At 68.9% G+C, this 55,720-nt stretch carries 54 protein-coding genes and 1 pseudogene (1 of these 55 cut by a window edge); 26 read left to right on the plus strand and 29 right to left on the minus strand.

Annotated features, from left to right (window positions below):
* Positions 1-103 precede the first annotated feature (103 nt).
* From AVMA1855_RS21020 to kefC, 8 genes are all read right to left on the minus strand, one after another.
* On the minus strand, positions 104-631 hold the full coding sequence (locus tag AVMA1855_RS21020) for a helix-turn-helix transcriptional regulator (protein WP_284427202.1): 528 nt from the start codon (positions 629-631) through the stop codon (positions 104-106).
* A gap of 285 nt (positions 632-916) precedes the next feature.
* Positions 917-3,100, minus strand: a complete 2,184-nt coding sequence (locus AVMA1855_RS21025) for a TonB-dependent siderophore receptor (protein ID WP_502870358.1) — start codon at positions 3,098-3,100, stop codon at positions 917-919.
* A gap of 254 nt (positions 3,101-3,354) precedes the next feature.
* A complete protein-coding gene (locus AVMA1855_RS21030; RefSeq protein ID WP_284427203.1) occupies positions 3,355-5,502 on the minus strand; it encodes a YehQ family protein in 2,148 nt (715 codons plus the stop codon).
* A complete protein-coding gene (locus AVMA1855_RS21035) occupies positions 5,499-6,626 on the minus strand; it encodes a vWA domain-containing protein (RefSeq protein WP_284427204.1) in 1,128 nt (375 codons plus the stop codon). Before AVMA1855_RS21035 ends, AVMA1855_RS21030 begins: the two co-directional genes overlap by 4 nt.
* Complete coding sequence (locus AVMA1855_RS21040) at positions 6,623-9,103, minus strand: DUF5682 family protein (RefSeq protein WP_284427205.1); 2,481 nt, start codon at positions 9,101-9,103, stop codon at positions 6,623-6,625. Before AVMA1855_RS21040 ends, AVMA1855_RS21035 begins: the two co-directional genes overlap by 4 nt.
* Entirely contained in the window at positions 9,100-10,245 is a 1,146-nt protein-coding gene (locus AVMA1855_RS21045) for an ATP-binding protein (RefSeq protein ID WP_284393350.1), read from the minus strand. Before AVMA1855_RS21045 ends, AVMA1855_RS21040 begins: the two co-directional genes overlap by 4 nt.
* A gap of 54 nt (positions 10,246-10,299) precedes the next feature.
* Positions 10,300-14,484, minus strand: coding sequence for a WGR and DUF4132 domain-containing protein (locus tag AVMA1855_RS21050; protein WP_284427206.1), 4,185 nt, complete (start codon positions 14,482-14,484; stop codon positions 10,300-10,302).
* 80 nt (positions 14,485-14,564) lie between these two features.
* Positions 14,565-16,460 (minus strand): glutathione-regulated potassium-efflux system protein KefC, encoded by a 1,896-nt coding sequence (gene kefC, locus AVMA1855_RS21055; protein ID WP_284427207.1) that lies wholly within the window; start codon positions 16,458-16,460, stop codon positions 14,565-14,567.
* 131 nt (positions 16,461-16,591) lie between these two features.
* On the opposite strand from kefC, the gene AVMA1855_RS21060 reads away from it, so the two are divergent.
* From AVMA1855_RS21060 to AVMA1855_RS21070, 3 genes are all read left to right on the plus strand, one after another.
* Positions 16,592-17,230, plus strand: a complete 639-nt coding sequence (locus AVMA1855_RS21060; protein WP_284393355.1) for a LysE family transporter — start codon at positions 16,592-16,594, stop codon at positions 17,228-17,230.
* Between the two features lie 142 nt (positions 17,231-17,372).
* Complete coding sequence (locus tag AVMA1855_RS21065; protein ID WP_284427208.1) at positions 17,373-17,990, plus strand: nucleotide-binding protein; 618 nt, start codon at positions 17,373-17,375, stop codon at positions 17,988-17,990.
* Between the two features lie 65 nt (positions 17,991-18,055).
* Complete coding sequence (locus tag AVMA1855_RS21070) at positions 18,056-18,520, plus strand: MaoC family dehydratase (RefSeq protein WP_284393360.1); 465 nt, start codon at positions 18,056-18,058, stop codon at positions 18,518-18,520.
* Between the two features lie 99 nt (positions 18,521-18,619).
* On the opposite strand, the gene AVMA1855_RS21075 is transcribed toward AVMA1855_RS21070, so the two are convergent.
* Complete coding sequence (locus AVMA1855_RS21075; RefSeq protein ID WP_284405399.1) at positions 18,620-18,934, minus strand: DUF4148 domain-containing protein; 315 nt, start codon at positions 18,932-18,934, stop codon at positions 18,620-18,622.
* 209 nt (positions 18,935-19,143) lie between these two features.
* Between AVMA1855_RS21075 and AVMA1855_RS21080 the strand changes: the two are divergent.
* Positions 19,144-20,109 (plus strand): annotated as a pseudogene (locus AVMA1855_RS21080) (LysR family transcriptional regulator).
* 24 nt (positions 20,110-20,133) lie between these two features.
* On the opposite strand, the gene trmL reads toward AVMA1855_RS21080, so the two are convergent.
* A complete protein-coding gene (gene trmL / locus AVMA1855_RS21085) occupies positions 20,134-20,595 on the minus strand; it encodes a tRNA (uridine(34)/cytosine(34)/5-carboxymethylaminomethyluridine(34)-2'-O)-methyltransferase TrmL (RefSeq protein WP_272565035.1) in 462 nt (153 codons plus the stop codon).
* An 81-nt stretch (positions 20,596-20,676) separates the two neighbouring features.
* Positions 20,677-21,399 carry a ComF family protein gene (locus AVMA1855_RS21090; RefSeq protein ID WP_284427209.1) on the minus strand — a complete coding sequence of 241 codons (723 nt, stop codon included), beginning with the start codon at positions 21,397-21,399 and terminating at the stop codon, positions 20,677-20,679.
* A 37-nt stretch (positions 21,400-21,436) separates the two neighbouring features.
* Between AVMA1855_RS21090 and AVMA1855_RS21095 the strand changes: the two genes are divergently transcribed.
* The 7 genes from AVMA1855_RS21095 (at position 21,437) to AVMA1855_RS21125 (ending at position 27,592) form a co-directional block, all read left to right on the plus strand.
* Complete coding sequence (locus AVMA1855_RS21095) at positions 21,437-22,342, plus strand: methyltransferase domain-containing protein (RefSeq protein ID WP_284427210.1); 906 nt, start codon at positions 21,437-21,439, stop codon at positions 22,340-22,342.
* 489 nt (positions 22,343-22,831) lie between these two features.
* Positions 22,832-24,001, plus strand: coding sequence for a cytochrome c oxidase subunit II (coxB, locus tag AVMA1855_RS21100; protein ID WP_284427211.1), 1,170 nt, complete (start codon positions 22,832-22,834; stop codon positions 23,999-24,001).
* A 33-nt stretch (positions 24,002-24,034) separates the two neighbouring features.
* Entirely contained in the window at positions 24,035-25,675 is a 1,641-nt protein-coding gene (gene ctaD / locus AVMA1855_RS21105; RefSeq protein WP_272549039.1) for a cytochrome c oxidase subunit I, read from the plus strand.
* Positions 25,676-25,688: 13 nt separating this feature from the next.
* Positions 25,689-25,799, plus strand: a complete 111-nt coding sequence (locus AVMA1855_RS21110) for a cytochrome oxidase small assembly protein (protein ID WP_272549038.1) — start codon at positions 25,689-25,691, stop codon at positions 25,797-25,799.
* Positions 25,800-25,820: 21 nt separating this feature from the next.
* Entirely contained in the window at positions 25,821-26,444 is a 624-nt protein-coding gene (locus AVMA1855_RS21115; protein ID WP_502870359.1) for a cytochrome c oxidase assembly protein, read from the plus strand.
* A complete protein-coding gene (locus tag AVMA1855_RS21120) occupies positions 26,441-26,659 on the plus strand; it encodes a DUF2970 domain-containing protein (RefSeq protein ID WP_284427213.1) in 219 nt (72 codons plus the stop codon). Before AVMA1855_RS21115 ends, AVMA1855_RS21120 begins: the two co-directional genes overlap by 4 nt.
* 51 nt (positions 26,660-26,710) lie before the next feature.
* Entirely contained in the window at positions 26,711-27,592 is an 882-nt protein-coding gene (locus AVMA1855_RS21125; RefSeq protein ID WP_272565029.1) for a cytochrome c oxidase subunit 3, read from the plus strand.
* A gap of 112 nt (positions 27,593-27,704) precedes the next feature.
* Here AVMA1855_RS21125 and AVMA1855_RS21130 read toward each other — a convergent pair whose 3' ends face one another.
* The gene (locus AVMA1855_RS21130) at positions 27,705-27,935 is read right to left on the minus strand and encodes a twin transmembrane helix small protein (protein ID WP_272549034.1); all 231 of its coding nucleotides are present in this window, start codon (positions 27,933-27,935) and stop codon (positions 27,705-27,707) included.
* 6 nt (positions 27,936-27,941) lie between these two features.
* Here AVMA1855_RS21130 and AVMA1855_RS21135 point away from each other — a divergent pair, with 6 nt between their 5' ends.
* Genes AVMA1855_RS21135 through AVMA1855_RS21155 form a run of 5 tightly spaced genes read left to right on the plus strand, consistent with a single transcriptional unit; the run spans position 27,942 to position 32,130 of the window.
* Positions 27,942-28,712 (plus strand): SURF1 family protein, encoded by a 771-nt coding sequence (locus AVMA1855_RS21135; protein ID WP_284427214.1) that lies wholly within the window; start codon positions 27,942-27,944, stop codon positions 28,710-28,712.
* Positions 28,654-29,403: an SCO family protein gene (locus AVMA1855_RS21140; RefSeq protein ID WP_284408101.1), complete on the plus strand. Its 750-nt coding sequence runs from the start codon at positions 28,654-28,656 to the stop codon at positions 29,401-29,403. The genes AVMA1855_RS21135 and AVMA1855_RS21140 overlap by 59 nt, the downstream gene beginning before the upstream one ends.
* Positions 29,403-30,608, plus strand: a complete 1,206-nt coding sequence (locus AVMA1855_RS21145) for a COX15/CtaA family protein (RefSeq protein WP_284427242.1) — start codon at positions 29,403-29,405, stop codon at positions 30,606-30,608. The genes AVMA1855_RS21140 and AVMA1855_RS21145 overlap by 1 nt, the downstream gene beginning before the upstream one ends.
* Positions 30,605-31,516, plus strand: a complete 912-nt coding sequence (gene cyoE / locus AVMA1855_RS21150; protein WP_272565025.1) for a heme o synthase — start codon at positions 30,605-30,607, stop codon at positions 31,514-31,516. Before AVMA1855_RS21145 ends, cyoE begins: the two co-directional genes overlap by 4 nt.
* Positions 31,517-31,521: 5 nt before the next feature.
* On the plus strand, positions 31,522-32,130 hold the full coding sequence (locus AVMA1855_RS21155) for an SCO family protein (protein ID WP_284405408.1): 609 nt from the start codon (positions 31,522-31,524) through the stop codon (positions 32,128-32,130).
* Here the strand turns inward: AVMA1855_RS21155 and AVMA1855_RS21160 are convergent.
* The 5 genes from AVMA1855_RS21160 to ftsY form a co-directional block, all read right to left on the minus strand.
* A complete protein-coding gene (locus AVMA1855_RS21160) occupies positions 32,070-32,945 on the minus strand; it encodes a Crp/Fnr family transcriptional regulator (protein ID WP_284427215.1) in 876 nt (291 codons plus the stop codon). The two genes, AVMA1855_RS21155 and AVMA1855_RS21160, sit on opposite strands and share 61 nt — an antisense overlap.
* 94 nt (positions 32,946-33,039) lie before the next feature.
* Entirely contained in the window at positions 33,040-33,420 is a 381-nt protein-coding gene (locus tag AVMA1855_RS21165; protein WP_284427216.1) for an oxidoreductase, read from the minus strand.
* 109 nt (positions 33,421-33,529) lie between these two features.
* Positions 33,530-34,546 (minus strand): Bug family tripartite tricarboxylate transporter substrate binding protein, encoded by a 1,017-nt coding sequence (locus tag AVMA1855_RS21170; RefSeq protein WP_284427217.1) that lies wholly within the window; start codon positions 34,544-34,546, stop codon positions 33,530-33,532.
* Positions 34,547-34,676: 130 nt separating this feature from the next.
* Entirely contained in the window at positions 34,677-35,618 is a 942-nt protein-coding gene (gene rpoH / locus AVMA1855_RS21175; RefSeq protein ID WP_284427218.1) for an RNA polymerase sigma factor RpoH, read from the minus strand.
* Between the two features lie 282 nt (positions 35,619-35,900).
* Entirely contained in the window at positions 35,901-37,142 is a 1,242-nt protein-coding gene (ftsY, locus tag AVMA1855_RS21180) for a signal recognition particle-docking protein FtsY (RefSeq protein ID WP_502870360.1), read from the minus strand.
* A 239-nt stretch (positions 37,143-37,381) separates the two neighbouring features.
* On the opposite strand from ftsY, the gene AVMA1855_RS21185 reads away from it, so the two are divergent.
* From AVMA1855_RS21185 to coaD, 4 genes are all read left to right on the plus strand, one after another.
* Entirely contained in the window at positions 37,382-38,836 is a 1,455-nt protein-coding gene (locus tag AVMA1855_RS21185) for a M16 family metallopeptidase (RefSeq protein ID WP_284427220.1), read from the plus strand.
* Between the two features lie 23 nt (positions 38,837-38,859).
* Positions 38,860-40,212 (plus strand): M16 family metallopeptidase, encoded by a 1,353-nt coding sequence (locus AVMA1855_RS21190; RefSeq protein WP_372588227.1) that lies wholly within the window; start codon positions 38,860-38,862, stop codon positions 40,210-40,212.
* Positions 40,209-40,853 carry a 16S rRNA (guanine(966)-N(2))-methyltransferase RsmD gene (gene rsmD / locus AVMA1855_RS21195; protein WP_284427221.1) on the plus strand — a complete coding sequence of 215 codons (645 nt, stop codon included), beginning with the start codon at positions 40,209-40,211 and terminating at the stop codon, positions 40,851-40,853. Before AVMA1855_RS21190 ends, rsmD begins: the two co-directional genes overlap by 4 nt.
* Positions 40,854-41,033: 180 nt before the next feature.
* Complete coding sequence (gene coaD / locus AVMA1855_RS21200) at positions 41,034-41,531, plus strand: pantetheine-phosphate adenylyltransferase (protein ID WP_272565014.1); 498 nt, start codon at positions 41,034-41,036, stop codon at positions 41,529-41,531.
* Between the two features lie 22 nt (positions 41,532-41,553).
* On the opposite strand, the gene AVMA1855_RS21205 is transcribed toward coaD, so the two are convergent.
* The 6 genes from AVMA1855_RS21205 to AVMA1855_RS21230 form a co-directional block, all read right to left on the minus strand.
* On the minus strand, positions 41,554-42,678 hold the full coding sequence (locus tag AVMA1855_RS21205) for a zinc-binding metallopeptidase family protein (protein WP_284427222.1): 1,125 nt from the start codon (positions 42,676-42,678) through the stop codon (positions 41,554-41,556).
* A 142-nt stretch (positions 42,679-42,820) separates the two neighbouring features.
* Positions 42,821-43,135 (minus strand): BON domain-containing protein, encoded by a 315-nt coding sequence (locus tag AVMA1855_RS21210; protein WP_092741513.1) that lies wholly within the window; start codon positions 43,133-43,135, stop codon positions 42,821-42,823.
* Positions 43,136-43,247: 112 nt separating this feature from the next.
* A complete protein-coding gene (locus AVMA1855_RS21215; RefSeq protein ID WP_284393399.1) occupies positions 43,248-43,820 on the minus strand; it encodes a ferritin-like domain-containing protein in 573 nt (190 codons plus the stop codon).
* Positions 43,821-43,871: 51 nt separating this feature from the next.
* The gene (locus AVMA1855_RS21220) at positions 43,872-44,270 is read right to left on the minus strand and encodes a hypothetical protein (protein ID WP_272565011.1); all 399 of its coding nucleotides are present in this window, start codon (positions 44,268-44,270) and stop codon (positions 43,872-43,874) included.
* A 61-nt stretch (positions 44,271-44,331) separates the two neighbouring features.
* Entirely contained in the window at positions 44,332-44,496 is a 165-nt protein-coding gene (locus AVMA1855_RS21225; protein WP_011796896.1) for a DUF1328 domain-containing protein, read from the minus strand.
* A 230-nt stretch (positions 44,497-44,726) separates the two neighbouring features.
* Positions 44,727-46,070 (minus strand): sensor histidine kinase, encoded by a 1,344-nt coding sequence (locus tag AVMA1855_RS21230; RefSeq protein ID WP_284408110.1) that lies wholly within the window; start codon positions 46,068-46,070, stop codon positions 44,727-44,729.
* A 140-nt stretch (positions 46,071-46,210) separates the two neighbouring features.
* Between AVMA1855_RS21230 and AVMA1855_RS21235 the strand changes: the two genes are divergently transcribed.
* Positions 46,211-46,843 (plus strand): response regulator, encoded by a 633-nt coding sequence (locus AVMA1855_RS21235; RefSeq protein WP_092741509.1) that lies wholly within the window; start codon positions 46,211-46,213, stop codon positions 46,841-46,843.
* 103 nt (positions 46,844-46,946) lie between these two features.
* On the opposite strand, the gene AVMA1855_RS21240 is transcribed toward AVMA1855_RS21235, so the two are convergent.
* The 4 genes from AVMA1855_RS21240 to gpmA all read right to left on the minus strand — a co-directional run bounded on the left by AVMA1855_RS21240 (position 46,947) and on the right by gpmA (position 50,597).
* A complete protein-coding gene (locus AVMA1855_RS21240; RefSeq protein ID WP_272565009.1) occupies positions 46,947-47,351 on the minus strand; it encodes a response regulator in 405 nt (134 codons plus the stop codon).
* 116 nt (positions 47,352-47,467) lie between these two features.
* Positions 47,468-48,223, minus strand: a complete 756-nt coding sequence (locus AVMA1855_RS21245; protein WP_284427223.1) for a HesA/MoeB/ThiF family protein — start codon at positions 48,221-48,223, stop codon at positions 47,468-47,470.
* 87 nt (positions 48,224-48,310) lie between these two features.
* On the minus strand, positions 48,311-49,747 hold the full coding sequence (locus tag AVMA1855_RS21250; RefSeq protein ID WP_284427224.1) for a S41 family peptidase: 1,437 nt from the start codon (positions 49,745-49,747) through the stop codon (positions 48,311-48,313).
* A gap of 106 nt (positions 49,748-49,853) precedes the next feature.
* Complete coding sequence (gpmA, locus tag AVMA1855_RS21255; RefSeq protein WP_272565006.1) at positions 49,854-50,597, minus strand: 2,3-diphosphoglycerate-dependent phosphoglycerate mutase; 744 nt, start codon at positions 50,595-50,597, stop codon at positions 49,854-49,856.
* Positions 50,598-50,668: 71 nt separating this feature from the next.
* Between gpmA and AVMA1855_RS21260 the strand changes: the two genes are divergently transcribed.
* From AVMA1855_RS21260 to AVMA1855_RS21275, 4 genes are all read left to right on the plus strand, one after another.
* Positions 50,669-51,076 (plus strand): rhodanese-like domain-containing protein, encoded by a 408-nt coding sequence (locus AVMA1855_RS21260; RefSeq protein ID WP_284427225.1) that lies wholly within the window; start codon positions 50,669-50,671, stop codon positions 51,074-51,076.
* A gap of 52 nt (positions 51,077-51,128) precedes the next feature.
* On the plus strand, positions 51,129-51,401 hold the full coding sequence (gene grxC, locus AVMA1855_RS21265) for a glutaredoxin 3 (RefSeq protein ID WP_272565005.1): 273 nt from the start codon (positions 51,129-51,131) through the stop codon (positions 51,399-51,401).
* 120 nt (positions 51,402-51,521) lie between these two features.
* Entirely contained in the window at positions 51,522-51,983 is a 462-nt protein-coding gene (gene secB / locus AVMA1855_RS21270; RefSeq protein WP_092741496.1) for a protein-export chaperone SecB, read from the plus strand.
* Between the two features lie 60 nt (positions 51,984-52,043).
* Positions 52,044-53,060, plus strand: coding sequence for an NAD(P)H-dependent glycerol-3-phosphate dehydrogenase (locus AVMA1855_RS21275; RefSeq protein WP_284427226.1), 1,017 nt, complete (start codon positions 52,044-52,046; stop codon positions 53,058-53,060).
* Between the two features lie 299 nt (positions 53,061-53,359).
* On the opposite strand, the gene panC is transcribed toward AVMA1855_RS21275, so the two are convergent.
* Both panC and panB read right to left on the minus strand, forming a co-directional pair.
* The gene (panC, locus tag AVMA1855_RS21280) at positions 53,360-54,208 is read right to left on the minus strand and encodes a pantoate--beta-alanine ligase (RefSeq protein WP_284427227.1); all 849 of its coding nucleotides are present in this window, start codon (positions 54,206-54,208) and stop codon (positions 53,360-53,362) included.
* Positions 54,209-54,290: 82 nt separating this feature from the next.
* Positions 54,291-55,184, minus strand: coding sequence for a 3-methyl-2-oxobutanoate hydroxymethyltransferase (gene panB, locus AVMA1855_RS21285; RefSeq protein WP_284427228.1), 894 nt, complete (start codon positions 55,182-55,184; stop codon positions 54,291-54,293).
* A gap of 64 nt (positions 55,185-55,248) precedes the next feature.
* Here panB and nadC point away from each other — a divergent pair, with 64 nt between their 5' ends.
* Positions 55,249-55,720, plus strand: the 5' portion of a protein-coding gene (gene nadC, locus AVMA1855_RS21290; RefSeq protein ID WP_284427229.1) for a carboxylating nicotinate-nucleotide diphosphorylase. The gene runs 395 nt beyond the window's last position; 472 of the gene's 867 nt are visible here — the first part of the coding sequence; the start codon lies at positions 55,249-55,251; its stop codon lies off the right edge, out of view.

Below are 55,720 nucleotides of genomic sequence, written 5' to 3' on the forward strand. Positions count from 1 at the left end.
CGAGCAGCGGCCCCACCTGTCCCTAGAATACAAAACGCCCGATGCGGTGCACCGGGCGTCTCTTGCAAGCCAATTACGGCTAGGGTTCAGTCCCGCATAGGTGTCAACCTATTCCAGGACGGGTCACCACTTTCCTGTCCGGCACAGGAACGCCGCGCAAGGCTTCTCTGGACGATGCGGATGGCCGGTTCGCCACCCGGGGGGGCGAATGGGGAGCCCCGCTGTCGGGCGCAGCGCCTGCCTTCAAGGTGGAGGGGGGGCGCTTTGCACGGCCTTGGGCCGCCGCTTTCCTGCCCCTGTCTTCTTGCTTGGCCGGAGACCGGGGTTTGGGGCGTGCTCTTGCCACTTCGCGCTCCAGCGAGGCGAGATCGTTCTGCGGGGCAATCAGGTCGGCCAGCCCCTGCGCCTGGTTGATGAGCCACAGGCACATGACATAAGACGCCATCGCCACGGAGGGATCGCCCCGCTCGATGCGGGCCATGGTCGGCTGCGACACACCCAGCCGCTGGGCCCACTGCGCCTGCGTTTCCCTGCGGCGCTTGCGGGCGATGACGATGTTCTGCGCCAATTGCTCGATCTGCTGCAGTACGGCCCGGGGATAGTCTGCAGGAGGGGTGTTCTGTCTCGGCATTCATAGATGTTAGTGAAAATGCATAAAAATAGAAACCTATGAATCAATGGCTTGGCCGGGAATCAAGGAAAGATAGTCAAAAAAATGCATAGATAGCCGATTAATGCAAAAAAATAAATATCTATGAATAAATGGAGACAAGCAACGATTGGCCCATAGCGATGCCGGCCCACGAATGGAGCGCGAGCCGGCGGTTCGAGGGGCAGGGGCTGGGCACGGCGCGGGCGGCGGCCAGTTCCCATGAGGGCGGCGGGCAACAACGCCCTTCCGCCGGTCTCCAGGTCTTCAAAAGAAGTACGTCAGGCCCACGCTGAAGCTGCGCGGCAGGGCGGGCGACACCACGTTGGCGTTGATCGCGCCGTCGTAGTAGGCCTTGTCGAACACGTTCTTCACGCCTGCGGTGATGCGGTAGTTGGAGCCGGCATAGCCGATCGACAGGTCCGCCACGGTGTAGGCGGGCAGGGTGAAGGGGTACGAGCCGACCTGCTCGCTCACGTAACGGGCGCCGGCGCCCAGGGTGATCTGCTGCATCTGCGGCAGCTTGTAGGTGGCCCACAGGGCCAGCGTGTGGCGCGGCGTGAGGTTCAGCGGCAGGCCCACGATGGCGGCGTTGTTGTCGCGCGTGACCTTCGTGTCGGTATAGGTGTAGGCGCCCGTCAGCTTCAGGCTGCGCAGCAGTTCGGCGCCCACTTCCAGCTCCAGCCCGCGCGCGCGCTGCTCGCCGGTCTGCACGCTGAAGCCGGTGTTGGCCGGGTCGGCCGTGGTGACGTTGCGGCGCTTGAGGTCGAAGAGCGCCAGCGCCCCGGTGAGCCCGCCGCCGGGTGCCTCGTACTTCAGGCCCGCTTCCCATTGCTTGCCGGTCTCCGGCGCGAAGGGCGAGCCGCCGAAGCTGGTTCCCGACACGGGCAGGAACGATTCGCCATAGCTGGTGTAGGCGGCCCATCCGGGCGTGAACTCGTACACCAGCCCGGCCGACAGGGTGGTGGCGGAATCCTTCTGGCGCGTCTGCCGGTTGGCCAGGCGGTCGTCGATCTGGTTGTCCGACCAGTCGCGGCGCAGCCCGACCAGGGCCGTCCATTGCGGGTTGAACTTGATCTGGTCCTGCGCGTACAGGCCCATCACGCTGAGCTTTTCAGGCGCGTTGCTGGTGTAGGCGGCCGGGCAGGTGGTGGCCGCGCCGTACACCGGATTGAACAGGTCGAGCGCGCCGATGGTGCAGCGCCGCTGGCCTTGCCAGCTGTGGCTGGTGCGTGCGTCCAGCCCGGTCACCAGGCGGTGCTGCACGCCCAGGGCGGCAAACTGCGACAGCAGCGAGGTGTCGGTGGCCAGCATGTCGTCGTCCAGGTACTGGCGCGTGGCCTGGCGGTTCTGCAGGCGCTGGTTGGACTGCAGCGCCAGGTTGGAGACGAAGTTGCCGTTGCCCTTCTCCGATTCGTAGCGCACGTTCTGGCGCAGCGTCATCTGCGGCGAGAAGCGGTGCTCCAGCGCGTAGCCGACCGAGGTGCTTTCGATGTCGTAGCCGCCGAAGCTCGGATCGCCCGTGTACAGCGTGGTCCGCACGGGGCCGTTGCGGTTGGGCAGCACCGTGCCGTAGGGCGTGATGCCCTGCTGGCGCATCCAGTTGCTCTGGCTGTAGGTGGCGAACAGCACCAGATCGGTCTGCGCGCCCAGGTCCAGCGACAGCGAAGGCGCGATCCAGCGGTCGCGCCGGTAGATGAAGTCGGTCGGATCGTCGCTGTTCGAGACCTGGGCGTTGATGCGGAACGCCGCCTTGCCCGACTCGTTCAGCGGGCGGTTGATGTCGGCCTGCAAGGTGCGCTGGCCGAAGCTGCCCACCTCCACGCCCACTTCGCTCAAAGCATCGCGCTTGGGCCGCTTGCTGATGGCGTTGACGATGCCGCCGGGCTGCACCTGCCCGTACAGCACGGAGGCCGCGCCCTTGAGCACCTCGAAGCGCTCGTAGCCGTAGGGCGTGAGGCGCGTCCACATGCCGGGGCTTTGCACCAGGCCGTCAATGAGGATGGATTCGGTGGAGCGAAAGCCCCGGATGTTGATGTCGTCGAAGCCGCGCCGCCCGAAGTTGACCGGGCTCACGCCGGCAACGGTCTGCAGCGCCTGCTGCAGGTTGGCGATCTGGCGCGACTCCATCTGCTCGCGCGTGACCACGCTCACCGACTGCGGAGTTTCCAGCCGGCGCATGGGTGCCTTGCCGGCCGTCTGGGCTTCCACCGGGGCGAAACCCACGTCCTTTTCCGTGCTGGCGTTGATGCGCACTTCCTGCAGTTGCGGCGTCGCGTCCGCGCTGGCCTGGGCCATGGCGGCCTGCGACAGACACAGCGCCAGCGGCGTGAGTGCGCAGCGGCACAGGGTGCGTGCGGGGGAGCGGGCCAGCGAAGGGCTCAGGAAAGGGCGCAGGAAAGCGGTGGCGTGGGCAGGCGAGTGCGCCGCGTCGGAACGGGTGTGGACCATGGAAATGCGGGAGAGGAGGGGCGAGAAAGAGGCCGCCGGCCAGCCGGAAGGCCGCCGGACCAGGCGATGGAAAAGAAACGGATCCATTTGATTGGGAATAATTATCATTCAAATTGATGTGAAAACGGGCGAGTCGGGCAGAGGCGCCGGCTATCGGCGGGCTATCGGCAGGTTTTCAGCCGGCATGCGGCGTGCGTGCGCCTGACGCGCCTGCACCTGCTGACAGGGCCTGCCCGCGCGGTCTTGCGGCCGCCTCAGCCGCCTTGTGCCTGCAACAGCAGTGCCAGCGTGGAGAGCGCTGCCAGCAGCGGTCCGCGGTCGGCCGACCGCAGGTGCCCGCCCAGGCTTTCGAGCAGCGCGGCACCGCGGTCCAGGCCGCCTTGCCGCAGCTGCCGGGCCTGAGACTGCGCGCGCGCGTCCAGCCCGCCTGGCTGGTGGCGCAGGCCCTGGCGCAGCCACTGGGCCAGCGATTGCAGGGTTTCGTCGAGCAGGGCCTGCACGGGTGTGGGCGCATCGGCGCAGGTGCGCAGTGCCAGCGGCTGGGCGGCTGGCGGCTCGATCTGCGGCACCACGGCGCGCTGGTGGGTGAGAAGGGCCAGCGGCTGCATGACCGCCTCGCCGCCGCGCAGCGCCACCGGCCCGGCCACCGCGCGCAGCGGCCCCCATTCGCCCGCCAGCGCGCGGGCCAGCGCGTCCACGGCGCCCGGCGCTGCCGCACGGTGCGGCAGCGCAAGGTGCAGTGCAGGCCCGGCGTCCTCGTGCTGCGCGTCCACGATGCGCGCATGCAGCACCTGCTCGGCGGCATCCCACTCGCAGTCCTGCACCTGCATGCCGCCTTCGAGCGCCACCACATGCAGCGCGCCCGATGCCCCGCTGGCCGCGCCTGTGGCGGCCTGGCGCGGCTGCACGAAATCGGGAAGCGCGGCGCGCAGGCGCTCGCGCAGCGCTTGCACGCTGGCTTGGCGCAAGGGCGGGGCCAACTCGTCCCAGGCCGCAGGCGAGAGCGGCATCACGCCGGTCTGGCGTGCCCCGGCGGTGATGTCGATGAGGCCGTTGGCGCGGCGCGTGGCGGTCTTGGTGATGACCTGTCCCGTCGCGATCTGCCGCAGTGGAAACCCCGCCACGCGCCGTCCGGCGAGGGCCTGCGCGGGTCCACTGGCGCCTTCGCCGCGCGGCCATTGGCGTTCCAGCACCGTCACGGTCTGCGTGTCCGGATCGGCGAAGAGCACGTTGGCGCCTTCGGCCGCTGCATCGGACCAGAGCGCGGCGCCCAGCGAGACGAGCTTGATGTGGTCCAGCGCGACCTCGCCCTTTACGCCCGCGCCCAGGATCTGGCTGGCATGCAGCGCGGGGCGTGCGGCCCCCGTCCTGTCCTCGGCCGCGGCCTCGGCGTGAACCGCGGCACGCGGGCGCGCCCACAGCTCGGCCGCCACGGCCAGCAGGCGCAGCGGGTCGTGCCGGCTGCTGCGGGCCTGCAGCGATTGCAGCAGCAGCCACAACTCCGCGATGCCGTCGTCCACCCAGCGCCAGCCCAGGGCCTGCGCCTGCGCGCGCAGCGCTTCGAAGCGCGCTGCCAGGGCCATCGTGGGCTGGGCCGATCCGTCGAGCCACAAAGACAGCAGCACCGCATCGAGCGCCTCGCGCAGGCGCAGCGCCTCGGGGGACTGCAGCTGCGCGGGTGACGCCGCGGTGCCGGTGCCGCCATCGGTGCCGGCACCGGCTTGCCCGGTGCCCGCGCGCGGCGGCACTTCCACCATGGTTTCGTCGCCGCCCGCGGGCAGATCGCCCGCGGCGCGGAACGCCCACAGCGCCACCACGACATGCGCGCAGCCGCTGCCCTGCTGGCAGTCGCAGCGCGCATGCACGAGCGAGCTGCGCGAGAAGAACCGCACGGTGCACATCGGCAACCGGGCCGTGGGCGGCGAGGTGTTGCCCTGCCACGGCTGCACCGCCACCACAGGGCGCGAGGCCGCCAGCCGCGCGGCCTGCTCCAGCACCGAGGGCGCCACGCTGGCCGACACCGCCGCGTCGTCGAAATGCGCGGGGCTCCAGGCGCCCCCCGATTCCGCGGGCGGCGCTGCGGGCGCGGACGCATCGATCGCAGGGGTGCTCGCCGCACTGTTCAATTGTTGATAGGCCAGCACCAGCATCACGCGGTGGCGGCACATGCCGCTCGCGGCGCAGGTGCATGCGGCATCGCGCAGCGTGCGGCCCGGCGGCAGGCGCGTGCGCGCGCCGTCGTCGAATTCCGCGCGCACGGTGCCGTCGGGTTCGGTCTCCAGCCGCGGTAGCACCTGGGCCGCCACGTCCTTCTGCGCGCGCTTGACGAAGCCCGCGTTGGCCAGCGCCGTCAGCGCCTCCGGGGTGAGTTCGAGCAGGTCGGCCCGCAGCGGTGCGTTCATGCCTGCACCTTTTCGGCCAGCCAGCCCGCGAGCTCGCCCGGGGTCATGGCGCCGACCTGCGCGCCTTCCTTCACGAGGCGCGCGGCCATCTCGCGGTCGTAGGCGGGCTCGGCCTGCGCGTCGAGCGCGGCCAGGCCCAGCACCTTCGTGCCCGCGCCGGTCAGCGCCTTCACGCGGCGCACGAGTTCTCCAGGGTCGCCGCCCTCGTAGAAATCGCTGACGAGCACGACGATGGTGCGGGCCGGGTTGGCGACGAGCGATTGCGCATAGGCCACGGCCCGGGCGATGTCGGTGCCGCCGCCCAGCTGCACTTTCATGAGCAGCTCCACCGGATCGGACACATCGGCCGTGAGGTCCACCACCTGGGTGTCGAAGGCCACCAGCCGCGTGCGCATGCCCGGCAGCTGCCAAAGGCAGGCGGCCATCACCGCGCTGTGGATGACGGAGTCCACCATCGACCCGCTCTGGTCGATGAGCAGCACGATGTCCCACGGCTCGGCATGCCGCCGCGTGCGGCTGATGAAAATGGGCCGCTCCACGTAGAGCTTGCCGCGCGCCGCGTCCCAGCGCCGCAGGTTGGCCTGCAGGGTGCGCCGGAAGTCGAAGTTGCGCGCCACTTTCATGCGCGAAAGGCGGCGCCGGTCGCGGCTGCCGCTGAACGCCTGGCGCACTTCGGTGGCGAGCTTTTCCATGATGCGCCGCACCACCTCGGCCACGAGCCGGCGGGCGGCGGCCAGCACCTGCGGATTCATGAGGTGCTTGGTGTGCAGCACCGCGCGCAGCAGCGATTCGGACGGCTCGATGCGTTCCAGCACCTCCAGGTTGGTCACCACTTCGTCGATGCCGTAGCGCTCCACCGCATCGCGTTCCAGCCGCTCGATCACTTCCTTGGGAAAGAGCGTGTGGATGGTGTTGATCCAGTCCGGCGTGCTGAGCGCCGAGGGCCCCAGGCCCGCGCTGCGCTCGCCGCGCTCGGCGCGATCGCTGTCGCGGCCGTAGAGCCATTCGAGCGCCGCATCGGCCGCCTGCGCGGCATCGCCGAGCGCGCCGCACGCGGGTTCCGCCGGCTCGCCGAGCAACAGGCGCCAGCGCTGAAGGGGGTCGGGGATGGTCAGCGGTGTCATGCAGGGGCTCCGGTGCCGGCGTCGATGCCCCACGCGGCCAGGCGCGCCGCGGCCGCAGCTTCGCCGGCGCGCGCGCGGGCCAGTGCTTCGGGGGGCAGGGCGCCCGGGGTGGCGGCCGTGAGGGTGCGGCGCGGCAGGTGCTGCGCGCCGTGCAGCGACAGCACCTGCCCGGCGAGTTGGCCCCGCTCGCGCGGCGGCAGCCAGGCGAAGGCGGCCCGCAGCGCCGGCAGGGCCTGCACGAAGTCTTCGTCGTCCAGCGCCCGGATGCGGCGGTCCATGCCGGCGGCGAAGGCGGGTTCGGTGGCGAGCGCCTCGCGCGCCAGCGCCAAAAGGCCGGCGAGGGCGTCGCCCAGCGTGGCGGCGGTCATTGCGGCGAGCAGGTCCATGGCTTCCTGCACGCCGGCCTCGGGGGTGGCGGCAACGTCGCCCTGCGCGCCACCACCCAGGCGGCCCGACAGCGCCAGCACCGCGCCCAGCGCCGCGCCGCGGCTGACCGGTGCGGCTTGCGGGTCGGCCGCCTTGCGCTGCCATACCGCGAGGGCGCGCGCGGGTTCCAGCGCGAGCGGATGGGGCGTGCCGTCTTCCAGGTCGGCCAGTGTGTCGGCGACGATGCGCTGCAGCGCGCGGTGGCCGTGCAGATGGTCTTCGGTGTCGGCGGTGGCCACCGCGGCGGGGGCTTCAAGCAGCCAGAGCGCGCGGTCGAAGCCGGCCTCCACTGAGACGCGCAGCACGGGTGCGCCGGCCATGCCGAGCATCTGGCCGTGGCGCAGCAGCGTGTGCAGCAGCCCCAGCGCGGGGGCCAGCGCCTCGAAACGCGGCTCCTGCGCGATGGCGTCGCCGATGTCCCGCAGCAGCCCGTCGCTCAGGTCCGCAAGGCCGGCCCAGGCCGCGCTGTTCAGGCCTTCGGCCAGCGGCGCGATGCGCCCGCGTGCCTGGCGCAGGCGGTCTTCCAGGCGCGCCCGCGCGGCGTCTTCCAGCGTGGCGCCCCAGGCGCCCGCCTCGATGAGCGCGGCCTGCTGCTCCAGCGGTTCGCTGAGGCTCCAGGCCTCGCCGCGTTCGCCCGACAGCGCCATCGCCGGGCCGCGCGTGCGCACCACGCCCGGCAACTGCAGCAACGCCAGCCGGTGCAGCACGCGGCTGCGGGCGCGGTCGCCTTCCTGCAGCAGGTCGAGCGTGACGGTGCCACGCAGCGGCAGGCCCTGCGCGGCCAGCTCGGCCCGCACGGCCGCGACCAGCGGCGGCTGCGGCGTGCCCGGTGCGAGGCGGCCCGCCGTGTCGCCGGCCAGCACGTCCATCGCCTGCACCAGCACCGGGGCGGTGCCGGCACGCAGCGGGCCGCGGTAGGTCCAGGGCAGGGGGGCGTCGAGCGCCTCTTTCACCAAGGCGCCCGCCAGGGCGTCGAGCCAGTCCGAGCGCAGCGGCTGGCGGTGCCCCCGCAGCCGCGCCAGCCCCAGCGCGCGCGCATGCACGGCCATCAGGTCGGCGGTGGAGGCGCTCAGCTGGCGCTCGCGCAGGCGCTGCACCACGCCGCGCAGCAACTCGCGGGCCGCGCCCTCGGCCCCGTGCTCCCAGAGCCACTGGTAGTACTGCGGCGACGGCATGCCCGACGCATAGCCCGCGAAGGCATCGAGCCGCCGGAAGGTGTAGGGCACGATGTAAGATCCAAATCGTGCCGATGCCTTAGTGGTAATTGGTTGGTTTGCTATATTTTTGATAGTGTCTTCGGGGTCTTCCGCGGGCTGCGGCGTCTCCGGCTCGCCGGGGGACATCCCGCGCCAGAGCCGCGCGAGCGCGGGTGCGTGGTAGCCGCCGCACACCACCAGCACGGCGCCGCGGTCCTGCGCCATGGCCCAGGCGATCCAGCGCGCCATCATCTGTTCGCGCGCCTGGTTGCCGAGCGAGCCCGTCTCCCCCTCACCGCGCAGGTGGCCGAAGTACGTGGACAGGCGCAGCGCCAGGCCATCGACGTCGTCCCGTCCGGCCTGCGCATCCTCCTGGCCTGCGTCTTCGAAGAGGTGGTCCCAGAGCGCGTCGCGGCCCTGCACCGCGAGCTTGTCCGCCAGCGCGCGCTCGTAGGCCTCGGCCCGCGCCTGGTGCTCGGCATCGGCCGCATCGGCGTAGCGGTTCTCGAGATGGGCGAACGCGTCGTGCCAGGCGGGCAGGTCGATGAAGCGCACCTGTGCGCCGGCTTCCCGCCCGGCCTGCAGCGCCTGCCATTCGGGCGAGTGATCGGCGAAGGGCGTCCACGATCCGCGGTGCGTACCGCCGCGCGCCAGGTAGCTGTAGATCGCCACCGGCAGGCGGTGCGGCAGGTAGAGCTCGTCCAGCCGGTCGTTGAAATCCGCGGGCCCCTCGATCAGCACGAAGGCGGGCAGCAGCGCCCGGATGCGCGCCGCCACCAGCCGCGCACAGGCGGGGCTGTGGTGGCGCACGCCGAGGATGACGGGGTCGGCGGGCGGCGCCGTGCCGGCCTTCACGGCAGCCGGTGGCGCGCTTCGTAGTACGCGCGCCAGTGCCCGCCCGTGCGCTTGGCGGCCTTTTGCTCGAAATAGCGGCGCAGCTTGGCGCGGTCGTCGGCGTTGTCCTTGACGATGGTGCCGGCGATGCAGTCCACCAGGTCGGCGGGCGAGCCCTCGCGCCGCTCCAGGAACCAGGCGCGCACGCCCACCGCGTGGGCCACGTTCACGGCCTCGGCGGTGGACATCACGGCGCTCAGGCGGTCCATGGCCGCATCGGGCGGCGCGCCGCGCTGGCCGTCGGCCGGTGCACCGCGCAGGTCTCGGAAGGTGGACACGAGCAGCTCCAGCACCGGCGCCGGCACGGCGTGCGGGATGCCGCTTTGCGCGAGCAGCCGCGCGCTGGCGTCCTGCACGAGCGACAGCTCCCGGTCGAAGTCGAGGATCGGGAAGACGGTCTCGAAGTCGAAGCGGCGCTTGAGCGCGGCGCTCATCTCGTTCACGCCGCGGTCCCGCGTGTTGGCCGTGGCGATGATGTTGAAGCCCTCGCGGGCGTAGAGCATGGCGTGTTCGCCCGCCAGCTCGGGCACCGCCATCACGCGGTCGGAGAGCATGCCCAGCAGGCAGTCCTGCACCTCCAGCGGCGCGCGCGTGATCTCCTCGAACCGCACGATGCGGCCCTGCTGCATGCCCTGGTAGAGCGGTGCGGGCACGAGCGCGCGCGGGCTGGGGCCTTCGTTGATGAGCAGGGCGTAGTTCCAGCCGTACTTGATCTGGTCCTCGGTGGTCGAGGCGCCGCCCTGGATGGTCAGCGTGGAGACGCCCGAGACGGCCGCGGCGAGCAGCTCCGACAGCAGCGACTTGGCCGTGCCGGGCTCGCCCACGAGCATCAGCCCGCGGCCGGTGGCCAGCGTGACCAGCATGCGTTCGATGCTTGCCACGGGCGCGACGATCTTGGGGGCGATGCCCAGCGCCGCATCGCCCAGGATGAAGGCCCGTGCGGCGCGCAGGCCCAGCGACCAGCCGGGCGGGCGCGGGTCCGTGTCCTGCGCGCGCAGGCGCTCCAACTCCGCGGCATGGAGGATTTCGGAGGGCGGCCGCTGCAGCGGGACTCCCGCGGTTGCGGCTTCGCCGGGAGGTGGTGTCTTGCGGGAGATGGCCATGGTGCGGTCGGTCGGTCGGGGATGGGAAAGGCAGGGGCGGCGATGCGATGGCCGTCAGGCGCGCAGTCCCTCCAGGTCGCGGATCAACTCGCTGGCGGAGATGGCGTCCAGGAGGCCGATGGGCTCGGCATTCTGCAACTCGCCCCAGGCGGAAGGCTTGCCCACCTGCACTTCACCCAGTTCCTGCTCGGGGTATTCGTCCACCATGCCCACGATGATGCCGGGGTCCAGGTGCAACTCGATCACGTGGGCGGCCCCCAGCGGCTTGGTGAAGTACCAGATGCCGCCGCCGTCCTGCGCCTGCCCACGGCGCCAGCCCTTGTTGACCAGGCCCAGCACGCGGCCCGTGGGCACCTTGGCTTTGGTCCAGCGCGAGAGCTTGATGTCCGCCTTCTCCGCCTCGGTCAGCGTGTAAGTGTCGCGGCCGATCTGCGGGAACGGCTGCAGCAGCTCGTAGTCCGCGAAGATCTGGCCGAAGGCCGCGGCGTCCTCGGGCGACAGTTCCAGCGCATGCGGAACGCCGATGCGCACCTGCGCGCCCTCGGGGATATCGAACGGGTCGTCCTCGGCCGTGGTGGTGCTGCCGTCTTCCGCCACGCGAAAGCAGGCAGCGAGCCGGCCGCCGTAGCTGCCGCCATCTGGCACCTCGTACACGCCCCAGACCAGGCGCTGCACGATGTGGCGCACGAGCGGGTGGCCGGCGAGGAAGGCGCGGAACACCTGCGGCGTCCAGCGCCGGCGCGCGCACATGGCCACCTCCAGGCGCAGCAACTGCTGGCTGGCGATGGTGCGCGCGTCTTTCTTGAGCAGCTTGAAGCGCTCCACGGCCTGCGCCGAAAGGTCGGGGTCGTCGGTCTTCTTCGGCTTGGGCAGGTCCGGCAGGCGCGCGCCGTCGCTGCCGTCCACCGAGACCTCGCGCACATAGGGTTTGAGCGTCTCGTCGAAGCCCACCTTGAACGCCCTCGGACCGAATTCGAGCCGCAGCGTGCCCTGCGCGTCCAGGCCCAGGTCGGGCGCGAGGCGGTCCTCCAGTTCCTCGGGGCTCAGGCCCCGCGCCTCGGCGATGGCGGCGATCTTCTCGCGGGCCTTGTCCTGCAGGCCCTTGAACTTGATCTTCTGTGCGATGCCGTTGAGCAGCATCAGCGCGACGTCGGTGCCGATCTGCGCGAGCACGTCCAGTCCCGTGACGGCGCGCGCATGGGCCGACTCGCCGGGCCAGGCGCGGATGAAGGGCGTGAGCCGGCGGGCGGTGTCGTCGGTGCCCAGCAGGCCCAGCGCGGTCAGCGCCCAGCCGTCCTTCGAAGGGCCGCCCGCTTCGAGCCAGGCGCCGAACGCATCCCATGCGAAGTCGGCCAGCGAATCGGGCGTGCAGGCCTCGCGCGCCACGGCGATGCCGGCATACACCTCCTCGCTCGTGGGGAAGGTCAGCATCTGGCCGAGCGCGTCGAGCGCTTCGTCGGGCAGCGCCTTGCCGCGGCCCGGGCCATCCTGCAGCACCGGGCGGCGCCAGCCGCGCGGCTGCCAGAACTCGGGCAATTTGGCGCGCTTGGTCGGGAAGCGGTCCAGCGGGCTTTCGTCGAGCACGGTGCGCAGCGTCTGCAGGACCGTGTCGTCACCGTAGCGGCCGGCCACCTCCATCAGGAGGGCCCCGTGTCCCTGCGCATGCAGCAGCCGCAGGGCGGCGCCCGCGCAGTCGCGCGCCTCGCCCGCTTTGCCCAGGGCCGGCGCGATGAGCGCGCAGGCCGCGTGCTCGGGGTATTTCAGCAGCCAGGCGCGGCCGGTGTCGCGCGCGGTCTTGAGCTTGGCGAACGCGCGTGCCGCCGTGGGGGCGATCTCCACGGCACCGTAGTGCATCGCCCAGGCCAGGTTCTCGGCCGGCTTCGCGCGCACCATGGCGGTGAGCGCCGGCAGCGCGGGCAGGCCCAGCTTGGCGATCGCATGGCCCACGCCGTAGCCCTCGGCCTCGCCCGCCACGGCATTCCAGAACGGCACGGCGAGCGCTGGAGGCAGCGTGGCCGCAGCCACGCAGTCGAAGGAATACCAGTAGTAGCGCTCGCGCTTGCGCTCGGCCAGCATGGCGCGCCATGCCGCGATGAGCGCGTCGGCGTCTCCCGCCCGGATGGCGCGCGCGGCGTCCTCGGCCAGGGGGGCGAGCTGCTTTTTCCTGTTCGTGTCGAAGCCCAGCAGATCCACCATCTCCAGCACGTCCTGCGCCGCTTTCGCAAAGCGGTTGAGATGCCACGAGTTGAGACGCTGCGCCTCTTCGCGTTCGCCCGGCGCCCATTCCTCGACGGGGGCCAGCGGCAGCGGCTCCAGCGCCAGCGCCGCCGCGGTCTTGCGCGCGGTCTTCGCGAGCCAGGGCGGATCGGCGAGCACGGCCGGCAATTCTTCGCGGGAGGCCACCTCGGCCGGGCCGGTAAGGAGGGCCAACTGCCGGTCCACGGACGCCTGCGCGGCGGCATCCAGCCAGGGGCGCAGCAGCGGCACGCTCTGCCCGTGCGCACGCAGCAGGCGCGAGAGCATGGGCGTGAGCAGGCCGGCGTCCTTTCCGTCCGCGGCCACCAGCCGCGAGAGGGCCGCGATCGCCGCGAGCGGCCAGCGGTCCGCTGCCAGGGACAGGCGCGCCAGCGCGCCCTTGGAGCTGCTGGCGGCCTTGGCCAGCGCATGCACGGCCTCGGGCGTGCCGAGGGTGGCCAGCGCTTCCCCGGCGGCCTCCTCGGCGGCCCCGCGTTCCAGCACCGCCACCGCGCCGGTGCCGCGTTCGCGCACGGCCGTCGCCACCATGCGCCGGTTGCCCCAGAAGCCCTCGGAGTAGCCCAGCCGCGTCTTCGCGGCCAGCGCGATCGCGGCGGGGTCGGTGGCCGTGAGCATCAGCCAGTGCAGGGTGTCGGGCACCTCCTTCTCGGCGGCGAGCCGGTGCGCCAGCGCGTCGGAAACCGCCGGCCGGTCGGGCAGCAGCAGCGCCATCGCCGGCTGCCGGCTCGGGTGCAGGGAGGGCAGGTCGGCCTCGATGCGGTCAGCGCAGACCTCCCACTCGGCCTGTGGCGCGGCCGCGAGATGGCGGCGGAAGGCTTCCTCGCCCTGGCCCAACGGCCCGCGCCATCCGTTGCTCATTGCGCGGGTCACGGTGGTGGACAGGTGCGCGCGGCGCTTCTTGGTGGTCGAGTCGTAATCGTTGGTCGTCTCCAGGCGCTGCGATGCCATGAGGATGTCGACGGCCCCGGGCAGTCCGTACTGCGCCACGAGGTAGTCCACGATGGCGGCGGCCGGTTCGTTCTCGCCGTAGTAGCCCGAACTGGCCAGGGCCAGCGCGAGCAGTACGGTATCGGCCTCTGCGTCGGCCTCGGCCGTGTGCCGGCCGAGGCGGTCGATGGTCCGCTGCAGCGGATCGCGCAGGGGCGCATCGGTGGCTGGCAGGTTGAAGTGGAAATCGCAGTGGCTGCGCACGCGCTGCCATGCCTGGGGCAGTGCGGCGGCTTTCGCTTCCTGGGGGAAACGGCGCGAGGCATAGGCCTCGCGCTCCATCTGGGACGGCAGGCGCACGGGGTCGCCCTGCGCGAGCCAGGGCGGCACCGCGCCGGGCCCGCCGTCACCGGCCCGGGCATCGGTGGGCGCTGCGGCCGGCGGGGTGGTCTCGGCCCCAGCCGCCGCTTCGGCGAGCAGGGCCTGGGCGAGGGCGGTCGCGCGCTTGTCGACCTGCGCGGTCGTGCCCCAGCCCGTCAGCAGGCCTTCGGATTTCAGGCGCTCGAACGCCATCGAGGCACCCTGGTCGCTCACGCCGTGCTGGCGCTTGAGCACCGCGGCCGAGAACACGTCTTCCACCTTCACCGCACCCTCGGCCAATTGCGTGCAGAAGGCGGTGAAGACGCGATCGCACTGCGCATCCAGGCTTTCCGCCGGGGCGGGAGCCGGTGCAGAAGCGCTGGCGGTGGCGGAGCGCCCGGCACCATCCGCGGCCGCCTGCCTGGAAGCGGCCTGGGGCGCGGGCGCCTTGGCGGGCGCCGGCGAGGCACCGATGGCGGCGCCCGGTGCCACGCCGACTTCGCTGTAGCCCTTGTTCGTTTTCTCGGTGACCAGCTTGGTCAGCGCCGCCGAGGCCTTCGCGGCGTCGGCGAACGATTTGGTCTGGCTCTGGCCGGCCGTGCCGATGCGGCCCCACCGGATGTTCAGGTCGGAGCCGGAGGGCTCGATCTCCCAGAATTTGCTGGAGTTTCCTTCGATCAGTTCGAAACGGCGCATGGGGTCGGGTGTCCTTTCGCAAACGGGTCTTGGGGGATGGCCGGCGGCCGCGGCCCGGGCCGCGGAGCCGGTCGAAAAAGTCAGGCGCTGCCCGGCGGCAGGCCGGTGCGCTGCGCGGGCGGGGCATGGCCTGCGGCGTCCGCAGGGGGGCCTGCGTCCGCCGCGGCGGATGCGGCTTCCTGCCGCTCCTTGGCCATCTGTTCCACCAGTTGCTGGCGGCCTTGTCGCGCCACGGCGATGAACTTCTCCTGGTTCTTGTGGTGCGGGTACATGCGGTTGGCCAGGTCGATGTTGTGTTGGCGGAACCGGTCCGCCACGCGCTGGGCCTCTTGCGCCGGCAGGCCCATGAGTTCCAGCACCGTGCGGGCGGTCTTCAGGCTGGACTCGAACAGCTCGCGTTCGACGTGCTCCACGCCCAGATCGCGCAGCGCGTTCCAATGGCTCATGTTGCGGGCGCGGGCCACGATTTTCAGCTGCGGAAAGTGAGCGCGCGCCAACGCGGCGATCTTGACGGACTGGCCCGTGTCGTCCACCGCGATGACCAGGATGCGGGCCTGCGCGGCCCCTGCGATGCGCAGGAGCTCCAGCCGCGTGGCGTCGCCGTAGAACACGCGGTAGCCGAAGGTGTGGGCCACCTCCAGCATCTCCACGCTGTGGTCCAGCACGGTCGTCGGCACGGCTTGCAGCAGCATGGTGCGTGCGACGATCTGCCCGTAGCGCCCGAAGCCCGCGATGATGACCGGCGCCTCCTGCGGCTCGGAGATCTCCGCCGCGGCCGGCACATCGGTCTTGAGCCGCGCATAGCGGCGCAGCAGCACGCGGTCCAGCAGCACCAGCAGCAGCGGCGACAGCAGCATCGACAGCGCCACGGCGCCGATCAGCAGCGACGCGGTTTCGGCCGGTAGCGCGCCCGCCGTCGATGCCGCCTGGAACACGACGAACGCGAACTCGCCGCCCTGCGCCAGCAGCAGCGTCATCACGGGCCGCTCCTGGTACGGCGTGCCGGTCGCCCGCGCCAGCGCGTAGATCACCACGCCCTTGATGACCAGAAAGCCGAGCAGCACCAGGGCCATCAACCCGGGCGAGCGCATCAGCACGCCGAAGTCGATGGACATGCCCACGGCCATGAAGAAGAGCCCCAGCAGCAGGCCCTTGAAGGGCTCGATATCGGCCTCCAGCTCGCGCCGGTATTCGCTGTCGGCCAGCAGCACGCCGGCGAGGAAGGCGCCCAGCGCCATCGACAGGCCCACGATGACCATCAGCCAGGCGATGCCCACCACCAGCAGCAGCGAGGCGGCGGTGAAGATCTCCGGCGTCCTGCTCTTGGCGATCCAGCGCAGCACCGGGCGCAGCAGCAGCCGCCCGCCCAGCACGATGCCGCCCACCACGCCCACGATCTTGGCCGCTTCCAGCAGCAGGTCGGGCGTGGCGTGGGGTGCGGCCTCGGCCGCGGCGGCCGCACCCAGCAGCGGCAGCAGCGCCAGGATGGGAATGGCCGCCACGTCCTGGAACAGCAGGATCGAGAACGCCTTCTGCCCGCTATCGGTGCGCATCAGGTTGCGCTCGCCCAGCGACTGCAGCGCGATGGCCGTGGACGACAGCGCCAGTCCCAGCGCGCCCACCAGCCCCACGCGCCACGGCAGGCCGCAGGCCCACGCCGCCAGCCACAGCAGCGCCGCGCACCCCAGCACCTGCGCGCTGCCCAGCCCGAAGATCGGGCGCCGCAGGCTCCACAGCCGGCTGGGCTGCAGCTCCAGGCCGACGAGGAACAGCATCAGCACCACGCCGAACTCAGCGAAATGCAGGATGTCCTGCACGTTGCTCACCAGGCCCAGGCCCCAGGGGCCGATGGCGATGCCCGCGGCTAGGTAGCCGATGATCGCCCCCAGCCCCAGCGCCCGCGCGATGGGCACGGCGAGCACGGCCGCGCCCAGGTAGAGGAAGCCGTAGGTGAGCCAGGTGGGTGCGTGGGCCATGGAGAAAGAATGGGGTGGAGAAAGAAGGGGGTGGAGAAAGAGGCGGTGAAGGGGACCTCGGCAATTTTGCATCGGTAAGATCGGCGGCTCCCGATCCTTTCATCTTCTTTCCTTTCTTTTCCGGCGGACCCATGGACCTGCACACCTGGCTGGCATTTTTGGCGGCGGCTTGCCTCATCGCGATCTCGCCGGGCTCCGGCGCCGTGCTGTCCATGAGCCACGGGCTCACCTACGGCGTGCGAAAGACGGGCGCCACCATCCTGGGGCTGCAACTGGGGCTGCTGCTGATCCTGGTGATCGCCGGGGCGGGCGTGGGCTCGCTGCTGCTGGCCTCGGAGACGGCGTTCAGCGCGGTGAAGATCCTGGGCGCGTGCTACCTCATCTACATCGGCATCGCCCAATGGCGCTCGGGCGATGCGTCGTCCCTGCCGGGTGGGGAGGCCGCGCCGGCCGGCCCGTGGCAAAAGCGCTGCCTCACGGGCTTTCTGACCAACGCCACCAACCCCAAGGGCATCATCTTCATGGTGGCCGTGCTGCCCCAGTTCATGACCGACACGCGCCCGCTGTGGACGCAACTGCTCGCCATGGCGGCCACGATGGTGGCGGTGGACATGGCCGTCATGCACGGCTATGCCGCGGGCGCCAGCGCGCTGCGCCGGCTGCTGCGCAACGCCCGCGCGGTGCGTGCGCAGAACCGCGTGTTCGGCGGCCTGCTGATGGCCGTGGGCACGGGGCTCTTCTTCGTCAAGCGCGGGGCCCAGCACGGCTGAATTCGTTTGCTATTAAAAATATAGCAATATGCCCTAGTGGAATATGCGCTGGAGGGGTTTTTGACTCATGCTCCCCAGCCCGGCCCCGGGCGGCGCTACCATCGCCCCCGCCAATCCAACTTTTGACCCCCAGGAGGCGTGCATGCCAGTGATCGCAGTGGCCAATCCCAAGGGCGGCGTGGGCAAATCCACGCTCGCCACCAACATCGCCGGCTATTTCGCCAGCCAGGGCCACGCCGTGGTGCTGGGCGACGCCGACCCGCAGCAGTCGTCCCAACTGTGGCGCGGGCTGCGGTCCCCGGCCGTTCGGCCCATCGGCGACTGGCCCCTGCAGCCCGACGCCATCGGCCGCCCGCCCAAGGAGGCCACCCACGCGGTGCTGGACACGCCCGCGGGCCTGCACGGCGCGCAGCTCAAGTCGGTGCTCCAGCTGGCCGACAAGGTGATCGTGCCGCTGCAGGCCAGCGTGTTCGACATCTTCGCCATCCGTGGCTTCCTGGACGAGCTGGCCCAAAGCCGCCATGCGGCGAACGTGCAGATCGGCATCGTCGGCATGCGGGTCGATGCCCGCACCATCGCGGCCGACAAGCTGGGCGAGTTCGTCGAAAGCCTGGGCCTGCCGGTGCTGGGCCGGCTGCGCGACACGCAGAACTACATCCACCTGGCCGCGCAGGGCCTGTCGGTCTTCGACGTCTCGGCCAGCCGCGTGGCGCGCGACCTGGAGCAGTGGCAGGGCATCTGCGACTGGCTCGACCAGTAGGCCGGCGCGCGCGGCTGTCGCGTGCCCGACAACGCGCACGGCCCGCCCCGGCCTAAAGTGCGCGCATGAAAACCTTCCAGACGTATTCCGAAGTGGCCGCCTGCGTGGGCAGCGAGGTGGCGGTGACCGACTGGATCACCATCACCCAGGCGCAGATCGACCAGTTCGCCGAGGCCACGGGCGACCACCAGTGGATCCATGTCGATCCCGAGCGTGCGGCCCAGGGCCCGTTCGGCGCGCCGATCGCCCACGGGTTTCTCACGCTGTCGCTGATTCCGCGGTTCTTCGAATCGGCGTTCGCCATCGCCGGCGCGCGGATGGGCGTGAACTACGGGCTCAACCGCGTGCGCTTCACCTCGCCCGTGCCCGTGGGCAGCCGCCTGCGCGCGCGGCTCACGCTGCAGGCCTGCGAGCCCGCCGCGCCGGACGGCATCCAGATGACCTGGCTGGTCACCATCGAGCGCGAAGGGTCCGACAAGCCCGCGTGCGTGGCCGAGTCCCTGGCGCGCAACTACGGCGCCGCGCCCTGACGGCGCCCCATGAAAAAGGCCCGCAGGGCGAACCTGCGGGCCTTTTCTTAGGGGAGGGGCTGGGCCGGTCGCAACCGGCCGGGCCGCCGTGCGGTCAGATCAGTGGTCGCCGCTGACCGTGTTGCGCGACTTCGCGGCCGCCACGGTTTGCGCCTGCACTTCCTTGCGGGTGACGACCGTGGCGTTGCCGGAGACGGCCAGGGGCGCGGGCACGTCGTACCAGTCGCCGGCGCGGGGCAGGGTGCCGTTCTGGCGGGCGGCCACCAGGTCGGCCACGACGGCTTCGCGGGTCAGCGCGCTGGAGGCGGCGACAGGGGCGGGATAGTCGGAGCCGTCGCCTTCCACACCGGCGTGGGCGGCGAAGGCGCTCAGGGCGATGGCGGCAGCGGTGGCGAGAGTGCGGTAGTTGTTCATGATGGTGTCCTTCATTGGTTGGTGTTTCCGGGCAAGGCTGGTCTTGTTGGGGGCCGGTCTTGTCCTGCCTCGGTGGGTCCGCCTTCAGGCTTTCTCATCGATGGGTTGAACTGTACGCAGGGTTAACCCTTTGAAAAACAGCACTCTCGGCAATGAATAATTAACGAAATTGAAATAATCGCGGCCCTTGAAACGCCGTCATTCCTGCAATGGATAGATTGCTGACGATGCGCGTGTTCCAGTCCGTCGTGGACGAAGGCGGCTTCGCCGCGGCCGCGCGCGCGATGGACCTGTCGGCCGCGGCGGTCACCCGGCTGGTTGCCGACCTGGAGAGCCACATCGGCACCCGGCTGCTGCAGCGGACCACGCGCCGGGTCTCGCTCACCGATGCCGGCGAGGCCTACCTGGCCCGCGTGCGCACCATCCTGGCCGACGTGGAGGAGGCCTTCGCCGCGGCCCAGGCCCACACCTCGGAGATCGCCGGCGTGCTGCGGCTGCACGCGCCGCCGGTGCTCGCGGTCCACATCCTCGCGCCGCTGGTGGAGGGCTTTCACCGGGCGCATCCCCGGGTGGTGCTGGACATCCATGTGGACTCCTCGCTGGAGCCGCCCATCGGCGATTTCGACATCACGCTGCTGAGCGACGACGCGGTCTTCGGCGCCAACGTGATCACCCGGCCCATCGTGCGGTCCGACAGCGTGGTGTGAGCCTCGCCCGCCTACCTGCGGGACCACGGCATGCCGCAGGTGCCACAGGACCTGGCCCGGCACCAGTGCCTGCTGCGCCGGCGCAGCGACACCAAACCCGGGGTGATGCGCCTGTTCGATCCCCTGCTGGGCCACCGGGCCATCGACATCGAGGTGCAGCCGGTCTGCGTGACCAACCACATCGAGACCCTGCTGCGTGCTGCGCTGGATGGTGCGGGGCTGACCTCGCTACCGGTCGATCTGGCTGCGCCCTACCTGCGCAGCGGGCAACTGGTGCGGGTGCTGGCGCCCTGGACGGCGGGGCGCTTCACGCTGTACGCGGCCTTTCCGAGCCGCAAGTTCATGCCCGCACGCACGCGGGCCTTCCTGGATTTTCTGAGCGCCCGCACGCGCAAGTCCGTGGAGGAGGCGCTGCAGGCCCCTGGCGTCCTGGACCAAAACGCGGCCCCGCCCGCCCCGCAGGCCTGAGGGCCGGGCCAGGGCCTTGGCGCATCAGAGAAAGCTGTTTTGCCGCCAGGCTTCGTACACTGTGACCGCCACGGCGTTCGACAGGTTCAGGCTGCGCTGCCCCGGCACCATCGGCAGCCGCAGTTGCTGGGCGGGCGGGAACGATTCGCGCAGCTCGGGCGGCAGGCCGCGCGTCTCGGCGCCGAACACCAGCCAGTCGCCGGCGCGGAAGCTGGTCTCGTACACCGTGAGCGTGGCGTGTGTGGTCATGGCGAACATGCGGGTGGCGTCCGGCTCGGCATCGCGCAGGAAGGCGGTCCATCCCGCGTGGCGCTGCACCTCGGTGTACTCGTGGTAGTCGAGGCCCGCGCGCTTCATCAGGCGGTCTTCCATGGAGAAACCCAAGGGTTCGATCAGGTGCAGCCGGCACGCGGTGTTGGCGGCCAGCCGGATCACGTTGCCCGTGTTGGGCGGGATCTCGGGTTCGACAAGAACGATATGAAACATGGCGTCTATTGTCGGCATCTGCGCCGCACCCGGCGCGAAAGCTCGTAAACAAACGTATCCAGGCCCGGTGATCGGCCCGGGTCAGGGACTATCGGTGCGGGCGACCACCACCGCGGTGATGTGCGCGGCGCCGGCCTCGCGCAGCACCCGCGCCGCCGCGTGCAGCGTGGCGCCCGTCGTCATCACGTCGTCCACCAGAACCACCCGGCGGCCCGCGATGCGCGCGGCGCGCCCGGGCTCCAGCGCGAACGCGCCGCGCAGGTTGCGCAGCCGGTCCTTGCGCGGCAAGCCGCTCTGCGCCTCGGTGGCGCGGGTGCGCAGCAGGCTGGCGGCATCCGCCTTCGCCGGCGACAAGGCACGCGCCAGCAGCGCGGCCTGGTTGAAGCCGCGCTCTTTCATCCGCTCGCGCGACAGGGGAATGGGCAGCAGGCAGCCGGCCGCTTCCACTGCCGGTTCCACCCAGGGCGTGCTGCGAAGCAGGGTGGCCAGCGACGGCGCCCAGCCGGGGTCGGCCCGGAACTTGAAGTCGGCCAGCGCCTGCGCCCAGGGGTAGCCGTAGTCCACCGCTGCAAGGCAGGCGTCCAGCGGCGGCGGGTCGGTGAGGCAGTGCCCGCAACGCGCCACGCCCGCCGGCACGGGCAGGGCGCAGGTCGCGCAGCGCGGCTGCGGCTGTGCGAAGCGGGTGGCGCAGGCATCGCAGACGCGCCGCGCGGGCCAGGCATGGCAGACGGCGCATTGGCTGGGCACGGCACCCAGGGCCGCGCCCAGCCAGTGCGATATCCCTGCAAGGTGCCTGTGGAGCATCGACTCAATATACTCGCCGCGACCCCCGTCCCCCACGATGCCAGAGCACCTTCCCCCCACCATCGACCCGCCCGCCGCGGCCCGCTGGCATGCCGCCGCCCCCGCCATCTCCCCCTGGCTGCACGAGGAGGTCGCCCGGCGCATGGACGACCGGCTCCAGTGGATCCGCCAGGCCCCGGCCGCCTGGTGCGACTGGGACCCGGTGCGCGGTGGCCTGCAGGCCCATGCCCTGGTGCGCCAGCGTTACCCCCAGGCCACCTGCCAGGTGGCGGAAACCGCGGCGCGCCGCCAGCCGGTGGCCGAGCAGGCACTGGGCGCGGCATGGTGGAGCCCTTCGCGCTGGGGCGGGCGTGCTCCGAAGTTCGGCCTGCCGGCGGACGGCAGCGTCAACATGGTGTGGTCCAACATGGCGCTGCACACGGCCGCCGACCCGCAGCGGCTGATCGGCCAGTGGCACCGGGCGCTCGCCGTGGACGGCTACCTCATGTTCTCCTGCCTGGGCCCCGACACCGTGCGCGAACTCCATGCCGTCTATGCCGAACTGGGCTGGCCGCCCGCCGGCCATGCCATGACGGACATGCACGACTGGGGCGACATGCTGGTGCAGGCCGGGTTCGCCGAACCCGTGATGGACATGGAGCGCATTCGGCTGACCTTCGCCACCCCGGCCCGGCTGCTGAAGGAGTTGCGCGAACTGGGTTGCAACCTGCACCCGGCGCGCTTCCCCGCGCTGCGCGGGCGGCGCTGGCGCGAGCGCCTGGAACAGGCGCTGGCCGACCGCCTGTCCGACCCCAACGAGGGCGGCCAGCTGGCGCTGACCTTCGAGATCGTCTATGGCCACGCCTTCAAGCCGGCGCCACGGTTGCGGGTGAGCGAGAGCAGCGCCGTGTCGCTGCAGGACATGCGCGCCATGCTGCAGGGGGCGAGGAAACCGGGCGCCTGAGGGTGTTTTCCCGGGGGCAGGGCCCCCATGATCCGTCGCAACAGCAGGCTACAATTCTTGGCGGTGCTGTTCCGGAACTTCTGCTGCGCGGTGCGATCCCTGCGGCCCCGCCGGGAGGCCGCCTGTCGGCGGCAGGCTCTGCGGTCGGCGCGAAACCTTCCAACCTTCTCATGGTTTGTACGGGGCTGTGCAGCGGATGTCGCCGCGGGCCTTGCAATCGGGCCACGGGAACGGCATGCTGCACGGTGCAGGGCACGCGCCAACCCGCGCGGGCCTTGAAGGTCAGGAGACAAAAAGCGAAGCACCGACGGTGCTCCGCATCGATGAAACCGGGTTCATGTGGAACCCAGCCGCGCTGAAGGGCTCGGGCATTGCGCCCCAAGGCCCGGGCACGGTCTGGATGTTGGAATTCGCATGGCTTTGTGCGCCGCCCCGACCCCACGCGGGGGCGCCCAGGGATTGGTTAATTGAGGCTTAGAAGTGAGAACTATGAAGAGCATTTCCAACAAGCTGGCTTCTTTGCTGCTGATGGCGGGTGCATGGGTGGGCACCGCAGCCCACGCCGTGCAGGATCTTCCCGGTGGCCCGGCCGTCAACCAATTGAACCTGGCGCCTCCGGTCACCCGCATCGCCGAGGAGCAGCAGTTCCTGCACTGGATGATGCTCATCATCTGCACGGTGATCTTCATCGCCGTGTTCGCGGTGATGTTCTATTCGATCTGGAAGCACCGCAAGTCGCGCGGCGTCAAGCCGGCCAATTTCCATGAGTCCGTGACCGTCGAGGTCATCTGGACCATCGTGCCCTTCATCATCGTGATCCTCATGGCGCTGCCCGCCACCAAGGTGCTCGTGGCGCAAAAGGACACCACCAACGCCGACCTGACCATCAAGGTCACCGGCTACCAGTGGAAGTGGGGCTACGACTACATCACCGGCGAAGGCCAGGGCCTGGCGTACATCTCCACGCTCGACAGCAGCCACCGCCGCATGTCCGACAGCGGCAACGTGAGCAACGCGCCGGCCGACTACCTGCTCAAGGTGGACAACCCCCTGGTGGTGCCTGTGGGCAAGAAGGTGCGCGTGATCACCACCGCCAACGACGTGATCCACTCGTTCATGGTGCCGGCCTTCGGCATCAAGCAGGATGCGATCCCCGGCTTCGTGCGCGACACCTGGTTCCGCGCCGACAAGGTGGGCGACTACTACGGCCAGTGCGCCGAGCTGTGCGGCAAGGAGCACGCCTACATGCCCATCCACGTGAAGGTCGTGTCTGCCGCCGACTACACCCAGTGGGTGGCGGGCGAGAAGAAAAAGGCGGCTGCCAAGGCGGACGATCCGAACAAGGTCTGGACGCTGCAGGACATCCTGCCGCGCGGCGAGAAGGTCTATGCCGCCAACTGCGCTGCCTGCCACCAGGCCAACGGCAAGGGCGCAGGCCCCATCAAGCCGCTGGACGGCTCCGCCATCGTCAAGAGCGACGACCACACCCAGCAGATCCACATCGTGCTCAAGGGTGCCGCCAACGGCGCGATGCCCTCCTGGGCGCAGTTGAGCGACACCGATCTGGCGGCCGTGGTGAGCTACACCAAGAACGCCTGGTCCAACAAGACGGGGCAGATCGTGCAGCCGTCCGAGATCCTGGCCCAGCGTGGCAAATAGCCACCCACGCCCCAACGCACTGAGGAATCCAAGATGAGCGCAGTTCTCGACAACCACGGTCACGCGGGCGGCCACGCACACGACAGCCACGGCGATCACCACCACCACGGCCCGACGGGCTGGCGGCGCTGGGTGTTCGCGACCAACCACAAGGACATCGGCACGCTGTACCTGCTGTTCTCGTTCACCATGCTGATGGTGGGCGGCATCCTGGCGCTGCTGATCCGCGCCGAGCTGTTCAAGCCCGGCCTGCAGCTGGTGAACCCCGAGCTGTTCAACCAGCTCACCACCATGCACGGCCTGATCATGGTGTTCGGCGCCATCATGCCGGCGTTCGTGGGCTTCGCGAACTGGATGATCCCGCTGCAGATCGGCGCATCCGACATGGCCTTCGCGCGCATGAACAACTTCAGCTTCTGGCTGATGATCCCGGCGGCCATCATGCTGGTGACCTCGTTCCTCATGCCTGGCGGCGCGCCGGCGGCGGGCTGGACGCTGTATGCGCCGCTCACGCTGCAGATGGGCCCGTCGATGGATGCCGGCATCTTCGCGATGCACATCCTGGGGGCCTCGTCCATCATGGGATCGATCAACATCATCGTGACCATCCTGAACATGCGCGCCCCCGGCATGACGCTGATGAAGATGCCCATGTTCGCGTGGACCTGGCTCATCACCGCCTACCTGCTGATCGCCGTGATGCCCGTGCTGGCCGGCGCCATCACCATGACGCTGACCGACCGCCACTTCGGCACCAGCTTCTTCAACCCCGCCGGCGGCGGCGACCCAGTGATGTACCAGCACATCTTCTGGTTCTTCGGCCACCCCGAGGTGTACATCATGATCCTGCCGGCCTTCGGCATCATCAGCCAGATCGTGCCGGCGTTCTCGCGCAAGCGGCTGTTCGGCTATGCCTCCATGGTGTATGCCACCTCGTCCATCGCCATCCTGTCGTTCATCGTGTGGGCCCACCACATGTTCACGACCGGCATGCCCGTGACCGGCCAGCTGTTCTTCATGTACGCCACCATGCTGATCTCGGTGCCCACGGCCGTGAAGATCTTCAACTGGATCGCCACCATGTGGCGCGGCTCCATGACGTTCGAGACCCCGATGCTGTTCGCCGTGGGCTTCATCTTCGTGTTCACCATGGGCGGCTTCACCGGGCTGATCCTGTCGATGGCCCCCATCGACATCCAGCTGCAGGATACCTACTACGTGGTGGCCCACTTCCACTACGTGCTGGTGGCCGGCTCGCTGTTCTCCATGTTCGCCGCGTACTACTACTGGGCGCCGAAGTGGACCGGCGTGATGTACAGCGAAACCCGGGGCCGCATCCACTTCTGGGGCTCGCTCATCACGTTCAACGTGACGTTCTTCCCCATGCACTTCCTGGGCCTGGCCGGCATGCCGCGCCGCTATGCCGACTACCCCATGCAGTTCGCCGACTTCAACATGCTGGCCTCCATCGGCGCGTTCGGCTTCGGCCTGATGCAGGTGTACTTCTTCCTGTTCATCGTGGTGCCCGCGATGCGCGGCAAGGGCGAAGTGGCGCCGCAGCGCCCGTGGGAAGGGGCCGAGGGACTCGAATGGGAAGTGCCTTCGCCGGCGCCTTTCCACACGTACGAGACGCCTCCGAAGCTGGACGCCTCGGCCACCCGCGTGATCGGCTGAGGAGGGCCTGACAATGACCCCCGAGCAAAAGAAGTCCAACCGGCGCATGGCGCTGATCCTGGCCTCGGTGGCCGTGGCCTTCTTCGTCGGCTTCATGGTCAAGATGGCCTGGCTGGCCCGCTGAAAGCCTGGACGCGCCATGGGCATGTTCCGCACTGAAAACGCCAAGATGGTGGGCAAGCTGGCCGTGATCTCGGTCGGCATGTTCGCCTTCGGCTACGTGCTCATTCCCATCTACAAGCACATCTGCGAGATGACCGGCATCAACATCCTGTCGCTGTCCGAGCGGCAGGTGCCGGGCAACGGGGTGGCGGGCCGCGATGTGAAGGTGCCCGCGAACACGCAGGTGGACAAGAGCCGCACCATCACCGTGGAGTTCGATGCGAACGCGCGCGGCCCGTGGGACTTCAAGCCCGCGCAGCGATCGCTGCAGGTGCACCCGGGCGAGCTGGCCACAGTGATGTACGAGTTCCAGAACGTGCAGAACCGCCGCATGGCCGCGCAGGCCATCCCGAGCTATGCGCCGCGGCAGGCGGCCGCGCACTTCAACAAGCTCGAGTGCTTCTGCTTCAACCAGTACGTGCTGGAGCCGGGCGAAAAAAAGCAATGGCCCGTGGCGTTCGTGATCGACCCGCGCCTGTCCAAGGACGTGACCACCATCACCCTGTCCTATACCTTCTTCGAGGTGGGCGGCAAGACGCCGCCCGCGCCCACCGAGCCCATGGCCGCGTTGCCGGCCGGCGTGGTGCCGCAGGGGGCCGGATCGTGAGCCCGCGCACCCCCGGCGAATCGCCGGTGCGCCGCAAGGGCTCGCTGCTGCGCACCGTGCGGGCGGTGGCGTGGTCGTTCATCGGCCTGCGCAAGGGCTCGGAATACCAGCAGGACGTGGAGCGGCTGAACCCCATCCACATCATCGCCGTCGGCCTGGCCGCGGCGCTGCTGCTGGTGGTCGGGCTGATCGCGCTGGTCAACTGGGTCGTCTGATGGACGGCCGCAGCCCGACGGATAACAACGATTTGAGATTCAGGAGCTGACATGAGTGCATCTACCCCCGGCACGACCCCGTACTACTATGTGCCCGCCGAATCGCGCCATCCGGTGATGGCGGCGGCCGGCCTGTTCTTCGTGATCCTGGGCGCGGGCCAGTGGGTCAACGGCCATGACTGGGGCAAGTATTCGCTCGCCCTGGGCATGGTGTGGTGGCTGTTCGTGCTGTACCAGTGGTTCCGCGATGCCGTGCGCGAGAGCGAGGGCGGCCTGTACGGGCACAAGATCGATCTGTCCTACCGCTGGAGCATGAGCTGGTTCATCTTCTCGGAGGTGATGTTCTTCGGCGCCTTCTTCACCGCTCTGTGGTGGGCGCGCTCCCATTCGGTGCCGGCCCTGGGCAGCCTGGACAACGCGCTGCTGTGGCCCGACTTCAAGGCCGTGTGGCCCAGCATGGCGGCGGGCATGACCGCATCGCCCGCCGGCATCGTGGAGCCCTTCCAGACGGTCGGCCCGTTCTGGCTGCCCACGATCAACACGGCGCTGCTGCTGACCTCCGGCGTCACGCTGACCATCGCGCACCATGCGCTGCGCGAAAACCACCGCGGCAAGACCATCGCCTTCATGTGGGCCACCGTGCTGCTGGGCATCGTCTTCCTGTGCGTGCAGGGCTACGAGTACTACCACCTGTACACCGACCTGAACCTCAAGCTCAGCTCCGGCGTCTTCGGCTCCACCTTCTTCATGCTGACGGGCTTCCACGGCTTTCACGTGTTCGTGGGCATGCTGATGCTGCTGTTCATCACGCTGCGCCTGCAAAAGGGCCACTTCACGCCGGAAAAGCACTTCGGCTTCGAGGGCGCCGCCTGGTACTGGCACTTCGTGGACGTGGTGTGGCTGGGCCTGTACGTGCTGGTCTATTGGCTGTAATCCAGGCCCCTCGGCGGCCCGACGAAAAAAGCGCCGCAGGGCGCTTTTTTTGCGGCGGTGCTCCGGTGCCCGCCGCGGCCCGTGGGCCATGCCGGGCCAGACCGGGTGGCGCTCAGCGCGTGGCCGGCAGTCCGGTGGGCTGGATGTAGCCCAGCTTCCAGGCGGCCAGCAGGCACAGGAAGAGCAGAATCGACAGCCCCACGCGGACGGCGAGCGCGCGGGCCATGTGGCCGCTGCGGGCTTTGTCGTTGCGGCCGTTGCGCATCATGAAGAACAGCGCGGAACCGAGGCTCGCCAGAATGGCCAGGAAGGCCAGCACCACCACGTATTTCATGGAGCGCATTATCCCGTGACATCTGCAAGACGCCGACCCGGCCTGCAATTTTGGCTGGTCAGCCTGGCCGCCGTGCTGGCCATGGCCGCGACTGCGTCGCTCGGGCGCTGGCAGCTGTCCCGCGCGGCGCAGAAGGAAGCCTTGCAAGCCGCCATCGACGCGCGTTCGGCCCGGCCGCCATTGGAGGGCGCCACGCTCGCGGCCCTGCCTGTGGCCACGGGGCCGGACGACCCGCTGGTGCACCACCGCATCGTGCTGCGCGGCCGCTGGCTGCCCGCCCACACCGTTTTTTTGGACAACCGCCAGATGCAGGGCCGGCCGGGGTTCTTCGTGCTCACGCCGCTGCAATTGCAGGGCAGCGCCACCAGCGTGCTGGTGCAGCGCGGCTGGGTGCCGCGCAATTTCCAGGACCGCACCCAGTTGCCCCAGATCCCCACGCCGGCGGGCGATACCGAGGTGGAAGGCCGCATCGCGGCGCCGCCATCGCGGCTGTACGAAGTCGGCGCCACCGGCAGCGCCGAGGGGTCTTCCCGCATCCGGCAAAATCTCGATCTGGCAGCCTATCGCGGCGAGACCGGCCTGGCCCTGGCGCCACTCACCGTGCTGCAGACGGGGGCCGCGAGCGACGGGTTGCTGCGCGACTGGCCCGTCATCGACGCCGGGGTCGAAAAACACTACGGCTACGCCGTCCAATGGTTCGGGCTTTGCGGCCTGGTGGCAATCCTCTATGTCTGGTTCCAAATCGTCCGACGCTTCCTTCGCCCACGCCGCCAGCCTGCCGCCTGACGCGCCCCAGGGCGCCCACCCGCTGGGCCTCACGGTGCACAGCCTGCCGCCCGCGGGCGGGGCCATGGCGGCCGTGCAGCAGTCGCGCCAGGGGCGCTGGAAGATGCTGGGCATCCTGCTGGTGTGCGCCGCGCCGGTGGTGGCCTCGTACTTCACCTACTACGTGCTGCGGCCCGAAGGGCGGCGCAATTTCGGCGAACTCATCGCCCCCCAGCGCGCGATGCCGGCGGGCATGGCGACCACCGCCCTCGACGGCGCTCCCGGTCGGCTCGACCAGCTGCAGGGCCAGTGGCTGCTCGTGAGCGTGGCGCCCGGCGCCTGCGGCACCGCCTGCCAGAACCATCTGTATCTGCAGCGCCAGCTGCGCGAAAGCCTGGGCAAAGACAAGGACCGCATCGACTGGGTCTGGCTGGTGACCGATGGCGCCGCGCCGCCGCCCGAGATCCAGCCGGGCCTGCAAAAGGCACAGGTGCTGCGGGTGGACGCGCAGGCGCTGTCCGCGTGGCTCGCGCCCGCCACCGGCCACGCGATCGAAGACCATCTCTACGTCGTCGACCCCATGGGCCACTGGATGATGCGTTTTCCGGCGGGCCTGGACGCCGCCGGGGCCGCCAAGGCCAAGCGGGACCTGGAGCGGCTGATGCGCGCCTCGGCCTCGTGGGACCAGCCCGGCCGCACCGGAGCGCCATGATGCAGGACGCCCAGCCGCTGTACGACCTGGCCCCGCTCGCCCGCATGGTGCTGCTGGGTGCGGTGATCGCGCTCGGGCCGCTGGCCTGGGTGTGGCTGCGCAACCGCGGCACCTCGCGCGTGCGGCGCCTGCAGGCGCTCACCGTGCTGACCCTGTTCCTCACCTTCGATCTGGTGCTGTTCGGCGCCTTCACCCGGCTCACCGATTCGGGCCTGGGCTGCCCCGACTGGCCGGGCTGCTACGGCAACGCCAGCCCGCTGGGCGCGCATGCCGAAATCTCCGCCGCTCAGCAGGCCATGCCCACCGGCCCGGTCACGCACGGCAAGGCCTGGGTGGAGATGATCCACCGCTACCTCGCCAGCGGCGTGGGCATGCTCATCATCGTGCTCACCGTCGGCGCGTGGTGGCAGCGGTCGCGCGCGGCCAGGCACCAGGGCCCGCCGCCCGCCCTGAGCCCCTGGTGGCCCACGGCGACGCTGGTGTGGGTCTGCCTGCAGGGCGCATTCGGCGCGCTCACGGTGACCATGAAGCTCTTTCCCGCCATCGTGACGCTGCATTTGATCGGCGGGCTGGTGCTGCTGGCGCTGCTGTGCGTGCAGGCCGTGCGCGAGACGCACGCCGCGCGCTGCGTCCTGCCCGTGGCATTGGGCCGGGGCCTGCGAGGCCTGCTGGTGGCGACCACCGTGCTGCTGGCGGTGCAGATCGTGCTCGGCGGCTGGGTGAGCACCAACTATGCGGTGCTGGCCTGCACCACGTTCCCCACGTGCCAGGGCAGCTGGTGGCCCGACATGGCCTTCGGCCAAGGCTTCGAGATCTGGCGGCCGCTGGGCCTGCTGCAGGACGGCAGCCACATCACCTTCGCGGGCCTCACGGCCATCCACTACGCGCACCGGCTGGCGGCCTACGCCGTGCTGCTGGCCCTCGGGCTGCTGGCCTGGCGCCTGCACCGTGCCGCGCTGCTGCCGGCCCAGGCGCGCTGGATCGCGGGCCTGGCGCTGATGCAGTTCGCCACCGGCCTGTCCAACGTGGTGCTGGACTGGCCCCTCGTGGCTGCCGTGCTGCACACCGGCGGCGCCGCGGCCCTGGTCGTGGTCCTCACCTGGGCCCTGGCCGCCAGCCGCGCCGTGGGCGCGGCCCGTCCCCTGGCCGCCGCTGCCGGCGCACCGACAACCGCGCCCACGGGCGCAACGAGAATCTCCGCATGAGCGCTGCTCCCGCCACCTCCCCTCCGATCACCAGCATGCCGTCGCGCGCGGCGCAGTTCTATGCGCTGACCAAGCCGCGCGTGGTCCAGCTGATCGTTTTCTGCGCCTTCATCGGCATGGTGCTGGCCGTGCCCGGCATGCCCAGCGGCGCGCAGTGGGCGCACATGGCCGTGGCCTGTGCGGGCATCTGGCTCGTGGCAGGCGCCGCCGCGGCATTCAACTGCATCGTGGAGCAGGGCATCGACGCGAAGATGAAGCGCACCGCCTGGCGGCCCACCGCCAAGGGCGAGCTGTCCAACACGCAGACGCTGCTGTTCTCGGCGGCGCTGTGCGCGGCGGGTTCATTGGTGCTCTACCGGTGGGTCAACCCGCTCACCATGTGGCTCACCTTCGCCACCTTCGTCGGCTACGCGGTGGTGTACACGGTGATCCTCAAGCCGCTCACGCCGCAGAACATCGTGATCGGCGGCGCCTCGGGCGCCATGCCGCCGGTGCTGGGCTGGTCGGCCATGACGGGCGACGTGGCGCCCGAGGCGCTCATCCTGTTCCTCATCATCTTCCTGTGGACGCCTCCGCATTTCTGGGCCCTGGCGCTGTACCGCGTGGAGGACTACCGCAAGTCGGGCCTGCCCATGCTGCCCGTCACGCACGGCAACGAGTTCACGCGGCTGCAGGTGTTCCTGTACACGCTGATCCTCTTCGCGGGCTGCCTCATGCCCTTCGTGTACGGCATGAGTTCCTGGATCTACCTGGCCGCCGCCGTGGTGCTCAGCCTGGGCTTTTGCGCCTATGGCTTTCGGCTGTGGCGCCGCTACTCGGATGCGCTCGCCCGCGAGACCTTCCGCTTTTCCCTCATCCACCTGAGCCTGCTGTTCGCCGCGCTGCTGGTGGACCACTACGTGCTGTGATCGCCATGAACAAACGCATTGCTCTTAGAAGAATAGCTGCCAGCGCTTGGCTGGTCAGCGCTGGCGGCCTGTTGGCGGCTTGCTCCAAGAAGGGCCCGGAATTCAAGGGCGTGGACATCACCGGCGCCGACTACGCCAAGGACCTGCCCCTGCCCGACCACAACGGCCAGCCGCGCCACCTCAAGGACTTCGCGGGCAAGGTCGTGGTGGTGTTCTTCGGCTACACCCAGTGCCCCGACGTGTGTCCCACGTCCATGGTGGAACTGGCGGAGGTCAAGCGCTCGCTGGGCGCGGACGGCGACCGGCTCCAGGGCATCTTCGTCACCGTGGACCCCGAGCGCGACACGCCCGAGGTGCTCAAGGCCTACATGGCCAACTTCGACCCCACCTTCCTCGCGCTGCGTGGCAGCCCCGAGCAACTGGCCGCCGTGGCCAAGGACTTCAAGATCTATTACAAGAAGGTCGACGGCAAGACGCCCACGAGCTACACCATGGACCACTCGGCCGGCAGCTACGTGTACGACCCCGCCGGCCGCCTGCGCGTGTACAACCGCTACGGCAGCGGTGCGCAGGCGCTGGCCGCCGATGTGCGGGCCCTGCTGAACGAGGGCTGAGGCGGCGGGGCGGCCGCGTCGGCGTGCTCCACCACCGCCGCCCCCGGGCGCCAGGCAGCACCGGCCACCGGGCCCGACACCGGCTCGGCCATGCCGCGCGCCAGGGCCGCGAGGCGGGGCCGCACGATGGCGCAGTGCCAGCGGTCATGCCGGACCAGCCCACCCGTCACGGCGATGTGCGCGAGCCCCCGGGCCACCGTCTCGCGCGTGGTGGCCAGCAGCGCGGCCAGCATCGCCTGCGTAGGCAGCCGCACCAGGGTGCTGCGCTGCAGATCGGCCAGCAACAGCAGGGCGCCCGCCAGTCGCGCCGTGGCCCCGCGCATGCGCAGCAGCCCCGACCAGTCCGCAAGCTGCGCCTGCGCCCGCGCGTTCTCGCGCGATAGCGCGTCCAGCCAACCCGAAGCTGCAGCGCCGTGGTGGGGCGAGCGCAGGGCTTCTGCCGACACTTCGCACAGCCGGCCTTCGCCCAGGGCCGTGCCCGACAGCTCCGCGGGCGCCGCGAACAGCGCCGTCGTGCCCAGGGCATGGCCGCAGCCCGCCAGGCCCACGGGCCGGTCGATGCCCTCGGCGCCCCGGCGGTGCAGCAGCACCGTACCGACCTTGAGGATCTGCAGCACCGGCGAGGACTGGCCTTGGCGCGCCAGCGTTTCGCCCTTGCGAAAGCGCCGCTCCACCACGCGGCCCGCCATCTGCACCTCGCGCGCTGCCCGGCCGAGCAGGCAGTGCGAGCGGCCGGCGCAGGTGTGGCATGGAGGCAGGGGCGCGCCTTCTTCGGTCGGCGTGGTGCCGTGGGGCCGGGTGCGCAGACTCAGCACGAAAACGGCCTCCAGGGCATGATTTTTCCCGGCATATCGCTATAAAAATAATAGCAATTGCTTGCGATGGTGACGGACGGAGCGGACCGGGTGCTCAGGCGTAGGCCAGTTCGCCGTGGCGGCTTTCGATGCGCTGGCCGGCCGACAGCGACATCAGCAAAAGCGCGATGGTCTCGTGCAGGATGACCGTCTGCTGGTTGCCCGTTTCCACCATGTGCCGGCGCAGCGCGTCACGCACCGCCGGCTGGCCCGTCACATCGATCACGATGTCCGCGGCGCTGCCGTGCGCCGCCAGCAATCCCATGAAATCGGACGTTACGGGCACGCCGTGGCTGCGCGCCAGCTCGATGCTGGGCAGGGAGAGGTCCAGGTCCGCCACCCCGAGCACGGAGACGAACGGCGCTGCCAGCAATTGCTGCAACAGCGGGGTGCCGGTGTGGCCGGCACCGATGACGAGGATGCGAAAGGGCTGCATGGCATGCCTTGGAAATCACGAAGGCGCCAGTCTGCCGGCCACGGGCCCCGCGGGGCATGATCTGCATCAACATCGGTGTAGGCGCAGCGCGCCCCACCGGCGCAGGGCGTCAGTCGGCCCGGATGCCCTGCGTGCGGATCACGCGGGCCATGAGCGCGGTGTCCGCCTGGATGCGGTTCGCCAGCCCTTGCGGCGAGGTCCCGGCCACCTGCCAGCCTTGCTGGAACAGCTTGGCCCGCACGTCGGGGCTGCGGGCGATGTCGGCGATCAGCGCCGACAGCCGCGCCTGCACCACAGCGGGCATGGTGGCCGGTGCGGCGAATGCGTTCCAGATCTCCAGGTTCAGGTCCGGCACGCCGGCCTCCGCCAGGCTGGGCACGCCGGGCACGAGCGTGCTGCGACCGGCCGAGGTGACGCCGATGAGGCGCAGCTTGCCCGTGCGTTCCTGAGACAGGGCGAGCGCAGGCGGCAGCAGCGCCATCTGCAGCTGCCCGCCCAGCATGCCCGTGGCCACCTGCGGGTAGCCGGGGTAGGGCACGTGCACCGGCGCGATGCCGGCGCGGGCCTTGAGCAGTTCCGTGCCCAGGTGGCCTACCGTTCCCACGCCCGGCGTGCCGTAGCTCCAGCGGCTGCCGGCCTGCCGCGCCGCTGCGAGAAACGCGCGCGCATCGGCATGGGCCGGCACATCCGGCTGCGAGGCCGGGGCGGTCAGCACCAGCGGCGAAGTGCCCACCAGGCTCAGCGGCGCGAGGTCCTTCTGCGGGTCGTAAGGCACGGCCGGGTTGAGCAGCTTGGCGATCGTCAGGTTGCCGTTGATGAACAGGCCGATGGTGTGGCCGTCGGTCGCCTTGGCCACCGCATCGGCGCCGATGTTGCCGCCCGCGCCCACCTTGTTTTCCACGATCACCGGATGGCCCAACGCCTGCGCCAGCGGCTCGGAGAACGTGCGCGCCGTCAGGTCCGGCGACGATCCCGGCGGAAAACCCACGATGATGCGCAGCGGCTTGCTCGGCCACCCCGGCGTCGCCAGTGCGCCGGGCGCCGACTGGGCCGTGGCCGTGCCCAGAGCGCCGACGAGCGAAAGGGCCACCATCAGCGTGCGGCGTCGAACGACAGGAAAAGTCATGGAGTCGTGTCCTTGGAGATCGGGGGCGCCGGCAGCTGACGTCCCCATGAAAAAAGCGCGCAATCCACAGGGATTGCGCGCTCGGGATTATCGCCACGCCGGCCGCCTGTGAAGGCAGGCGGCCAGCCGGTCAGGCGTACTCGACCAGGGCCTTCTTCATCTTCTTCATCGCGGCCACTTCGATCTGGCGGATGCGTTCGGCGCTCACGCCGTACACGGCGGCCAGTTCGTGCAGCGTCATGCCGCCGGAGCCGTCGTCGTTCACCTTGAGCCAACGCTCTTCCACGATGCGGCGGCTGCGATCGTCCAGGCCCGAGAGTGCGGCGGCGATGCCGTCGGTGGCCAGGGTATCGCGCTGGCGCGATTCGATCATGGCGGTGGGCTCGTGGGCACCATCGGCCAGGTAGGCGATGGGGCCGTAGGCCTGTTCGCCGTCATCGGAGGGCGAGGGGTCCAGCATCACATCGCCGCCCGACAGGCGGGTTTCCATCTCGATGACCTCTTCGCGCTTGACGTTCAGGTGCTGCGCCACTGCATCGATTTCGCGCTCGGAAAGCGTGTCGCGGTGGGTGGCTGCGTCGGCAGCGGCCGCATCGGCCTTGAAGCCCTGCTTCATCGAGCGCAGGTTGAAGAACAGCTTGCGCTGCGACTTGGTCGTGGCCACCTTGACCATGCGCCAGTTCTTCAGGATGTATTCGTGAATCTCGGCCTTGATCCAGTGCATGGCGTAGCTCACCAGGCGCACGTTCTGATCGGGGTCGAAACGCTTGACGGCCTTCATCAGGCCCACGTTGCCTTCCTGGATCAGGTCGCCGTGCGGCAGGCCGTAGCCGAGGTATTGGCGGGCGATCGAGACCACCAGGCGCAGGTGCGACATCACCATGCGGCCGGCGGCATCCACGTCGTTGTTGTCCTTGAGCTGGCGCGCGTACGTGCGCTCTTCTTCCGCCGTGAGCAGCGGAAGGCGATTCACCGCCGAGATGTAGGCGTCCAGATTGCCCAAGGGGGGGATGAGCGCCCAAGGATTGGCGGGAGCCAGAGCGGTGGCTGCGGTTCCAGATTGAAGCGTCATTCCAGAGATCCTTTCTTCCATGACATTCATGTTAGCACTCCATATGAGGGAGTGCTAAGGGACTAGTTCCCGCACCGGCGTAGGACGTGGGAGATGTGTCATTGTCGGAAAAAAGGGCGTCAGCGCAGCAATTCAAAGGGTGTGATGCTATTGAATTGGTAGCGAAAAAATCCAAAAACTTCGTTTTGTGAACAATCAATTCACCGGATGGCACCAATCCGTCCCGGTCGCCCAGCCCCCGGCACACGTGGCAAGGGGCTTCGGACTCCATTTGCCGGTCGGTCAAGTCAGCAAAGCTTGCGCGAATTCCTTGGCGTTGAAGGTTTCCAGGTCTTCCAGCTTCTCGCCCACGCCGATGAAGTACACAGGAATGGGGCGTTCCTGCGCGATGGCAGCCAGCACGCCGCCCTTGGCCGTGCCGTCGAGCTTGGTCACGATGAGGCCGGTCAGCTGCAGCGCATCGTCGAAGGATCGCACCTGGGCCAGTGCGTTCTGCCCCGTGTTGCCGTCGATCACCAGCAGCACCTCGTGCGGCGCCGTCGCATCCGCCTTGGTGACCACGCGCTTGATCTTCTGCAGCTCCTGCATCAGGTGCAGCTGCGTCGGCAGACGCCCGGCGGTATCGACCAGCACCACGTCCTTACCGCGCGCCTTGCCGGCGGTGACGGCATCGAAGCTCACCGCCGCAGGATCGCCGCCGTCCTGGCTCACGATCTCGACCGTGTTGCGGTCGGCCCAGACGCCGAGCTGCTCGCGCGCCGCCGCCCGGAAGGTGTCGGCCGCGGCCAGCAGAACCGCTGCACCCTCGTTGGCCAGGTGCTTGGTCAGCTTGCCGATGGAGGTCGTCTTGCCCGCGCCGTTGACCCCCGCCACCATGATCACGGTGGGCGTGTAGCGGCCGATGACCAGCGATTTTTCCAGCGGCCGCAGCAGGTCGGCCAGGGCCTCGGCCAGCAGGGCCTTCACGGAGGCCGGATCGGTGGTCTTGGTGTCCTTGACGCGGCGCTTGAGGTCGTCGAGCAGGTGCTGCGTGGCCTTCACGCCGGTGTCGGCCATCAGCAGGGCCTCTTCCAGCTCTTCGTACAGCGCGTCGTTGATCTGGGTGCCGGTGAAGACCGTGGCGATGCTGCTGCCGGTCTTGCGCAGGCCGTTCTTCAGGCGGTCCATCCAGCCCTTGCGCTCGGCGGGCGCGGGCTGCAAGGGCGGTGCGGCCGGGATGGGCATCGCCGGTGGTGGGAGCGGCACGGCGGGCACCGCCACCGGGGCGGGCACCGGGGGCACGACAGGCGTGGAAACAGGCGCGGGAGCCCGGGGCACTGGGGGTACCGCAGGGGCCGGCACAGGTGCCACCACAGGGGCTGCCACGGGGGGCGTGATGGGTGCGGGAGAGGGGGGCGGAACCGCAGCCGGTGCGGGTGCCGTGGGTGCCACGGGTGCCGCAGACGCGATTGGTGCGGTGGGCGCGGGCGCCGCGACCGGGGCAGGCGGTTGTACCGGGGCATGAACGGCGGGCGGCGGCGCCACCGGCACCTCCACCGGCGCCTTCGCGAACGGGTTCTTCAGCCACCCGAAACCCCCGGAGACCGCAGGGGCACTCGAAGGGGCTGCGGAGGGCGGCGAGAGTGCGTCTGCGGCAGGCGTTGCAGGCACGGAAACCGCTGGCGCAGCCTCCGCGGGATGGGGGGCTTGCGGCTCGGTGGGGGCGGCGGGCTTTTTCTTGAAAAAACTGAACATTGGAGGGTTCTTAGAATCGCATCCATTCTATGAAACGCGCTATCACCCTTCTGGGCCTGCTGGCCTGCGTGCATGCCGGGGCCCAAACCCCGCTGTCCGCTCCCACCCCCCTTCCTCCCTCGGCCCAGGACACGCAGGCGCAGCGCCCGCCGTCCACGGGGGTTCGGCAATTCACCTTGAAGAACGGCATGCAGCTGCTCGTGCAGCCCGATCGCCGGGCGCCCACGGCGGTGCACATGGTCTGGTTGCGGGTCGGCGCGATGGACGAGGTGGACGGCACCTCCGGCGTGGCCCACGCGCTGGAGCACATGATGTTCAAGGGCTCCAAGACCGTGCCGCCGGGCGAGTTCTCGCGCCGCGTGGCTGCGCTGGGCGGGCAGGAAAACGCTTTCACCAGCCGCGACTACACCGGCTACTACCAGCAGATCCCCGCGAACCGGCTGGAAGATGTGATGAAGCTCGAAGCCGACCGCTTCGCCAACAACCAGTGGCCCGACGCCGAGTTCAAGCGCGAGATCGAGGTGGTCAAGGAAGAGCGCCGCATGCGCACCGAAGACCAGCCCCGGGCCGCGCTCATCGAGCAGCTCTACGCCGCCACGTTCATCGCCTCGCCCTACCGCCGGCCCGTCGTCGGCTGGATGAGCGATCTCGATGCGATGACCGCCGACGACGTGCGTGCCTTCCACCGCCAGTGGTACGTGCCGGCCAACGCGGTCGTCGTGGTGGCCGGCGACGTGGACCCCGACAAGGTCCGCGTGCTGGCGGAAAAGTACTACGGCCGCATTCCCGTGCGCGCCGTGCCGGCCCGCAAGCCGCGCGTGGAGCCCGTGCAGCAGGGTATCCGCCGCATCGCCTACAAGGCGCCGGCCGAGCAGGCCTATGTGGCCCTGGCGTTCCGCGCGCCGAGCATCACGCGCCTGGAGAACATGGCCGATAGCGACCGCGATGCGCTGTCGCTGCTGGTGCTGTCGGCCGTGCTCAGCGGCTACGACGGCGCGCGCCTGGAGCGCGCCTTGAGCCAGGGCCCCGACCGTGTGGCCGACAGTTCGGACAGCTCCGCCTCCGTCGTGGGCCGCGGCCCCAGCGTGTTCCTGTTGACCGGCGTGCCGGCCCCCGGCAAGACCCCGCAGCAGGTCGAGGACGCCCTGCGCGCCGAGGTCGCCCGCATCGCCCGCGAAGGCGTGAGCGAGGCCGAACTGGCCCGCGTGAAGACGCAGTGGGCCGCCTCCACCATCTACCAGCGCGATTCGCTGCAAAGCCAGGCCAGCGACCTGGGCAGCAACTGGGTGCAGGGCCTGCCGCCCGACGCCGACACGCGCCTGATCGCCCTGCTGCGCGCGGTGACGCCCGCCCAGGTGCAATCGGTGGCGGCCCGCTACTTCGGCGACGACCAGCTCACCGTGGGCACGCTGCTGCCGCAACCCATGGCCCCTGGCGCCAAGCGCGCCCCCCCCGCAGCCGGCGCCGACGGGCGGATGCATTGATGAGAACGCGCAGGACACCCCCCATGAAAACCTTCCAACGCATGGCCGCACGCGCGTGCCTCGCCTTTGCCGGGGCCTTGTGCCTGGCCCACCCTGCCTGGGCGCTGCTGCCCATCCAGCACTGGACGGAGCCGAGCGGCGCCCGCGTCTGGCTGGTGGAGAGCCCGGCCATTCCGATGGTCGACGTGCAGGTGGACTTCGATGCCGGCGCGCGCCGTGACCCGGCCGCGCAGGCCGGTCTGGCGAGTGCCGTGGCGGCCATGTCGTCCAAGGGCGTGCGCGCCCAGGGCGATGAGCCCGCCATGGACGAAAACGCGCTCGGCGAAGCCTGGGCCGATCTGGGCGCGAGCTTCGAGGCTGCGGCCGACCGCGACGGCCTGAGCTTTTCGCTGCGCTCGCTCACCGAGCCCGACCTGCTGGACCGCGCGGCGCGGCTCGCAGCCCGGCAACTGGCCCAGCCGAGCTTTCCGCAGGACATCTGGCAGCGCGAGCGTTCACGCTGGGCCGCCGCTTTGAAAGAGGCGGAAACCCGCCCCGGCACGGCCGCGGCCAAGGCCTTCGGCAGCGCGGTGTACGGCAGCCACCCCTACGGCCAGCGCACGACGCCCGAAACCCTGGGCCGCATCGAGATCGCGGACATGCAGGCCTACCATGGGCGCTACGTCGAGACCTGCCGGGCCCGCGTGAGCATCGTCGGGGCCGTCACGCGCCCACAGGCGCAGGCGCTGGTGGCCACGCTGCTGTCGCAGATGCCCGCGCGCGATCCCGCCACCTGCCAGCCGCTGCCGCCCGTGCCCGAGGTTCAGGCGCTGGCCGCGCCGGTGCAGCAGGACATTCCCTTCGCCTCGGCGCAGGCCCATGTGCTGATCGGCCAGCCGGGCTTCGCGCGGCGCGACCCGGACTTTTTGGCCCTGCTCGTGGGCAACCACATCCTGGGCGGTGGCGGCTTCACCTCGTTGCTGACCAGCGAGGTGCGCGAAAAGCGCGGCCTGAGCTACAGCGTGTACAGCCAGTTCTCGCCGGGCCTGAACACCGGCGTCTTCCTGGTCGGGCTGCAGACCCGTCCCGACCAGGCCGCCGAGGCCGTGAAGGTGTCGCGCGACGTGCTCGCGCGCTTCGTGGCGCAAGGCCCGACCGAGGCCCAGCTCAAGGCCGCCAAGGACAACCTGATCGGCGGCTTCGCGCTGCGCATCGACAGCAACCGCAAGCTGCTGGCCAACGTCGTCAACATCGCGTGGAACGACCTGCCGCTGGATTACCTGGAGCACTGGACCGACCGCGTGCAGGCCCTGACGGCCGCCGATGTGCGCGCCGCCATGGCGCGCAAGCTGCAGCCCGACCGCATGGTCACCGTGGTGGTCGGGGGCCAGCCTTGAACCGGCCCGCACGCCGCGCCGCGCCGGCAGCCTCGGCACGGTCGGGGGCCGCTGCGAAGAAGCCCGCGGCCAAGGGGCCCGTGGTGAAAGGCGCGGGCGAGGTCCGGATCATCGGCGGGCAGTGGAAGCGCACGCGCCTGCCCGTGGCGCAACGCCCCGGCCTGCGCCCCACGCCCGACCGGGTGCGCGAGACGCTCTTCAACTGGCTGGGTCAGGACCTGACCGGCTGGCGCTGCCTCGACGCCTTCGCGGGCACGGGCGCCCTGGGGTTCGAGGCCGCCTCGCGCGGCGCCACGGCCGTGCAGCTGGTCGAGAACGATCCGGCGCTGGTCGAGCAACTGCACACGCTGCAGCAGCGCCTGCAGGCCATGGCGGTTCGGGTTCAGCGGGGCGACGGCGTGGCTGCGCTGCGGCACTGCGCGCCGGGCAGCCTGCATTTGGTGTTTCTGGACCCGCCGTTCGATGGTGCTCTGTTCGAGCCTGCGATCGCCGCGGCGGCCCAGGCGGTGGCGGCCCAGGGGTTCATCTATCTGGAAGCGCCGCAGGCCTGGGACGAGGCCGTGCTGGCAGAGCTGGGGCTGGCGGTGCACCGCCATCTGAAAGCCGGCGCCGTGCACGCCCATCTGCTCCAAAAACAGTGATGCTATTGAATTTGTAGCGTAATGCCCTAGTGGAATATGCGCTGGAGGCATTTTTTGCTTGTAGTGCTCGCGGCCATCACTGCCGCCGGGGCGGCCTTTCCGCCCGCTGCATAATCCGCCCCTGCGCCCGCCCAACCGCGTGTGCCCCCTTCCGCCAGACCGCAAAGGAGCGACCACGCCATGGCCCAGAACGTCCTCGCCATCTATCCCGGCACCTTCGATCCCATCACGCTGGGCCATGAAGACGTGGTGCGCCGCGCCACGCAGCTCTTCGGGCGGGTGATCGTGGCCGTCGCGGCAGGCCACCACAAGAAGACCCTGTTCAGCCTGGAGGAGCGCATCGAGATGGTCCGCGAAGCGGTGCGCGCCTATCCGCAGGTGCAGGTCGAGACCTTCTCCGGCCTGCTGCGAGACTTCGTGGTCGAGCGCGGTGGCAAGGCCATGGTGCGCGGCCTGCGCGCCGTGACCGATTTCGACTACGAGTTCCAGCTGGCCGGCATGAACCGCAGCCTCATGCCCGAGGTGGAAACCGTCTTTCTCACGCCCAGCGACAAGTTCCAGTTCATCAGCAGCACCTTCGTGCGCGAGATCGCCCTGCTGGGCGGCGAGGTGGACAAGTTCGTTTCCCCGGAAGTGTCCGAGCGCCTGGCCGTCAAGGTGCGCGCGCAGTCGTCTTGAGGCGTCTTGGCGGCCGGCGCCGTCAGGCTTGCAGTGCTTTCAGCGGTTCGGGCCTTGCGCGGTTGCGGGCGGACTGCACCAGTTCGTGCACGAAGCGCAGCTTGGCGAGCGCCCCGGACGACAGGGCGAACGGATAGGCATCCTGCTGGCCCAGGCTGCGGTTCAGGCTGTTGAGCAGCAGGGTGAGCGGCACCCACTCGCTGACCATCGCATCGAAATCCGGGGACTGCGTGGCGAACGGGTCGTTCATCGTGAAGCGCCGTGCCGCGCCCGCCTTGGGCTTCGGGATCTGAAGCCCGGTGCGGTAGCTCGACGCCGTCTCCAGCAGATCGACCATGTGCAGGTAATGCGCCCAGGTCTCCGCCCAGTCTTCCCACGGGTGGGCCGTGGCGTAGGCGCTCACATGGTGGTCGCCCCAGTCCCGCAGGTGCGGGCTGCTGGCGTAGTAGGCCTGCAGCGCCGCGCCGTAGTCCTGCCGCTCGTCGCCGAACACGGCGCGGAAGTGGTCCAGCTTGCCCTGGTCGCGCAGCAACCGGTCCCAGTAGAAATGCCCGGATTCGTGCCGCAGGTGGCCGATCAGCGTGCGGTAGGGCTCGTGCAGCGCCAGCCGGCGGCGCGCACGTTCGTCGTCGTCGGCTTCGGCGATGTTGAGGGTGATGGTGCCGCTCGAATGCCCGGTGATCACGGGGTACCCCGGCTGGTCGGCCAGAAATTCGAACGCCGGGCTTTCGCCGGGGGGCGCCGGCTCCAGGCCCAGCTTGGCCAGCGTGTAGTACAGCTGCCGCTTGGCGTGTTCGATCTGTTTCCAGCGCCGCAGGTTGGCGGGCTCCGACAGGTCGGGGAGGATGCGCGTCTGCCGGCACGAGACGCACAGGGCCTGGGGGTCGTCGCCCTGCAGCGCGAAGTTGCAGGCGCGGTGCGCGGTGCGGTGGTGGCACAGCCGGTACAGCGGCTGGGCACTGCCCCGGCCAGCGTCCGCCACCCGCTCCCACAGGTCGGAGTCGTCACGCAGGCCCGATACCGCGGGCACCAGCGCGGCCATCGTCAATTGATCTGGCAGGAAGGCGAGCTTGGCGCCGCAATGCAAGCATTGGACGCTGTCGAAGAAAACGAGGTGACCGCATTGGTCGCAATTGAATACCTGCATGGTGCGAGCTTAGAGCCTGTGAGGAATCTTGCATTGCACTTGCGGCAAGCCTGTGGCAACCCAAGGGGTTGGCGAAACAAAAACAGGCTCCGAAGAGCCTGTGTTTGCAAGGTTTCCGCAGGCCACGCGGGCCTGCTTGGCCTCAAGGACGCACGACGATGCTGTTGCGCACGTCACGCACGTGCTTGGTGTTGCGTGCGATGGATTCGGCCGTGTTCTTTTCGGTCTGCGACTTGGCGAAGCCCGACAGCTGCACGGTGCCGTTCAGCGTTTCGACGCTGATGGACGTGGCGGACACGGACTTGTCTTCAGCCATCTTAGCCTTCACAGCGGTCGTGATGCCGGCGTCATCCACGTAGGAGCCGACGGTCTGCTGGTCGCGCGCCACCGAGCAACCGGCGGAGATAATGGTTGCGCCAGCGAGGGCTGCAAAAGCGAGGGCACGTGCGTATTTCATGGTTATTTCCTTGGTTTGGTTTGTTAACACGGGTGCTTTGGGATTCTGCAGCCCACCGACCTGTTGCACCCCCCGCGGTCGATGAACTGTTTCTTGGTGGCGGCGTCGCCTTTCAGCGCTGCAGCCAGTCCTTGAGTTCGTCGGCATGCTCTTCTTCGTCCGCCAGGATGCCTTCCAGCATACGGCGCGTCGTCGGGTCCTTGTCGCCGATCAAAGTGATCATCTGGCGATAGGCCTCGACGGCGATCCGCTCGGCCACCAGGTTGGCTCGCACCATGGCCTTGAGGTCGGACGATTCGTCGTAGTCAGCGTGGCTGCGCTCTTCGAGCGAACTGGGCGAAAAATCGGGCTCGCCGCCGAGTTGCACGATGCGTTGCGCGATCTTGTCCGCATGGGCGGACTCCTCGTTCGCATGCACCAGGAATTCGGCCGCGATGGCCGGCGACTCCATGCCGTCCGCCGTGAAATGGTGTCGCTTGTAGCGCAGCACGCACACCAGTTCGGTGGCGAGCGCGTCGTTCAGCAGCTTCACGATGGCATCGCGGTGCGGGCCGTAGGCGGGCGTGACAGCCCCTTCATCCAGATCCTGCGTCGCTGCGTAGTGCAGCGCCTTTTCGTCGAGCACGAGGGTCTCGGAAGGGGCCGCCGGATTGCTGGCCGTGTTGATGGTGGTGACAGGGGACATGGGGACGCTCGCTCTTTGTTATTGAAGTGTTTTAAGCAGTTGCCAGTGAAATCAATATTCGTGGCGGCGGGGGCGGCGGCTCATCAGGCACAGCGTGGCCACTGCGGCGCCCGCAGCGGCAGCCAGCAGCATCGATTTGCCGGGTTGCTCGACCACGTAGCGCGTCGTGACATCGGCCGCCTGGTTGAGTTGGCGGCGGGCGCGTTCAGTGGTGTCTGCGCAGTAGGAGATGCCGCGCGATGCGAGGTCTTGTGCACGGGCTGCGAGATCGTCGATCAGCGGGTTCACCTCACCATGCAGTTCGTCCACTTTGCGTGCGGCCTTGTCCAGGGTGTTGTTGGCAGCGTCGCGGGTGGATTGCACGGCGTCCTTGGCGGAGTCGAGCACGCTGTCTGCAGCGTTGTGTGCGGAATCCACGGCTTTTTTCGCGGCGTTCTGGGTGTCGATCATGGTTGGGTTCCTTGGGGTTTTTGGAGTGGTGAGCGCTTCGGTGTGCGGCGCGTTCAGTGCGTTAACCGCGCTTGAGCAGGCTCAGCACGAAGGTGACCACGGCCATGATCACGAACACGAAGAACAGGATCTTCGCAATGCCAACGGCGCCGGCAGCGATACCGCCAAAGCCAAAAAGTGCGGCAATCAAAGCGATCACCAGGAAAACCACTGCGTAATGCAACATATCCATCTCCTCTTGCACCAGAAGTTCCGGCGGGTTGGTAGGGGGCGCATCGGTCAGCGCCTGGGATTGAATGTAGTTTTCGCGGTGCGGGGTGGCTGCCGGTCCCTGGCGCGCACCCATGTAGGACGCCGCCCATGAGGGCGGATCTCTCAAAAATCACGGGTGGCCGGCAGCGGCCATTCCGGTCAAAAAGGGCTTGCGGGCGCTGCGCCTGGGCCCGCTTCGCTCCCTCAGTGCACGTGCGGCAGCACGGCGGAAACGAGGGTGCCCTCGCCAGGCTCGGACGTGACGGTCAGGCGGCCGCCAGCGGCCTCGACCCGGTGCCGCATGCCCATCAGGCCGTGGGCGGACGGGTTGGCCTTGCCCGTGTCGAAGCCGCTGCCGTTGTCGCGGATCTGCACCGCCACGTGCGTGGGGTAGTTGTGCACGGCGACCAGCACCTTGCTGGCGTTGGCGTATTTGCCGATGTTCGTCAGCGATTCCTGGACCATGCGGTAGATGGTCAGTTGAACGGATTCGGGCAGTTCCACCGCTTCCAGATTCAGGTCCACCTCCACATTGCTGCGTTCTGCGAACTCGCGGCCCAGGATTTCAAGCGATGCCGTCAGTCCCAGGTTGAACAGCGACGAAGGCCGCAGGTCTTCGATGATGCGGCGCTTGAGCGCAATGCCGCTGTTGAGCGTGTCGGTCAGGTGCTTGAGGCGTTCGGCAATTTCAGGCGCCTGCGAATCCACCCTGGATTTGAGGCGCGCCACGTCGAGCTTGGCCGCGGTGAGCAGGGCGCCCAGCTCGTCATGCAGCTCGCGCGCCAGGTGCCCGCGTTCGTCCTCGCGCACCTGCTGCAGGTGGTTCGCCAGTTCGGTGAGCGACGCAGTGCGCTCCCGCACCAGCTGTTCGAGCCGATCGCGCTCGCGCTCCAAGGTTTCCTGTTCGCGCTGGTTGAACGACTGCAGTGCGCTGGCCTGCCGCAGGTACATGTAGAACGCCAGCAGCCCGATGGCCGCCATGGTCGCGATGCCGATGCGCGACAGCATGAGGGAATGAAGGATCTCTTGCGTGCTGTGGTTGGTGCGGTCGGTGCTGCGTTCCGTCAACCGGCCCGACAGCGAACGGATGGCATCCATGTTCTCCTTGCCCACGTCGGTGGACAGCACGAACTTCCACGCATCGTCGTTGTCCTGGCGCCGCAGCCGCAGGCTCAGATCGAGCTCGGACATCTTGCGGGATATCTGCCGAGACAGCTGCGTGAAGTCCTCCTGGTCTTCGACCGAGGATGCGGTGAAGATGGCGCGCAGCTCGTCCAGATTGCTGTTGATGGTGGACGCGGCTTTCTCGTAAGGCTCGAGATAACGCTCGTCGCCGGTCAGCAGATAGCCCCGAAGACCGGTCTCCGCATCGAGCATGTTCTGCATCATGCGATCGAGCGCGGCGCGGGTGGTGTAGGTGCGAGAGAGGGCGCTGACCGCATCGTGCGAGCGGTCATAACCGGCCTCGTTGATGCCAACCAGCGCCGATGCAGCCAGCAGTGCCAGGGGCAAGCTGACAGCCATCTTGCGAAAATTGGACCAACGCATAGGTTTCTCCGAAAGACAGGCGGGTGATTTCTGGATAATGTCACCAGCCAGCGGTGTTCCGCTGCAGGCACGCCCGCAACGGGTGAATTGGCTACCAGAACGATAACGGGCAGCTTGGCTGCCCCTTGAAAGAACGCTCAATGATCAAGATCGGCATTGTGGATGACCATGCGATTGTCCGCTCGGGATTGCGACAATTTTTGTCAGAACATGTAGACCTCCGGGTGGTGGGTGAGGCGTCCAATGGGCGCGAGGCGATCGATCTGGTTCGTGCACAGGAGATCGACGTGCTGCTCATGGACTTGTCGATGCCCGGCCAAAGCGGTCTCGACGCGCTGGCCATGCTGCGTGCGAAGGCGCCCGACATGGGCATCCTGATCCTCAGCGGCTATCCGGAAGAGCACTACGCCATCAACCTGATTCGCCAGGGCGCCAGCGGCTACCTCAACAAGGAATGCGACCCCAAGGAGATCGTCGAAGCCATTCGCACGATCTCGCTGGGCCGCCGCTACCTGACCCCTGCCGTGGCCGATCTGCTGGCCCAGCAGCTCAACCGCAAGGACGATGCGCCGCCGCATGAACAACTGTCGGAGCGCGAGTTCCAGGTGTTTCTCAAGCTGGCCAAGGGCGAAACCGCGGGCGACATCGCCAAGTCGTTGTCGCTCAGCGTGAAGACCGTGAGCACCTACCGCACGCGCCTGATGGAAAAGATGGCGCTGTCGTCCAACAGCGACCTGACCTACTACGCACTGAAGAACAAGCTGATCGATTGAACCAGCACCCAAGCAAAACGGCCACCGGGAAATCGGTGGCCGTTTTCAAATGGGACGGATGAAAAAGGGTTTGAGCCCGACCTGATGGCCACGGCCTTTCGGCTCAGCCGGTGGCGGATTTGGGGTTGGCCTGGCGGGCTGTGCTGTGCTCTACGCAGTACTCCACCAGTGCGTCGATCTCATTGGATTTGTCGAACACGGCATCTACGCCCAATTGGGCGCAGCGCATGCGAACGTCCGGCGTTGCATAGTTGCTGAGCACCACCATCTTCTGGCCCGCGGTGCGATTGCGGCACGCTGCCAAGACGCCCAGACCGCTTCCCTGTCTCAGAAAAAGATCGACGATGGCCAGGTCCCACTGGCCTGCATTGTTGGCCAACCACTCTTTGCCTTCGTCTTCGGTCTCTGCAATGCCTACGGCTTCCACCTCCGCCAGTTCCTCGAGCGTGCCGATCAGGTTTTCTCGGATGGTGGCGTTGTCTTCAACAATGTAGGTGCGCAGTTTCACTGTGGGGTCCAGTCCGGATCACGGCGGCAGAATGAGAATGTGATCACAGCTTCACTTTATGGGGAACCAATGTGTCATTCTGCCAGTAGCAACATGCTGAGCCGGTAGGATTCTTCCTACGGTGTGGCGTGGCCACATACGCTGCAGTGCCCATGGCGCGGAATTTTCATCACAGTCCATTCCATGGAACGCCCGTCGAGCATCGAGAGCCGCCCAGCCAGCGATTCACCGAACCCCACGATGAGCTTCAGGGCTTCCGCCGCCTGCATGGCGCCGATGATGCCGACCATCGGCGCGAACACGCCCAGGGTGGCGCACTGGGTTTCTTCGAACGCGGCGTCCGGCGGGAAGATGCAGGCGTAGCACGGCGATAGTGGATCGCGCGGGTCGATGACGGTGATCTGCCCGTCGAAGCGGATGGCGGCGCCCGTGACCAGCGGCTTGCGGTGGGTCACGCAAGCGGCGTTCACGGCATGGCGCGTTGCATAGTTGTCGCTGCAGTCGAGCACCACGGTGGCCTGGCCCACCCAGTCATCGAGCCATTCCTTGTCGGCCCGGGCCTGGATGGCGTCCAACCGCACGCCTGGATTCAAAGCCTGCAGCGCTTGAGCGGCGGAATGCACCTTGGGCTCTCCGACACGCTCCGTGGTATGGGCGATCTGGCGCTGCAGGTTGGTCAGGTCCACCACATCGTCGTCCACCAGGGAGATGCGTCCCACGCCGGCAGAGGCCAGGAACAGGGCGGCGGGTGAGCCCAGCCCACCCGCTCCGATCACGAGCGCGTGGGCGGCCAGGATGCGCTCCTGGCCCTCGATCCCGATCTCGTCGAGCATGATGTGGCGCGAATAGCGCAGTAGCTGATCGTCTGTCATGGGGGCTGGAAACGGGTGCGATAGCGAGGCCATGAAAAAGGCCGGGCGCCTGAAAGGCGCCCGGCCGTCGGTGAATCCAGAAGGGATTTAGTTTTCCTTCTTTTCTTCCTTGCGTTCAGTCTGCGTCTTGCTGACGAGCACGGTCTGGCCCTTCAACTGGTTGAGGGCCTGCGCCAGCTGAAAGTCCTTGTCCGAACCGAACTCCGGCATCTTGCGGTCGGCGATGGGCTTCTTGGCTTCTTCTTCAAGGCGCTTGCGCGCTTCCTCGCGGGCCTTCTCGCGTGCTTCGTCCTTCTTCTCTTCGCCCTGGCCGCTGGTCAGGTGCTTTTCGAGATCGGCCTCACGCATGCGCAGCGATGCATACACATCGCCTTCGGCGCTTTCATCCACCATCACATCGGGCACGATGCCCTTGGCCTGGATGGACTTGCCGCTGGGGGTGTAGTAGCGCGCGGTGGTCAGCTTGATGCCGGTGTCCGGACCCAGGGGGCGCACCGTCTGCACCGAGCCCTTGCCGAAGGTCTGGCTGCCCATGATGGTGGCGCGCTTGTGGTCCTGCAAGGCGCCGGCCACGATTTCACTGGCAGAGGCCGAGCCTTCATTGACCAACACCACCAGGGGCACGCTCTTGAGCGCGGCGGGCAATCGCTTGAGCGGATCGCCATTGCCGCGGCGCTGGTAGAACTCCGGTGCCGCCTTGAACGTGGCCTTGCTTTCCGCCAGTTGTCCGTCGGTGGTCACCACGGTGACGTTCTCGGGCAGGAAGGCGGCAGAGATGGCCACGGCTGCGTCCAGCAGGCCGCCCGGGTCGTTGCGCAGGTCGAGCACCAAGCCCTTGAGGTTCGGCTCCTGGCGATAGACCTCTTCGATCTTGCGAACGAAGTCGTCCACCGTACGCTCCTGGAACTGCGACAGGCGGATCCAGCCATAACCGGGCTCGATCACCTTGCCCTTCACGGACTGCGTCTTGATCTCTTCGCGCGTGATCGTCACCGGGAACGTGCGGCTCTCGTCCTTGCGGAAAATCGTCAGCGTGACCTGGGTGCTCGGCTCGCCGCGCATTCTCTTGACCGCGTCGTTGAGGGCCAGGCCCTTGACGGCGGTGTCGTCGATCTTGGTGATCAGGTCGTTCGTCTTGAGCCCGGCACGGAAGGCCGGCGAGCCTTCGATGGGCGATACGACCTTGATGAGCCCGTCTTCCTGCGTGATCTCGATCCCGACGCCCACGAAGCGGCCGGAAGTGCCTTCGCGGAATTCCTTGAAGGACTTCTTGTCGAAATACTGGGAGTGCGGATCGAGGCTGGACACCATGCCCGAGATCGCGTCGGTGATGAGCTTCTTGTCATCGACCGGCTCGACGTAATCGGTCTTCACCAGACCGAACACGGCGGACAGCTGCTGGATTTCCTCGAGCGGCAGCGGCGTCATCGCGCCGCGCGCCACCGTCTGCAGGGAGACGGTGGTCAGTGCCCCGGCAACGACGCCGATCGACACCCAACCTGCGATTTTCAGTTTGTGGCCCATTAAAAACACCTTTGCCGCTTCAATATACACCTTGGAAAGATTGCCACCAGTGCAGTTCCGCGCTGGAAGCGACTTTTGCGCTGTGCGGGCCGCCTTTACACGGACTTTACGCCTTGCCCTGCGATGCCACTGCGGCCGCGGCCTTGGCGGCGGCTTCGGCGTCGCCCAGGTAGTAGTGGCGCAGGGGTTTCAGGTCCGCATCGAGTTCATAGACCAGGGGGATGCCGTTCGGAATGTTCACGCCGACGATGTCGTCGTCCGAGATGCCGTCCAGGTACTTGATCAGCGCGCGGATCGAGTTGCCGTGCGCGGCGACCACGATGCGCTTGCCGGCGCGGATGGCGGGCGCCATGGACTCGTTCCAGAACGGCAGCACGCGCGCGACGGTGTCCTTCAGGCACTCCGTCAGCGGGATCTGCTCGGGGGCCAGGCTGGCGTAGCGCAGGTCGCCCCGCTCGCTGCGAGGGTCGGCGGCTTCCAGCGCAGGCGGCGGCGTGTCGTAGCTGCGGCGCCACACCAGCACCTGCGCATCGCCGTATTGCTTGGCCATGTCGGCCTTGTTCAGGCCCTGCAGGGCGCCGTAGTGGCGCTCGTTCAGGCGCCAGCTGTGGTGCACCGGCAGCCAGGTGCGGTCCATCTCGTCGAGCGTGTGCCACAGCGTGCGCGTGGCGCGCTTGAGCATGCTGGTGTAGGCCAGGTCGAATTCGTAGCCCTCCGCCTTCAGCAGGCGGCCTGCGCTCTTGGCCTGTTCCACGCCCGTGGGCGTCAGATCGACGTCGGTCCAACCGGTGAAGCGGTTCTCGAGGTTCCAGGTGGATTCTCCGTGGCGGATCAGGACGAGTTGGTGCATGGTTTCCCTAGAGCAGGCGGGTCAAAATCCAGCATTCTAAAATTGAGCGGTTTGCCAACCCTAGGACTGACGTGAAATTCATCATCGACAACTGGTATTTGTTCTTTATCGCGCTGGCCTCCGGCGGCATGCTTTTGGTGCCGCTGCTCAAGGATGCCACCGGCGGCTCGCTGACGGCGGCACGCGCCGTGCAGCTCATCAACCGCGAGAAGGGCGTGGTGATCGACGTGTGCGAGCCCGAGGAATTCGCCGCGGGCCACGTAGGGGGCGCCAAGAACATTCCCCTGAACCAGCTGGAAGAGCGTCTGCCCCAGGTGGTCAAGAACAAGGCCCTGCCGATCGTGCTGGTTTGCGCCAAGGGCCCGCGGGCCCAGCGCGCCGTGGGCATCGCCAAAAAGCTGGGCTACGACAATGCCCAGGCGCTGGCGGGCGGGCTGAAGGCGTGGAAAGACGCCAGCATGCCGGTTGAAAAGGCCTGAGTTGGCCGCAATGTGTGTTGTGTAGCCATTTTTTGAGCAGGAAGGCCCTCCCATGCAAGCCGTGAAGATGTACACCACCGCCGTCTGCCCCTATTGCATTCGGGCCAAGCAGATCCTCAAGTCCAAGGGCGTGGAGGAGATCGAGGAAGTCCGCGTGGACCTCGACCCCGTGGCCCGCAGCCACATGATGGAAATCACCGGGCGCCGCACCGTGCCCCAGATCTTCATCGGCGATACGCACGTCGGCGGGCACGACGATCTGGTCGCGCTCGACGGCCGGGGCGGCCTGATGCCGCTGCTCGGCGGTGCCCAGGCCGATGCCTGAACTGCCGCTTTTCCGATTCTGCGGCGCTGCATAATGCAGCCCCAAGTGCCCGCTGCGGGGAGCGTTTTCCCCAGCGGGCTTTGTTTTGTCGAATAGTGTTCTGACTGAAAGACCGACACCATGGCTACCGAAGAAAATCCCGTGTTCCAGATCCAGCGCGTGTACCTGAAGGACTTGTCCCTGGAGCAGCCCAACTCGCCCGCGATCCTGTTGGAGCAGGAACAGCCCAGCGTGGACATCCAGCTGGGCGTGGAAGCCACGCCGGTGGCCGATGGCATTTTCGAGGTGGCCGTGACCGCCACCGTGCAGACCAAGATCAAGGACAAGACCGTGTTCCTGGTCGAGGCCAAGCAAGCCGGCATCTTCGAGATCCGCAACATTCCCGAAGACCAGATGGGCCCGATCATGGGCATCGCCTGCCCGCAGATCGTGTACCCCTACCTGCGCGGCAACGTGGCCGACACCATCACGCGCGCCGGCTTCCCGCCCGTGCACCTGGCCGAAATCAACTTCCAGGCCATGTACGAGCAGCAGCAGGCCCAGGTGGCCTCCGCAGCGCCGTCGCCCATCATCACGCAGTAAGCCGCGTGCAGCGCCGGGAGGCCTTTGCGCCTCCCGCGTGAACCTCGGGCACACGAACGAATGAACATCGTCGTCTTGGGGGCCGGGGCCTGGGGCACGGCCATGGCCGTCAGCGCGGCAGCGCACCCATCGGCGCATGCCGTGACCCTGTGGGCGCGCGACGCGCAGCAGGTGGCCGGCATGCAGGCCGCACGGCAGAACGCCCGGTATCTGCCGGACATCGAACTCCCTTCTTCCCTGGTGCTGAGCGCGGGCGACCCGTTGTCGCTGGCCTCCAGCGCCGATCTGGTCGTGGTCGCGACGCCCATGTCCGCGCTGCGCGGCATGCTCCAGGTGCTGAGCGCCGTGGACGTGCCGGTGGCCTGGCTGTGCAAAGGGTTCGAAGCCGCCCCATCGGGCGGCAGCGCCGTGGGCCTCATGGGGCACGAGGTGTGCGCGCAGGTCGCCCCCGGCTTGCGCAGCGGAGTGTTGAGCGGCCCCAGCTTTGCGCAGGAGGCCGCCCGTGGACAGCCGACGGCGCTGGTGGCGGCCAGCCCGCACGCCACCGTGCGCGATCTGCTGGTGGACGCGTTCCATGGCCCCACGCTTCGGGTGTACGCCAATGACGACATCGTCGGCGTCGAGGTGGGCGGTGCGGTGAAGAACGTGCTGGCCATCGCGACGGGGCTGTGCGACGGGCTCGACCTGGGGCTCAACGCCCGAGCCGCCCTCATCACGCGCGGCCTGGCAGAGATGACGCGGCTGGGGCTGGCGCTGGGTGCGCGGCCCGATACGTTCATGGGATTGTCAGGACTGGGCGACCTGGTGCTGACCGCGACCGGCGACCTGTCGCGCAACCGGCGTGTGGGCCAGGCCCTGGCACAGGGGTTGACGCTGGCCCAGGCGGTGGATTCGCTCGGCCATGTGGCCGAAGGCGTCTACAGCGCCCGGACGGTGCTGGCGCGTGCGCGCTATCTGCAGGTGGACATGCCGATCACCGAGGCGGTGGTGGCGTTGCTGGACGGGCAGAGAACGCCGCGCGATGCGGTGGCGCTGCTCATGGGCAGAAGCCCGGTGGCGGAACTCTCGCGGCCTTGAAGGGCCTTTGAAAGCTCTGCCACCGGGCTTCTTTGCCCGTTGCGGGGGTTGATGCTCAGAGCACGCCGAAGAGCATGAGCAGCAGCACGAGGGACAGTGGGACGCCGAGAAGCCAGAGGATGACAGGCATGGAAGTTCTCCTGAAGAGTGGTTGGTCGATGGATCAACCTTAAAGGCCACCCCTGGGCACCCCTGTGCGGCGTGGGCACCTGCGCGCGTAGTCCCGAGCCTACCGGCGGTGCAGGAGAGGCCGAGCCGCTCGCCTTCGCCGCGATGCACCGCCCGGTGCGGTGCGCCCTTCAGAATTCCAGGTTGTCGATCAGGCGCGTGTTGCCCAGCCGAGCCGCGCCCAGGGCCACCAGCGTGCCCGCGCCGGCCGGGCCGCCGGCCTCGGGCGGCTGCAGGTCGTGGCGGCGCCGCACGGTGAGGTAGTCCGGTGCCCAGCCCTGGCGGCGCAGCGCTTCCAGGGCCTGGCGCTCCCGCTCGCCGGCATCGCCCCCGCCCGCGAGAAAGCCGTCCGCCAGCGCGCGCAGGGCCTGGGCCAGCTGCATGGCGCGCGACCGCTCCTGCGCCCCGAGATAGCCGTTGCGCGAGCTGAGGGCCAGGCCATCGTCCGCGCGCCGCGTTTCCCCCGCCACCACGTCCACCGGCAGCGCGAACTGCCGCACCATCTGCCGGATCACCATGAGCTGCTGGTAGTCCTTCTTGCCGAACACGGCCGTGCCGCCGCTCGCGCCCAGCACGCAGGCGAAGAGCTTCATCACCACCGTGCACACGCCGACGAAGAACCCGGGGCGAAAGTGTCCCTCCAGGATGTCGGCCAGCGCGGGGTCGGGATGCACCTTGAAGGTCTGCGGCTCGGGGTACAGGTCGGCCTCGCGCGGCGCGAAGAGCACGTCGCAGCCGGCCTGGCGCAGCTGGGCGCAGTCGGCGTCCCAGGTGCGCGGGTAGCTGTCGAAATCCTCGTGGGGCAGGAACTGCAGGCGGTTCACGAAGATGCTGGCAACGGTCACGTCGCCCAGCGGCCGGGCCTGCTCCACCAGTGAAATGTGGCCGGCGTGCAGGTTGCCCATGGTGGGGACGAAAGCGGGCCGGCCCCGGCCCGCGAGGGCCTGGCGCAGGTCGGCCACGGTGTGTGCGATGAGCATGGGTCATCCCGATCGGAAAAAAGAGGGCTGCAGGAAAAGGAAGAAGGGACGGGCCGAAGGGGCGGCCCGGGCGCGGGCCGCCCTACCAGGCGTGCAGGGCGTCGTCCGGAAAGCGCCCGGCCTTGACGGCCTGCACATAGGCCTGCATCGCGCCGCGCACGCTGCCCGCCTCCTGCATGAAGTCGTGCACGAAGCGCGGCATCTTGGCCAGGTGGATGCCCAGCATGTCGTGCAGCACCAGCACCTGGCCGGCGGTGCCGCTGCCGGCCCCGATGCCGATGGTGTGGCAGTGGGGCAACTCGGCCGTGAGCTCGCGGGCCAGCGCGGCGGGCACCATCTCCAGCACCACCATGGTGGCGCCCGCGTTCTGCAGCTCGGACGCCTGCTGGCGCAGGGTGCGCGCGGCCAGGTCGCCCTTGCCCTGCACGCGGTAGCCGCCCAGGGCGTGCACCGTCTGCGGCGTGAGGCCCAGGTGGGCGCACACGGGCACGCCGCGCTGCACCAGGAACTCCACCGTCGGCGCCGTCCACCCGCCGCCTTCGAGCTTGACCATGTGCGCGCCGGCCTGCATCAGCGTGCAGGCGCTGCGCAGGGCCTGTTCGCGGCTTTCGGCGTAGGTGCCGAAGGGCAAATCGGCGATCAGCCACGCCGTGCCCTGCACGCGGTGCAGGCCGCGCGCCACGCTGGCCGTGTGGTAGGCCATGGTGTCCAGCGATACGCCCACGGTGCTGGGCAGGCCCTGGCAGACCATGCCAAGCGAGTCGCCGACCAGGATGCATTCCACGCCCGCCGCGTCCGCCATGGCGGCGAAGGTGGCGTCGTAGGCGGTCAGCATGGTGATCTTTTCGCCGGCCTCGCGCATCTGCTGCAGGCGCGGCAGGCTGACCGGCCGGCGCTCGGGCAGGGGGGAGGCGGGCGGCAGCGTGCCGTAGGGCGTCGCGGACGAGGCGGAGGCGTTGGGGATGGCAGTGTTCATGGGAATGGGCAGAGCCGGGCCGAAAGTGCGGCGAGTCTATGCGATGCCGCTATGCTTGCCGCCCATGACGAAATCCCCCCTTTCCCTGGACGGCGGCATCGCATCGCTGGCCCAGGACGACGTTGCCCGCGCGCTGCGCGAGGACGTGGGCGCCGGCGACCTCACCGCCGGCCTGATCGATCCGGCGCGCCGCGTGCGCGCCCGCGTGCTGGCCCGCGAAAGCGCGGTGATCTGCGGTGGCCCCTGGGCCGAGGCGGCCGTGCGGGCCCTGGACCCGGCCGCGCGCATCACCTGGCACGTGCAGGAAGGCGAGCGCTGCGCGCCCGACCAGGTGGTGCTGGAGGTGCAGGGCAGTGCCCGCGCACTGCTGAGCGCCGAGCGCACGGCGCTGAACTTCCTGCAGTTGCTGTCGGCCGTGGCGACCAAGACGGCGACCTACGTGGACGCCGTGCGCGGCACGCGGGCGCAGATCGTCGATACGCGCAAGACCCTGCCCGGCCTGCGGCTGGCGCAGAAATACGCCGTGCGCACGGGCG

It is taken from the genome of Acidovorax sp. SUPP1855, assembly GCF_030158955.1.
Lineage (GTDB): Bacteria > Pseudomonadota > Gammaproteobacteria > Burkholderiales > Burkholderiaceae_C > Paracidovorax.

Coding starts and splice junctions, on each gene's coding strand:
- AVMA1855_RS21110 (WP_272549038.1), top strand. CDS start 25,689: ATGACCCCCGAGCAAAAGAAGTCCAACCGGCGCATGGCGCTGATCCTG.
- AVMA1855_RS21170 (WP_284427217.1), bottom strand. CDS start 34,546: ATGACTTTTCCTGTCGTTCGACGCCGCACGCTGATGGTGGCCCTTTCG.
- AVMA1855_RS21115 (WP_502870359.1), top strand. CDS start 25,821: ATGTTCCGCACTGAAAACGCCAAGATGGTGGGCAAGCTGGCCGTGATC.
- AVMA1855_RS21020 (WP_284427202.1), bottom strand. CDS start 631: ATGCCGAGACAGAACACCCCTCCTGCAGACTATCCCCGGGCCGTACTG.
- AVMA1855_RS21070 (WP_284393360.1), top strand. CDS start 18,056: ATGAAAACCTTCCAGACGTATTCCGAAGTGGCCGCCTGCGTGGGCAGC.
- AVMA1855_RS21205 (WP_284427222.1), bottom strand. CDS start 42,678: ATGCAGGTATTCAATTGCGACCAATGCGGTCACCTCGTTTTCTTCGAC.
- panC (WP_284427227.1), bottom strand. CDS start 54,208: ATGCTCATCGCACACACCGTGGCCGACCTGCGCCAGGCCCTCGCGGGC.
- coxB (WP_284427211.1), top strand. CDS start 22,832: ATGAAGAGCATTTCCAACAAGCTGGCTTCTTTGCTGCTGATGGCGGGT.
- AVMA1855_RS21155 (WP_284405408.1), top strand. CDS start 31,522: ATGAACAAACGCATTGCTCTTAGAAGAATAGCTGCCAGCGCTTGGCTG.
- AVMA1855_RS21215 (WP_284393399.1), bottom strand. CDS start 43,820: ATGTCCCCTGTCACCACCATCAACACGGCCAGCAATCCGGCGGCCCCT.
- trmL (WP_272565035.1), bottom strand. CDS start 20,595: ATGTTTCATATCGTTCTTGTCGAACCCGAGATCCCGCCCAACACGGGC.
- AVMA1855_RS21165 (WP_284427216.1), bottom strand. CDS start 33,420: ATGCAGCCCTTTCGCATCCTCGTCATCGGTGCCGGCCACACCGGCACC.
- AVMA1855_RS21060 (WP_284393355.1), top strand. CDS start 16,592: ATGGACCTGCACACCTGGCTGGCATTTTTGGCGGCGGCTTGCCTCATC.
- AVMA1855_RS21075 (WP_284405399.1), bottom strand. CDS start 18,934: ATGAACAACTACCGCACTCTCGCCACCGCTGCCGCCATCGCCCTGAGC.
- AVMA1855_RS21220 (WP_272565011.1), bottom strand. CDS start 44,270: ATGATCGACACCCAGAACGCCGCGAAAAAAGCCGTGGATTCCGCACAC.
- AVMA1855_RS21235 (WP_092741509.1), top strand. CDS start 46,211: ATGATCAAGATCGGCATTGTGGATGACCATGCGATTGTCCGCTCGGGA.
- AVMA1855_RS21225 (WP_011796896.1), bottom strand. CDS start 44,496: ATGTTGCATTACGCAGTGGTTTTCCTGGTGATCGCTTTGATTGCCGCA.
- AVMA1855_RS21130 (WP_272549034.1), bottom strand. CDS start 27,935: ATGCGCTCCATGAAATACGTGGTGGTGCTGGCCTTCCTGGCCATTCTG.
- AVMA1855_RS21065 (WP_284427208.1), top strand. CDS start 17,373: ATGCCAGTGATCGCAGTGGCCAATCCCAAGGGCGGCGTGGGCAAATCC.
- AVMA1855_RS21095 (WP_284427210.1), top strand. CDS start 21,437: ATGCCAGAGCACCTTCCCCCCACCATCGACCCGCCCGCCGCGGCCCGC.
- AVMA1855_RS21245 (WP_284427223.1), bottom strand. CDS start 48,223: ATGACAGACGATCAGCTACTGCGCTATTCGCGCCACATCATGCTCGAC.
- cyoE (WP_272565025.1), top strand. CDS start 30,605: ATGAGCGCTGCTCCCGCCACCTCCCCTCCGATCACCAGCATGCCGTCG.
- AVMA1855_RS21125 (WP_272565029.1), top strand. CDS start 26,711: ATGAGTGCATCTACCCCCGGCACGACCCCGTACTACTATGTGCCCGCC.
- AVMA1855_RS21090 (WP_284427209.1), bottom strand. CDS start 21,399: ATGCTCCACAGGCACCTTGCAGGGATATCGCACTGGCTGGGCGCGGCC.
- gpmA (WP_272565006.1), bottom strand. CDS start 50,597: ATGCACCAACTCGTCCTGATCCGCCACGGAGAATCCACCTGGAACCTC.
- rpoH (WP_284427218.1), bottom strand. CDS start 35,618: ATGACGCTTCAATCTGGAACCGCAGCCACCGCTCTGGCTCCCGCCAAT.
- kefC (WP_284427207.1), bottom strand. CDS start 16,460: ATGGCCCACGCACCCACCTGGCTCACCTACGGCTTCCTCTACCTGGGC.
- AVMA1855_RS21190 (WP_372588227.1), top strand. CDS start 38,860: ATGAAAACCTTCCAACGCATGGCCGCACGCGCGTGCCTCGCCTTTGCC.
- AVMA1855_RS21035 (WP_284427204.1), bottom strand. CDS start 6,626: ATGACACCGCTGACCATCCCCGACCCCCTTCAGCGCTGGCGCCTGTTG.
- AVMA1855_RS21045 (WP_284393350.1), bottom strand. CDS start 10,245: ATGGCCATCTCCCGCAAGACACCACCTCCCGGCGAAGCCGCAACCGCG.
- AVMA1855_RS21145 (WP_284427242.1), top strand. CDS start 29,403: ATGCAGGACGCCCAGCCGCTGTACGACCTGGCCCCGCTCGCCCGCATG.
- panB (WP_284427228.1), bottom strand. CDS start 55,184: ATGAACACTGCCATCCCCAACGCCTCCGCCTCGTCCGCGACGCCCTAC.
- AVMA1855_RS21050 (WP_284427206.1), bottom strand. CDS start 14,484: ATGCGCCGTTTCGAACTGATCGAAGGAAACTCCAGCAAATTCTGGGAG.
- AVMA1855_RS21230 (WP_284408110.1), bottom strand. CDS start 46,070: ATGCGTTGGTCCAATTTTCGCAAGATGGCTGTCAGCTTGCCCCTGGCA.
- AVMA1855_RS21250 (WP_284427224.1), bottom strand. CDS start 49,747: ATGGGCCACAAACTGAAAATCGCAGGTTGGGTGTCGATCGGCGTCGTT.
- AVMA1855_RS21185 (WP_284427220.1), top strand. CDS start 37,382: ATGAAACGCGCTATCACCCTTCTGGGCCTGCTGGCCTGCGTGCATGCC.
- AVMA1855_RS21030 (WP_284427203.1), bottom strand. CDS start 5,502: ATGAACGCACCGCTGCGGGCCGACCTGCTCGAACTCACCCCGGAGGCG.
- ctaD (WP_272549039.1), top strand. CDS start 24,035: ATGAGCGCAGTTCTCGACAACCACGGTCACGCGGGCGGCCACGCACAC.
- coaD (WP_272565014.1), top strand. CDS start 41,034: ATGGCCCAGAACGTCCTCGCCATCTATCCCGGCACCTTCGATCCCATC.
- AVMA1855_RS21275 (WP_284427226.1), top strand. CDS start 52,044: ATGAACATCGTCGTCTTGGGGGCCGGGGCCTGGGGCACGGCCATGGCC.
- AVMA1855_RS21140 (WP_284408101.1), top strand. CDS start 28,654: ATGTCTGGTTCCAAATCGTCCGACGCTTCCTTCGCCCACGCCGCCAGC.
- AVMA1855_RS21210 (WP_092741513.1), bottom strand. CDS start 43,135: ATGAAATACGCACGTGCCCTCGCTTTTGCAGCCCTCGCTGGCGCAACC.
- AVMA1855_RS21025 (WP_502870358.1), bottom strand. CDS start 3,100: ATGGTCCACACCCGTTCCGACGCGGCGCACTCGCCTGCCCACGCCACC.
- secB (WP_092741496.1), top strand. CDS start 51,522: ATGGCTACCGAAGAAAATCCCGTGTTCCAGATCCAGCGCGTGTACCTG.
- grxC (WP_272565005.1), top strand. CDS start 51,129: ATGCAAGCCGTGAAGATGTACACCACCGCCGTCTGCCCCTATTGCATT.